The following is a 56,820-nucleotide window of genomic DNA, read 5'->3' on the forward strand; positions in this document are numbered from 1 at the left end:
CGCCCGGATCCCGCAGGCGCGCACGCTTGCGCCATTGCTGTCGTGGGAGCCGGTCGCCGTCTAGCGACGTGCCGGCACACGCGTCTTCGTCGTCAAGGCTGCGAAAACACCATCACACGCCCTTGCACACGCTGGAGCTTGAGCCAGCCCATGTCGGCGGTGAAGCGCAGTTGCTGCAACGGGAAGTCGAACTGCGCCTCTCCGGCGGCGCTCACGACCGCCTGGGCGATCCAGCGGATCAGCGCCTTCCCTTCGTCGGTCGTCACACTGCCGTTCTGCACGCCGTAAAAATAGCGATTCCCGGCGTTGACCTCGTTCTGCAGCTGCATCCAGTGCCCCGGCAACCCCTGCAGGGTTCTGAACAGGTCAGCGACCCGTTGCGTCGTGAGGCCGCGCGCCCACAGCGCGCCGTTCGCAGCCGGCCGCGCCAGATTGTGGCGATCCGCTACCTGGGCCTGTTCCTTGATCTGTCCCCTCAGGGAATCATCCTTCGACATGCCGCACTCCTCATGGTGATAGGCGCGGGAGAACAGCCTCGCGCGCGCATGCACGATACGCCCATTACGAGAAGTCATCGCCTGTCAGGTATGTCAGGCCTCAATATCGGCCATCCGTCCCCATCACGCTTTCCCCTTCCCCTTCAGCACGAACGCCGCTCGCTGGCGGACACCCCGCCATCGCGAACCGTATTGTGATTCCATGACCGGGCGGAAGAGGCTTCGGATGTATCCGTCGCGCAAGCATCGCGACACGAAAACCCGCGCGTGGGTGGATTTCATGAAAGCGGCACTGCGTGCCGCGCGCGCAGGATCGTGTGGCAGCAACCGCACGGACGACGATGCAGCCGCGCCGGTCACCCCCGGCGCGGCCGCCAAGGCCCCCGCTTACGCGACCGCCTTCACCGCAGGCTGCACGCCAAAAAACATCGCCTGCACCGCTTCGTCCGCGCGCGCATACGCGCGGTTGATGCCGCTGATCACCGCGCGGATCGACGCTGTCGTCAGGTTCGCGTCGATGCCGACGCCGAACGCGCTGCCGCGCACGCCGGTGCCGGCCAGTTCCGCGATCGCGATCGCCTTCGCATCGGCGCCTTGCGACAACGCACGCTCCTCGTAGTGCTGGATCCGCAGCGGCGTACGCAACGCATGCATCAGCGCATCGAGCGGGCCGTTGCCTTCACCCCGCAGCACGCGGCGCTCGCCGTGCACGTCGGCGGTCAGCACGATCGACTCGCGGCCGTCGCGCTCGGTCAGCTCATGGCCGACGTAACGCAGCGGCGCATCGCTTTCGACATATTCCTGCTGGAACAGCGACCAGATCTGCGCGCTCGTCACCTCGTGCCCGCTCTCGTCGGTCAGGCGCTGCACGGCCGCGCTGAAATCGACCTGCATGCGGCGCGGCAGCGCGACGCCGTAGCCCTGTTCGAGCAGATACGCGATGCCGCCCTTGCCCGATTGGCTGTTCACGCGAATGATCGAGTCGTACGTGCGGCCGAGGTCGTTCGGATCGATCGGCAGATACGGGACTTCCCATACAGCGTCGGCACGCTGTACCGCGAAGCCCTTCTTGATCGCGTCCTGGTGCGAGCCGGAGAACGCGGTGAACACGAGGTCGCCGACATACGGATGGCGCGGGTGGACCGGCAACTGCGTGCATTCCTCGGACGTGCGCGCGACTTCGTTGATCTGCGAGAAGTCGAGGCCCGGGTCGACGCCCTGCGTGTACAGGTTCAGCGCGAGCGTGACGAGATCGACGTTACCGGTGCGCTCGCCGTTGCCGAACAGGCAGCCCTCGATCCGGTCCGCGCCGGCCATCACCGCGAGTTCGGCCGCCGCCACCGCGGTGCCGCGGTCGTTGTGCGGATGCACGGACACGATCAGCGCGTCGCGGCGCGCGAGGTTGCGGTGCATCCATTCGATCTGGTCCGCGTAGAAGTTCGGCGTGCCGACTTCGACGGTGGCCGGCAGGTTCACGATCGCCTTGTGCGCCGGCGTCGGCTGCCACACGTCGAACACGGCGTCGCACACTTCCTTCGCGAAATCGAGCTCGGTCGCCGTGAAGGTTTCCGGGCTGTATTGCAGCGTGAAGTGCGTGTCGGTCGCGGCGTCGGCGAAGCGCTTGATCGTGCGCGCGGCGTTCACCGCGAGCGTCTTCACGCCGTCGCGGTCGAGGCCGAACACGATCTTGCGGAATTCCGGCGCGGTCGCGTTGTACAGGTGCACGATCGCGCGCTTCGCGCCGCGCAGCGAGTCGAAGGTGCGCTCGATCAGGTCGTCGCGCGCCTGCGTGAGCACCTCGATCGTCACGTCGTCGGGAATGTGGCCGCCTTCGATCAGCTCGCGCACGAAGTTGAAGTCGGTCTCGGACGCCGACGGGAACGCAACCTCGATCTCCTTGAAACCGATCGCGACCAGCATCTTGAACATCCGCATCTTGCGCGCGGCGTCCATCGGCTCGAACAGCGACTGGTTGCCGTCGCGCAGGTCGGTGCTCATCCAGATCGGCGCTTGCGTGATCGTGCGCGTCGGCCACATGCGGTTCGGCAGGTTGACGGGCGTGAACGGTCGGTACTTCGTCGCGGGGTTCTTCAGCATCATGATGTTCGGTCCTCGGTCGGTGGGTCGGGAACCCGCGGCGCGCTGGCCATCCGTCGGGGTGGCAGGCTGCGCGCGCAGCGGTAGAAACGGGTGAAAGCGGGTGAAAGCGGCAAGCAAACGGCACAACGGCAAAGCGGTACGGCGAGCGACAGCCTTGGCGGTTGTGCGACCGGGACGGAGCGGAGCGATTCGGAAGAAGGACGAACTCAGGCGCCGGTCGACAACCGGGGCCAGGTCGATGATGCGGGGGAAATCTGGCGCTTCAGGAAAGAAGCAGATGGAAAGCGCGCAGCCGCAGACCCAGCCCGGAGAAACGGGCTAGTAGTCGTAGCGAGAAGAGGGGCTGGGCGGCTTGCATGGCCGAAATCAGATCACAGGGGGATGGGGGCTGTCAACGGGCTAGGCGCACATGGCGCGGAATTTGTTCGCTCAGAATCAGTCCTGTCCGATAGGCGGCGCGCCGCCCCGTCGATATGCTTCATGGGTGCGGCGCCGGTGAGGCCCCTGTTCACGTTCGGAGTGAGTTGGTCTACGTACTTCGCCGGTTGCCGCACCCCCTCCTGTAGCAATCAATCGGGTTTCGGTGTGGGCGTTCGGTGGTGGCCGGTGGGCGCGGCCACGACCGAGATGCTGATGTTGAAACCAACGCTGCCATATGCGAACGCCGAGCGTCCGCGCCGAAGCCCGATTGCCCCCACCTCCCTCCCCGCCCGCTCCGCCTGCGCAACCGCGCATCGTTCAGGAAATTGATACGCCCGTCGATATAGTTTCTCGAATATATCGAAACACCTTCGATTAAACGCAGTTCATTAAATCGATTAGCCGCCATTTTCGATTTTCTGAACAATGGCCATTCCCCGTCGATTATTTTTTTATTTATTTTTCGGCATGCTCGGTACGTCGCATTTCAAACGGAAAACGTTTGCGCGACATAGCTGTAAGCCTTATCCATCATTCCTCAGGAGGAAATCATGGCCGATTCTCAAACGTCATCCAATCGCGCCGGCGAGTTTTCGATTCCGCCGAATACCGATTTCCGCGCGATTTTCTTCGCGAATGCCGCCGAGCAGCAGCACATCAAGCTGTTTATCGGCGACAGCAAGGAACCCGCCGCGTATCACAAGCTGACGACGCGCGACGGCACGCGCGAAGCGACGCTGAATTCCGGCAACGGCAAGATCCGCTTCGAAGTGTCGGTGAACGGCAAGCCGTCGGCCACCGACGCGCGCCTCGCGCCGATCAACGGCAAGAAATCGGACGGCTCGCCGTACACGGTCAACTTCGGGATCGTCGTGTCGGAAGACGGCCACGACAGCGACTACAACGACGGCATCGTCGTGCTCCAGTGGCCGATCGGCTGACCTGACGCGCACCTGACGCCTCCCCCCGCCGGCCGCCTCCGGGCCGGCCGGCGGTTGCGCGCCGCCTTCAGCGGCACCGCCCCCTTTTTGCATCGAAACCCGCCCTACCAACGGAGACATCCATGCCCCTCCTTTCGGCTTCGATCGTCAGCGCCCCCGTGGCGACCTCGGAAACCTACGTCGACATCCCGGGCCTGTACATCGACATCGCCAAGGCAGAGATTCGAGACGGGAAACTGCAGGTCATCCTCAACGTGCCGACGCCGTACGCGACCGGCAACAATTTCCCCGGCATCTATTTCGCGATCGCGACCGACAAAGGCGTCGTCGCGGACGGCTGCTTCACCTATTCGTCGAAAGTGCCCGAAGCCACCGGGCGCATGCCGTTCACGCTCGTCGCGACGATCGACGTCGGCACCGGCGTCACGTTCGTGAAGGGCCAGTGGAAAAGCGTGCGCGGCAGCGCGATGCACATCGATTCGTACGCGAGCCTGTCCGCGATCGGCGACACGGCCGCGCAATCGTCGTCGTCCGGCAGTGGAAGCGGCGGCGGTGAAGCTGGCGCGGGTGGCAACCCGGGCAGCGCGGGCGGCTCGGGTAGCACGGGTAGCGGCACGATCGGCGGCGGCGGCGAGCGCGACGGCACGTTCAACCTGCCGCCGAACATCAAGTTCGGCGTCACCGCGCTCACCAATGCGGCGAACGACCAGACGATCGACATCTACATCGACGACAACCCGAAACCGGCCGCCACGTTCAAGGGTGCCGGCGTGCAGGACCAGAACCTCGGCACCAAGGTGCTCGACTCCGGCAAGGGGCGCGTGCGCGTGATCGTGATGGCGAACGGCAAGCCGTCGCGGCTCGGCTCGCGGCAGGTCGACATTTTCAAGAAGTCGTACTTCGGGATCGTCGGCTCGGAAGACGGCGCCGACGACGACTACAACGACGGCATCGTGTTCCTGAACTGGCCGCTGGGCTGAGCACGACGATTCACGGCGCGGCAGGGCGTGCGCGCCGTGGTCGAATCCCCAATGGCGACGGGGCCAACTCCACATTGCGAACCGATTCATTCGAGCAGTCAGTCGTAGTTCCACTGCTGTACTCCGTACGCGGCAACGGCGAAATCCATTCACCGGCCGCGCAACGCGAGACCTTTCATCGAGACGAGGACGACATGTCACAACCGTTTACCCATGACGATCTGTACGCCCTGCTGCAACTCGCCGGCAACGATGCCACCGCCGTCCAGGCGAACGGCGACCAGGCGGTGCTCGACCGCATGCGCCAGTTCATGACCGCGCAGCTCGTGGAAAAGCTGCCGCAATACGACGTGTTCGTCGATATCGCGACGATCCCGTACAGCTTCGACGTCGGCAGCTGGCAGAACAAGGTGAAGGCCGATGCGGCCGGTCAGGTGGTCGCCTGCACGGTGACGTGGGCCGGCGCGCCCGGTGTGCTGCCCGGCGCCGCGGCGAAGTTCGGCGTCGGCGCGGTGGTCAACTACTTCTCGAAAGCAACGCCGACGCCGCAGCCGCAACCCACGCAGCCGGGTACCACGGCGACCGGCGGCGGCGAACGCGACGGCGTTTTCAACCTGCCGCCGAACATCGCGTTCGGCGTGACCGCGCTGGTCAATTCGTCGGCGCAGCAGACGATCGAGGTCTTCGTCGACGACAACCCGAAACCGGCCGCGACGTTCCAGGGCGCCGGCACGCAGGACGCGAACCTGAACACGCAGATCGTGAACTCCGGCAAGGGGAAGGTGCGCGTGGTCGTGACGGCGAACGGCAAGCCGTCGAAGATCGGCTTACGCCAGGTCGACATCTTCAAGAAGACCTACTTCGGTCTGGTCGGATCGGAAGACGGGACGGACGGTGACTACAACGACGGGATCGCGATCCTGAACTGGCCGCTGGGCTGAGCCGCATAAGCTCGCCTCCCATCGCCACGCCGCGCGGCGTGGCGATCCGCGTGGACGCCCCTGCCCGCCCGCGCCCCGCCCCTGCAAGAACGATCAAACGCCCCCGCCGCCGATACCATATAGTCCGCCCGACACGCTCATTGGAAAACCATGAATCCGGTAGGACAAGCACTCTGGTTTATCGAAACCAAACTGGACCACGAACTGACGCTCGACAGGATTTCCGCCAATTGCGACATGACGCGCTTCGGCTTCTCGCGCCTGTTCTCGATGAACACCGGCTGGCCGGTGATGCGCTATGTGCGGTCGAGGCGACTGACGCGTGCGGCACGCGCACTGGCCCAAGGCGCGCCGGACATCCTGCAGGTGGCGCTCGATGCCGGTTATGGCTCCCATGAGGCGTTCACGCGCGCGTTCCGCGATTGCTTCGGCATCACGCCCGAAGACGTGCGGGCACGGCGCACGCTTGACGGGTTGTCTCTAGTGGAGCCGCTTCGCATGAAAGAACTGAAGATCATCGACGTCGTACCGTCACGCTTCGAAACCACCGGCAAGCGGCTGATCGCCGGCATGAGCGACCGGTACACCTTCGAAACCAACGAAGGCATTCCGGCGCTGTGGCAAGCGTTCATCCCATACATCGGTACCCTACCCGGCCAGGTCGACGATGTGACCTACGGCGTATGCTGCAACCCCGATGCGGATGGCAGCTTCGAATACATCGCGGGCGTGGAAGTGACGAGCCGCGACCGGTTGCCCGCACCCTTTCGCTGGATCGCACTCGAACCGCAGCGGTATGCGGTCTTCGAACACGTCGGGCATATCTCCACGCTGCACCAGACGTTCTACAGCATCTGGAACGGCTGGCTGCCGACGTCGGGATTCAAGGCGGTCGACGCGCCCGAGTTCGAGCGCTACAGCGCGGACTACGATCCGGTGACGGGCGCCGGCGTGCTGGAAATCTGGCTGCCTGTCGAGCCGGCTGCGTAGGCGATTTGCCTTGATCGGCCGCGGCGTGGCTCGTCGCGGCCGGCGGCACCGCGCCAACCATCAACCGGCCCGCGATCCGGCAGGCTCCGCCATCGCCACCGGCTGCGACCACCCAGCCGACGCCAGCCGCGTGCGTGCATCGACTACCACGCGATTGAACGCGATGCGCCGTTCGCCCTTCAGCTTCGCTGCCTTGCCCGCCTGCACCAGCGCGACAGGGTCGACGAGACGGGCATGCCGCCGGACCTCGAAGTGCAGATGCGGCCCCGTGGCCGTACCCGTGCTGCCGACCGCGCCGACACGCTGGCCGCGCGCAACCCGCATGCCGGTTCGCAGTGCCGGCTCGAATGCCGACAGGTGTGCGTAGTACGACGCGTAACCGCCGTCATGACGAATCACCACGTACTTGCCGTAGCCGCGCGGCTCGGTGCCGATGAACGAGACGACGCCGCGCTCCGACGCGTGAACCGCACGCCCGGCCGGCGCCGCGAGATCGACGCCGGAATGCACGTGACGTGCGCCGGTGACCGGATGCACGCGCGTACCGAAATGCGAGCTGATCCGGTTTGCGCTGACCGGCATCGCAAACCGCGCGCCGGCGACGGGCATGCCGTCGAGGTCGTAATAGGCGCCCGGCGAGCCGGCATCGGGCGCAAACCACACGGCCGCGACGTGCTGGCCGTGCAAGCGAAGCTCGAGCGCCGTCACGCGCACGCCGCCCGGCAGTTTGCCCTCGCTGTCCGGTTCGTAGGCGACGCGGAACGTGTCGCCAAGCGCACCGTGCTGTTTCAGGTCGATGCGACCGGCGAGCAGGCGGGTGATCTGCGCGGCAACGCCGGCCGGCAGATCCGCGCGCGCCAGCGACGCCTGCAGGCTGCCGACGATCGCGCCGACCCGCGCGCCGCGCTCGGCTTGCGCGAACATGAACGGCTCGGCGCCGGCAAGATCGACGGGGCGCCGTTCGAACGCGGCGGGCTCGCCCGTCGCGGGCAACGCCGACGCAAGACCGTAATCGAACCTCGACGCGTACGCGCGTTCGACCGCCCCGCGCGCCGCGTCGCACAGCACGCGGTAAGCCACGCAGGCACCGAAGCGCGCCACGGGGTCGTCGCGTTCGCCGGCCGTCGGCGCGACCAACGCATGCGACGTGTAGGCAACGTCGAGCGGCGCGGCCGTCGATGCGTGCAAGCCGCCCCACGTCGTGCGCGCGGCATTGAAAAAGGGCACGTCGACAAGGTCGGCCGTCATGGGCGAAAACGGCGCGGCGTCGTGCGACGCATCTGCCACCGCACCCGGTGCGCCGGCCACACAGGCCGCCGCGATGACACCGCGCAGCAACGCGCGGCGCATCGGGAAACCATGAACGCCGCGCTGTGCGGGTTGACCTTGTTCGCGTGCGAGACGGAAACGCAGGTCTAACCGCATGACGTCGTCACTCGCTGTCTGTCAGTAAAAAATCGGGAAAGAACCGGGTATCGCGGAGGAACGATCGTCGCGACCCGGCAACGTGAAAACGAGTGTAGCGGCGCGCTCGACGCTGCTGAATAGGACTAGTCTCATTTGATGGAAAAGCCGCTTAGTACAAAAACGAAACCGCGATTTCGCGGCCCGGCGGCACGGTCATGCGGCATTCGACCCCACCCGTTCGGGCGAACCATTGTGTGCCGCGTACAGTCGAACGCTGCCCGGCGCGTGAGCGCAAGCCTGCCCGACCACGGCGGGCACGCCACGCGTCACGCATGTTTCTTCAACCCGGAAACCCGTTAATGTTTCTCGATCAACTACATCCGGAACGCTGGACGTTCCTGTGGAACGCGCTGTCCACCCTCTCCCTCAAGTTGTGCGCCGGCCTGGCGCTGCTCGTCGCCGGCTGGTGGCTGTCGAAACGCATCGGCAACTGGCTGAATCGCCTGCTCTCGAACAAGGAGCGCGTCGACGACACGCTGCGGCCGATCCTCTGCGACGTCGCCGTGTGGGGCATCCGCATCGTCGCGATCGTCGGCGCGCTGTCGCAACTCGGCATCGAAACCGCGAGCATCGTCGCAGTGCTCGGCGCGGCCGGCCTCGCGATCGGGCTCGCGCTGCAGGGCACGATGCAGAACATCGCGGCCGGCATCATGCTTCTGCTGCTGCGGCCGTTCAAGGTGGGCGACTATATCGACGGCGGCACGGGCGTCGCGGGCACCGTCGACGAGGTCGGGCTCTTCATGACGCGGCTGACGAAGCCGGACGGCATCTGCGAATACGTGCCAAATAGCGCGCTGTGGGGCAGCTCGATCCGCAACTACACGCGCAACCCGACGCGCCGCCTCGATCTCGAAGTGGAAGTGTCGGTGCATGACGATATCGATCGCGCGCTCGACGCGCTGCGCAAGCTGGCGCTCGCCGACCCGGACGTGCTACAGGATCCGGAGCCGAACGTGATGGTGATGCGCTTCGACGACAGCACCGCGATCGCGAACGTTCGCGTGTGGACGCACACCGACAAGTTCTGGGACATGCGCTGGCGTCTGGCGCGGCAGGCTCGCAAGGCACTCGCGGACGCGAACTGCGCGCTGCCGATCCGCACGCGCGAGCTGCACATCGTGCATGACGCGGAGCGTCGCACCGACCGCGCGCAAACGCACGCGCTGTAAACGGCGAAGGCCGCGAAGCACCGCCTGCTTCGCGGCCTTCGCGACGTCAACGCAACGTCACCGCCCCATCACATCTTCACGATATCGAGCAGCGCCTTCTTGCCGCTCCTGTACGTGAACACCGAGATCGCGCCGTGCTTCAGGTCGCCCTGCGGCGTGAAGCTCGTCTCGCCGATCACACCCTTGTAGTCGGTCGCCGGCATCGCGGCCAGCACCTTCGCCGGATCGGTCGAGTTCGCGCGCTTCATCGCGTCGACGATGATGTAGACGGCATCGTACGAGAACGGCGCATACACCTGCATCGGCTGGTGGTAACGCGCTTCGTAGCGCTTCGCGAACGCCGCGCCGCCCGGCATCTTCTCGAGCGCGATACCGGCCTCGGAGCACACGACGTTGTCGGACGCGGGGCCCGCGAGCTTCGGCAGGTCGGTCGAGCACACGCCGTCGCCGGCGAGGAGCTTCGCGCGCATGCCGAGCTGGCGCGCCTGCTTCGCGAGCGGCCCGCCCGTCGCATCCATGCCGCCGTACATGATCGCGTCGGGGTTCGCGCCCTTGATCTTCGTGAGGATCGCGCGGAAGTCGATCGCCTTGTCGTTGGTCGCGTCGCGCGACACGACCTTCATCCCGGCGGCCTTCGCGGCCTTCTCGAACTCGGTCGCGAGGCCCTGGCCGTACGCGGTTGAATCGTCGACCACGGCCACCGTCTTGATGCCCAGGTTCTTCGCCGCATACATCGCGAGCGCCGGCCCCTGCTGCGCGTCGGTCGCCACCACGCGATAGGTCGTCTTGAAGCCCTGCTGCGTGTAGGTCGGATTGGTCGCGGCCTGCGAGATCTGCACGACGCCGCCGTCGCGATAGACGCGCGATGCCGGAATCGACGTGCCCGAGTTGTGATGGCCGACGACGCCGATGACCTTGTCGTCGACGAGCCGCTGCGCGACCTGCGTCGCGGTGCGCGGATCGCCCGCGTCGTCCTGCGCGTCGAGTTGCAGCGTGACCTGCTTGCCGCCGATCGTCAGGCCCTTCGCATTGATTTCCTCGACCGCGAGGCGCGCGCCGTTCTCGCTGTCCTTGCCGAGGTGCGCGATCGCGCCGGTCAGCGGTGCGACGTGGCCGATGCGCACGATTTCGTCCGCATGTGCGGACAGCGCGCACGTGAGCGCCGCCGCTGCCGCGAATGTCGTCATGGAATGTCGAAGCATATCTGTCTCCTGGTCAGTCTTGTGGGCCCCGTTCGATGCGGGACGTGTTGTGGTTCGGATGACGAATCGGTTTCGGTCAGTGATGCAGCGCGTCCCGCACTGCGGGCCCCATCCCTGTCGGCGGCACGGCTGCGGCGCCGCGTTACGCGCGCCCTTCGAATCCCAGCAGCACGTTGACCGCATTGATGCCGATCTCGTCGACCATGTAGCCGCCTTCCATCACGAACAGCGTCGGCACGTTCAGGCGCGCGAGCGCCGCGCCGATGCGCAGGTAGTCGGGCGAACGCAGCCGGAAATGGCTGATCGGGTCGTGCTCGAAGGTATCGACGCCGAGCGACACGACGAGCGCGTCGGGCGCATGCGCGGCGATCGCGGCGGCCGCGTGGTCGAGCGCCGCCGAGTAGGTGTCCCACAACGTGCCCTTCGGCAGCGGCAGGTTCAGGTTGAACCCTTCGCCCGCGCCGATGCCGCGCTCGTCCGCGTAGCCGGAGAAGTACGGATACGACACCGGCGGCTCGCCGTGGATCGACGCGAACAGCACATCCGCGCGGTCGTAGAAGATGTCCTGCGTGCCGTTGCCGTGATGGAAATCGACATCGAGCACCGCGACGCGCGCGGCGCCCCGTGCGACGCAGTGCTGCGCCGCGATCGCCGCGTTGTTCAGGTAGCAATAACCGCCCATGTACTCGCGGCCCGCATGATGGCCGGGCGGGCGGCACAGCGCGAACGCCGCGCGCGCCGCGCCGCTCGACAGCAGGTCGGCGCCGGTGAGCGCCGAGTTCGCGCTCGCGCTCGCGGCATCCCACGTGCCGGCGTTGATCGGCGCACCCGCGTCCATCGCGTAGAAGCCGAGCTTGCCGTCGATGAACGCGGGCGGTGTCGAGGCCGCCGGCATCGCGCGCACCGGCCACACGAGCGGCAGCGCCTGGCAGGTGCGGCCCGTCGCGGCCCACTCGTCCCATGCGCCAGCGAGGAAATCGACGTAGCGCGCGCTGTGCGCGGCCGCGTAGTGGGCGCGGTCGAACGGCTTCGGCGCGATCACGTCGCCGAGGCCGGCGGCGCGCACCTGCGCAAGCACCGTTTCGGCGCGAAGGGGGTTTTCGAACGAATCGGTGATCGCGCCGTCCTTCAGTTCGACGCCGCGATGCAGGTGGTGATCGCTGCTGTAGACCGTGAGCATGGTTGACCATTGCAGTGAGGGTGGCAACAGTTTATTGACGGCCACCGGCAATAGCTTTGCTTTCGACCCGCGCCTTTCGTACAATTTTGAGAAAACCGCCTACGGATTTCCGGAAATGAGCAAAAATCGCGCTTCGGCCGAACTGGATGGCGTCGACCGCGCCATGCTGCGCCTGCTGCAGGACGACGGCGCGCTGTCGAACGCGACGCTCGGCGAGAAGCTGTCGCTGAGCGTCACGCCGTGCTGGCGGCGCCGCAAGCGGCTCGAGGACGAAGGCGTGATCACCGGCTACCAGGCGAACCTCGACCGGCGCGCGCTCGGCATGAACGTGTTCGCGTTCGTGCAGGTGACGTTCAACATGCATTCCGGCCAGGATTCGGATCACTTCGAGGACGTGATGCGGCGTCACGACGAAGTGACGTCCTGCCACAAGATCACCGGCGCGGCCGACTACATCCTGCAGGTCGTCGCGGCCGATCTCGACGCGTACGCGGAATTCGTCGAGCATGTGCTGCGCAAGCAGGCGGGGGTGTCGTCGATCCAGTCGAGCCTCGCGTTGCGTGAAGTGAAGTTCTCGTCGCGCGTGCCGGTGCCGGGCGACTGACCGTTCATGCCGTTCCGCGCCCGTACCCGGGCATCCGTTGTCGATCGTCATCCCATGGAGCGCTACCTGATGAAACGTCTTCTTCCGTCTGCTTCGCTGGCCGCCGCCATGGCCTGCGCGCTCGCGTTGAGCGCCTGTGCGGCGCAATCCACCGTGCCGGCCGCCGCGTCGGCCCCGCCCGAGGCTGCCGCGCCGCCCGCGCCGCCGATGCCCGGCAGCGATCGCGATCCGCACGGCTGCATCCCGTCGGCCGGCTATTCGTGGTGCGAACAAACGCAGCAATGCGAGCGCCCGTGGGAACTCGCGAAGCAGAAGGGCTTCGCGAATTCGGCGCTGGCGTACGAGCAGTTCTGCCGGAACAACTTCGCGAAGTGACGCAACAGGGCATGACGTGATCGGGACGCGGTGCAACGCCGCGCCCGACACCCCCGATCCCGCGCAGTCATCCCCAGCTTTCCCGCTTCCCGCGACCGTCATTCCGGAAACCCGGACACACAAAAAACCCCACAAAAACAACGGGATTTTTCGTTTGTGACACAGCAAACGAGTTCGGTTACATTACGCGCCCCTTGCCACCCCGCCTCCGCAAAACGCGTCGCGTGCGGCCTCTTGCCACGCAGCCTGAAGCATCTTCCGCTCAGGCTTGCCGCAAGGGCCCGGGCGCGTTGTGCGCCACTGTGACGCAGGCGCTTGCCTGCCCGCAGGCAGCCGATCCGAAGGTGTCCTTCCCGACGGCTTCGCGTGCGCAAATGCAACGGCGTGCGGCGTCGATCCGGAATTCCGGATTCGCGTGTCCGGATCTCCGGATCCGTGTTTCACCGCGATCGACACCCGCGCCGGGCGGCTTGGCAAACCGATGCATTCAAGTTGAACAAGGGATCTGCTGTGATCAAAACGTTACGGGTAATACTGTCGGCGCTCGCGCTGTGCGTCGCGACATCGTCCGCGCATGCCGCCGATACGAAGAAGGTCGACGTCCTGCTGGTGGGCGGCGGCATCATGAGCTCGACGCTCGGCGTCTGGCTGCACGAGCTTCAACCTGACTGGTCGATGACGATGGTTGAGCGCCTCGACGGCGTCGCACTGGAAAGCTCGAACGGCTGGAACAACGCCGGCACCGGCCACTCGGCGCTCGCCGAGCTGAACTACACGCCGGAGAAGGCGGACGGCAAGATCGACATCTCGAAGGCGATCGAGATCAACGAGTCGTTCCAGATCTCGCGCCAGTTCTGGGCGTGGCAGGTCAAGCAGGGCGTGCTGAAGAACCCGCACTCGTTCATCAACTCGACGCCGCACATGAGCTTCGTGTGGGGCGACGACAACGTCCGCTTCCTGAAGAAGCGCTACGAAGCGCTGCAGGCGAGCCCGCTGTTCCGCGGGATGCAGTATTCGGAAGACTACGACCAGATCAAGCAGTGGGTGCCGCTGATGATGGAAGGCCGCGACCGCAACCAGAAGGTCGCGGCGACGTGGACGCCGATCGGCACCGACGTGAACTTCGGCGAGATCACGCGCCAGTTCGTCGGCTACCTGAAGACGCAGCCGAACTTCACGCTGTCGCTGTCGAGCGAAGTGCGCGAGATCTCGCGTAATGCCGACGGCACGTGGCACGTGAGCTGGGTCAAGCTGCACTCGGATGAACCGGCGCAGTCGGTCGACGCGAAGTTCGTGTTCATCGGCGCGGGCGGCGGTGCGCTGCACCTGCTGCAGGCATCGGGCATCCCCGAGGCGAAGGACTACGGCGCGTTCCCGGTCGGCGGCTCGTTCCTCGTGACGGACAACCCCGACGTCGTGAAGCAGCACTTGGCGAAGGCCTACGGCAAGGCGTCGGTCGGCTCGCCGCCGATGTCGGTGCCGCACCTCGACACGCGCATCATCGACGGCAAGAAGATCATCCTGTTCGGGCCGTTCGCGACGTTCTCGACCAAGTTCCTGAAGAACGGTTCGTACTTCGACCTGCTCAAGAGCACCAACACGCACAACGTCGCACCGATGATGCGCGTGGGCGTGGACGAATTCCCGCTGGTCCAGTACCTCGCCGGCCAGCTGATGCTGTCCGACGACGACCGCTTCAACGCGCTGAAGGAATACTTCCCGAACGCGAAGAAGGAAGACTGGCGCCTGTGGCAAGCCGGCCAGCGCGTGCAGATCATCAAGCGCGACCCGGTCAAGGGTGGCGTACTGAAGCTCGGCACCGAGATCGTCGCGTCGCAGGACGGCAGCATCGCGGGCCTGCTCGGCGCATCGCCGGGCGCGTCGACGGCCGCGCCGATCATGCTGAACCTGATGAAGAAGGTGTTCAAGGACAAGGTCGCGACGCCCGAGTGGCAGCAGAAGATCCGCCAGATCGTGCCGAGCTACGGCACGAAGCTGAACGACAGCCCGGCGAAGGTCGTCGAGGAATGGACGACCACCAGCGACGTGCTGCAGCTGTCGCCGCCGCCGAAGATCGACCTCAGCACGCCGTCGCAGGCCACCGGCACCGCGCCGGCCCGCCCGGCGAAGGCGGCGACCGACATGGCGCTGTAACGCGCCGAGCGCCGCGCGACGCCATTGCGCCGCCTGACACGGCCGCCCTCCGGGGCGGCCGTTTTTCTTGGCGGGTAGCGGGCGAAACCGCCCGGCCGGCCGCCCGCTTCCGCTAGAATTGCGGCACGCGCGACCCTGTCGCCGCCCGATCCATCATCCGCATCGACGCAATCCAAGCGACGCCCGGTGCGGCCCGCGCCCAAGCCGCGCGAGCGCCGCCCGCCGTTGCCGCGCCCGCCCGGGCGCGCCATCAACCGAATTCAGCTGGAGAAAGACCGTGTTTACCTGCCGAAACCAGAGCTGCGGCACGCCGTGGGAGCAGTCCGACGTCGTCATCAAGGACGAAGGCCAGGGGCTGCTGTTCCGCTGCCCGCTGTGCGGCGCGCGCAACTATCTCGAACGCTTCGAGGACGACGAAGGCAAGGTCGTCTACGAGCAGATGGAAGGCCGCCCCTACCTCGGAGACCTGGAATGACCCAGCCGACCGCCACGCCGTTCAGCGCGCTGTCGTTGACGCCCGCCACGCTCGCCAACCTCGCGCAGCTCGGCTATGTCGACATGACGCCGATCCAGGCCGCGAGCCTGCCGGTCGCGCTGGCCGGCCAGGACCTGATCGCGCAGGCGAAGACGGGCAGCGGCAAGACCGCCGCGTTCTCGCTCGCACTGCTGGCGCGCCTCGATGCGCGCCGCTTCGACGTGCAGGCGATGATCCTGTGCCCGACGCGGGAGCTCGCCGACCAGGTCGCGCAGGAAGTGCGCCGCCTCGCGCGCGCCGAAGAGAACGTGAAGGTGCTGACGCTGTGCGGCGGCACGCCGATGCGCCCGCAGGCGCAGAGCCTCGAGCACGGCGCGCACATCGTCGTCGGCACGCCGGGCCGCATCATGGATCACCTCGATCGCGGCAACCTGAAGCTCGACGCGCTGAACACGCTGGTGCTCGACGAAGCCGACCGGATGCTCGACATGGGCTTCTTCGACGACATCGCGAAGGTCGCCCGGATGTGCCCGACCACGCGCCAGACGCTGCTGTTCTCCGCGACCTATCCGGACGGCATCGCGAAGCTGAGCCAGCAGTTCCTGCGCAACCCGAAGGAAATCAAGCTCGAAGAGCGCCACGACAACAGCAAGATCCGCCAGCGCTTCTACGAAGTGACGGAAGACGAGCGGCTGCATGCGGTGGGCCAGTTGCTGAACCACTACCGGCCGGTGAGCACGATCGCGTTCTGCAACACGAAGCAGCAGTGCCGCGACCTGCTCGACGTGCTGCACGCGCAGGGCTTCCACGCGCTCGCGCTGCACGGCGAGCTGGACCAGCGCGAACGCGACCAGGTGCTGATCCAGTTCGCGAACCGCAGCTGCTCGGTGCTGGTGGCCACCGACGTCGCCGCGCGCGGGCTCGACATCGCGCAGCTCGAGGCGGTGATCAACGTCGACGTGACGCCCGACCCCGAAGTGCACGTGCACCGCATCGGCCGCACGGGCCGCGCGGACCAGGACGGCTGGGCGCTGAGCCTGGCGAGCATGGACGAGATGGGCCGCGTCGGTGCGATCGAGCAGGCGCAGAAGCGCGACGTCGAATGGCATCCGCTCGCGGAACTGACGCCGGCCGACGACGGCGTGCTGACGCCGCCGATGGAAACGCTGCAGATCCTCGGCGGGCGCAAGGACAAGATCCGCCCGGGCGACGTGCTCGGCGCGCTGACCGGCGACGCCGGGTTCGACGGCAAGCAGATCGGCAAGATCAACGTGACCGAGTTCTCGACCTATGTCGCGCTCGAGCGCGGTGTGGCGCGCGACGCGCTGCGCAAGCTCAATGCCGGGAAGATCAAGGGCAAGCGGGTCAAGGTCCGGTTGATGGACGAAGAATAAGCGGTAACGTGTAGGCGTCGCGGCGGCATCGCCGCGCCGTGGCGCCTAAGCCGAACCTGAATCTGTCCCTGACCTTGCATCGCCCCGGGCAACCTGCGGTCGTCGCCTCTCTTTCGGCAATCGGCCGCCGCCCCGTCAAGCCGCCCTCATCGCCTGCTTGCTATGCGAGCGCCGGATATCCCTGCGCAGCAGCCTCCTGCTCGAACCGCGCAATCGCCTCGTAGTCATCCGGCGACAGCCGTTCGAATCCTTTCAGCCGCAACACGCGCGCCCGCTCCACATCGGTCGCCACCGCGCGGTCGAGCGCATCTCGCAAAGCAGCGACCTGTGTATCTTCGAGTGCGCGCGATGCGATGAACGGCAATCCCGGCGCAGCGGCCGTCATCGCGATGATCCGGATATCCTGCAGCAGCTCGGGCAACGCGTCGCGCACATACGCGAACGTCACGCAATCGATCGCCGCGCAATCGGCTTCCGCTGAAGCCAGCGCACGCAGCACGTTCAGATGCGAGCCGAGCGCGGCAACCGATCCGAAGAATCGTCCGTCGCGTGCATGCGGCGCGACCGCATGCCGGAGCGCGTTCATCCCGCTGTGCGAATCCCGACCGTTGAATGCGGCCCGCAGCCCGCGGCATGCGGCGAGCGTCGTCGCGCCGTGCGCGTGTGCACGGGCCGACACGACCAGCACACTGCTGTAGTGCGCGCCGTGGCAACCGTCCGCATCGAACACAGGGGTTGCGATCAGTCGCACGACATCGCGCAGGCCCAGCATCCGGTACGGGTAGCCGCAGGTCTGCGACAGCAGCAGGTCGTCGCGCCGCCACAGCGCGTGCAGGTCGGCGACGGGTTCGTCGGGAAGCGTGACATCGGCAGGCCCGCCCGCGTTCGCGAACGCATCGAGCGTGTCGCGCAGCAGGGCGCGCCACAGCGCGTCGTGGCGCGGCGTCACGTTGTACATCGGCAGTACTGCGATCCATGGGTTCATGCGGGCATTCTACGCATCGCCGCTCACGCAGCGGAACCCGGTTCGATCTCGGTAAAACGGGGGCTGATCGTCGCGCAGTGCGCCTGAAGCTTATCGGCCGCACGGCGATAAGCAAATCCGAATCGATTGGTTGGCCGCGCGGTGCGATCCCGGTACCGTCCTGATGCCTGCCCGAGCATCGCCATTGCACGTGATAACGGACAGGCCGACCGTGATCCGCGAGACACCTGCGCACCCGGGCCGAGCGCACCGGTTCAACCGCTCGTTCCCCGCACTGCCCGTTCAATCCGCCTCAACGCCATGGCCGAATACTTCGACGTCGACCACGCGCGTGCGATCGCCGCGCTCGACACCCGCTTCACCGCCCGCACCGAGTGGCCGACCTGGCTGCTGGTCGTCGCGATCTACGGCGGCTGGCTCGCCGTGCTGCTGCTCGTGCGCGACGGCACGCTGTCGCTCGCGGCCGCGACGCTGCCGCTGATCCTGCTCGGCGCGTGGCACCTGTCGCTGCAGCACGAGCTGCTGCACGGCCACCCGACACGCTCCGCCCTCGTGAACAAGCTGCTCGGTTATCCGCCGCTGACGGTCTGGTATCCGTACACGCTGTATCGCGACACGCATCTCGACCATCACCGCGACGAAGACCTGACCGTACCGGGCGTCGATCCCGAAACGAACTACGTCACACGCGAACGCTGGGCGCAGCTGCCGCGCTGGCGCCGCGTGCTGACGGTCGCCCGCAAGACTTTCATCGGACGCTTCATCGCCGGGCCGCCGTTGAGCATCTTTGCGATGTGCATCGATGCATTCGCCGCGTTTCGTCGCGGCGACTTTCGCTATCTGCCGATGTGGGCGATGCATATCGCCTGCGTGGTTGCGCTGCTCGCGTGGCTGCGATGGGCGATCGGCGTGCCGTGGTGGTATTACCTGCTCGTGGTCACGTGGCCCGCGTTGTCGATCGCGATGATCCGCTCGCTGTACGAGCACCGCGCCGCGCCACATCCGAAGGCGCGCATCGCGATCAATGAAGCCGGCTTCGCGATGCGGCTGCTGTACCTGAACAACAACTATCACCTCGTCCATCACGACCTGCCGAAGCTGCCGTGGTACGACCTGCCGCGTGCGTACCGGATGCGCCGCGACGCGTATGCGCGGAAGTGCGGCGGCTTCGTGATTCGCGGCGGGTATCGCGAACTGCTCGCGCGCCATGCGTGGACGCCGACCGATACGCCCGTGCATCCGTTCGATCAGGGCACGGCGTCGTTGTCGACGGGCAGCGGTGTGAAGGTGGCGGTGGTCGACAAGGTGCTGCAGATCAGCACGTGACGTGCGGTGGAGCCGACGATTCGTCCGCCCCGCCGCACATTCCTTACGAAACGCCAACATTCCTGCTCCCGCCCGCGCATTGCCAATTGCGTCGGCAATGCCCAGAATGGCGGTTCGTCCGGGGCTTCCAACAATTATTCGCCCCGGCTCTGCTCCCGGCCGCGCGCCGCATGCCCCCACGACGATGCAACCGAACACCCCGCCCGGCGCAATCCGCGCGATCGGCAACGACTGGTCCGTTTCCGCGATTACCGTGGGTTTTCTCGCGGTACTGATTTCCTACGCGGGCCCGCTCGCGATCTTCTTCCAGGCCGCGCAGGCCGCCCATGCGTCGAATGCGATGGTGTCGTCGTGGGTCTGGGCGATCTCGATCGGCGCGGGCATTTCGGGCCTGTTCGCGAGCTGGAAGCTGAAGGTGCCGGTCATCACCGCGTGGTCGGCGCCCGGCACCGCGCTGCTCGTCGGCCTGTTTCCGCAACTGACGCTCAACCAGGCCGTCGGCGCGTACATCACGGCCGCGCTGATCATCCTGCTGATCGGCGTGACCGGCTATTTCGACCGGCTCGTGCGCCACATTCCGCGCGGCATCGCGTGCGGGATGATGGCCGGCATCCTGCTGCCGTTCGGCACCCATGCGTTCGCCTCCGCGTCGGAGCAGCCCGCGCTCGCGTTCGGGATGATCGCCGCCTACGTGATCTTCAAGCGCCTGCTGCCGCGCTACAGCATCGTGCTCGTGCTGCTGACGGGCGCCGCGCTCGCGACGCTGCTCGGGATGACGCATCTCGGCAACGTGTCGGCAAGCCTCGCGCACCCGATCTTCATCGCGCCCGAATGGACGCTCGGCACGACGCTCAGCCTCGCGCTGCCGCTCGTGGTCGTCAGCCTCACCGGCCAGTTCCTGCCGGGCATGACGATCCTGCGCGTGTCCGGCTATCACACGCCCGCGCGGCCGATCATCACCGCGACTAGCGTGATGTCGCTCGTGGTTGCATGCTTCGGCGGGATCACGATCGTCGTCGCGGCGATCACGGCGGCGCTCTGCACCGGCAAGGACGCGCACGAAGACCCGGACCGGCGCTACATCGCCGGGCTCGCGAACGGGGCGATCTACCTGATCGGCGGGCTCTTCGCGGGCACGATCGTCACGGTGTTCTTCGCGCTGCCGAAGGCGTTCGTCGCGATCCTCGCGGGGCTCGCGCTGATCGGTGCGATCGGCGCGAATGTGCACGGGATCTTCGAGGACGAGAACCACCGCGAGGCGTCGCTGATCACGTTCCTCGCGACCGCGTCGGGCATGACGTGGCTCGGGCTCGGCGCCGCGTTCTGGGGGATCGTGATCGGGTCGCTTTCGTATGCGGTACTGAACAAGGTGCGGCGATCGGCGTGATGCGCAACACGGGTCGCCGCCACTGTTACCGCGCATGCTGGCGCACCAGTTGCGCGAGTGCATCGGCCAGCGTCGTCGTCCCGTAAAGCCGCTCCGACACGCCCTCCTCGACGTCGATCTGCCCCGCGTTGTGCACATCGTAGAGATCGACGATCAACTGCGCATGTCGTTCGCTGAGGCCCGCGCGCAGCAGCGTCGCATTCCACGTCTCGCGCGGCAGTTCATGCGCGACGATGGCCCGGCCGGCCGCCGCGCCAAGCGTATCGGCGATCGCCGTCACGCTCACCCGCCGCGGCCCTTCGACACTGACGATACGCGGACCGTTGCCGCCTTCCGGCGCATCGAGCAGCAACCGCGCCGCGACGACGCCCACGTCGGGCGCCCAGACCGTCGGGAACACCTTGCCGACCGGATGGTGAAAGCTCGGCAGCACGCCGGTGCCGAGCGCGACCGGCAGGATGCGCGTCCAGTTCTGCAAATGCTCGGCCGAACGCAGCAGCGTCACGTGCGTCGGGATCGCCTTCAGCCGCTCTTCTAAGTGATGAAACAGCCGCGTGATGCCCGTATTGCCGTCGCGCTCCGCACCGTAGTCCGACAGCGCGAGCAGCACCGGCGGCGGGTTGGCGGCGAGCGCGGCAGCCGCGACGTCCATCGTCCGTGTCATCGTCGCGGCCGGATCGGGATCGGCGACGGGCACCGGGCACAGGATCTGCACGGCCCACGCACCGTCGATTGCCGCTGCGACCGCGTTCGCGTCCGTCAGCTCGGCGATCACGACGTCGCAGCCAAGCTGCGCGAAACGTTCACGATGGCGTGCGTCGCGCAATACCGCGCGCACGGGATGGCCGGCGTTGCGTAGGGCCGTCACGGTCGACTGGCCGACGTTGCCGGATGCACCGAAGATCACGAACACGATTCGCTCCTGAGGGGATGAAGGTGCGGTGATTGTCGGTTTGCGCGAAGGGAACGGCGCGCAAGGAGGGATGAAACCAGCAGGAAAGGATGACGGATTGGCTGGCGGCTGTCATGCGGGCCGTCCGCTGCCTCGCCTTCCGCGTCGAATCGTACGGTCTGCCTCTAGCCGAGGGCGCAGGCGAAAACAGTCCAGGAGCCGATTGGACAATTGCCCCGGGATCCGGCGCGACGACTCATCTCCGGTGCGGCGCCATCGCTCCGCTACGCGTCACGCCCGCTACCTTCGCCGTCATACGCGAGCCGCAGCCCGCCCCTTGCCCCCGACCGCGCAATCTCGGTCGGCGTCGCACCCAGCACGCGATTCATCCAGTTCGCCATGTGGCTCTGATGCGCAAACCCGGCCTCGAGCGCGATCTGGCTGATGCTGAGCCGGCCTTCGAGCAGCAACGCCTTCGCGCGCTCGACCCGGCGCCGCACGACGTACTGGTGCACGGGCATCCCGAGCGTCTCGCGGAACAGCACCTTGAAATGCGGCACGCTGATCGACACGAGCGCCGCGAGTTCGGCCAGCGTCATGCGCCGTTCGAGGTTCGCTTCGACGTAGTCGATCACGCGCGCGGCCGCCTTCGGCGCGAGCGTGCGGCGGCGCTCGCGGAACGCCGGCTGGCCGTCGACCAGCCGCGCGACGAGCGCCGTGCACAGGCTTTCCGCATAGAGCGGATCCGACGCGTCTTCCGCTTCGAGTTCGGCGGCCATCGCCCACGCGATGTGCTGCAGGCGCGGGTCACGCACCTGCAGCCGGCGGCGGATCTGCCCCTGCGACGGCTTCAGTTCGAGCTGCTCGACGGTCCGCCGCACGAAGGTGTCGCTGAGCGCGATATGGAGGATCTGGCAGTCGGCGCTGTCGGTCCACTGGCCGGGCAGGCCGGCCGGAATCACGTCCACGTCGCCATGCGCCTGGATGCGCGACACGCGGTCGCCGTCGCACACGCAATCCGCGCGAACGGGCGACCCGATATGCACGCCGATCCGGTGATGCTCGGCCGCCGGAATCCGGTAGGTGCCCGCGCGGATGGCCAGCAGCGACGCGCCGAAGCCCTGCCAGCCGAGCCCGCGGCTCGAGCGCAGGCTGACCGGGACGCCGTTGTCCGTCGGCGCCGCGAGAATCGCATCGCTCATGGCCTTCCTCCAGTGGATCGGGATGTCGAACGCGCATTGTGACGCGTTTTCGGGCCGCCTGCCGGGCCTGCCGGCGGCCCGCCCGGGTCGAGCAGAAAAAGATCATCCGTTCCTGCTCAGGGCCATCCTTGCGTGCGCGCCGGCGGGTGCCGCACCGCTTACGATGGCCCCATCCGACACCTACGGAGACCGTCATGCCCCATCAGTGCCTCGTGCAACGCGCCGCGTTCACCGCGCGCTCGCCTTCCGCCGCCAATCGCCCCTCATCCGGCTCCCGCAACGACCGCACCGCCTTCGCCACCATCGCCGCCTGGTGCCTGCGCATCGTCGGCTGGACCCGGCTCGAACGGCTGCTCGCATCCATCCCCGACAGCAACGACGACTTCGGGCTCGTCTGACCGGCCGGTCAACGCATCAGCCTACTTGCGCCGCCGCTCGTGCGGCGCCACCGTCGCGCCGTCGATCACCGGCGCGCCCTGCTTGATCAGGAAGTCGCGGAACAGCCCCGTGACCTGCGAAATGCGCCGGTCGGCGAGCGTCACCACATACCATTCGCGCTCGATCGGGTTGCCGGGGAACGGCAGTTGCCCGAGCAGCCCGGTGCGCAGTTCGAGTGCACACGCGTGCAACGACAGGAACGCCACGCCGAGCCCCGCTTCGGCCATCTGCTTGATCGCCTCGTTGCTCGACAGTTCGGAGCCCACATGGAACCGGTAACCCGCGTTCTTGAACAGGCTCTCGACCGTCGAGCGGGTACCCGCGCCGCGTTCGCGCACGAGCAGGTGCGCGGATTCGAGATCCTTCAGCGCGACGCGCTTGCGCTGCATCAGCGGATGGCCGGGCGCCGCGACGAACACCATCGGATGCTTCGCGAACTCGACCGCATGCGTGCGCAGTTCCTTCGGTGCGCTGCCCATCACCGCGAGATCGATTTCATGCGTGGCGAGCATGCGGATGATGTCGTCGCGATTGCCCACCTTGAAATAAGTCTTCACATGCGGACGCGTCGCGGTGAATTTCACGAGCAGCGGCGGAATCAGGTACTCGGCCGTCGTGATCGCGCCGATCCGGAGCGTGCCGCCGAGATCGCCCGTCAGCGCGGCCACTTCGTCGCCGGCCTCGCTCCACAGATGCAGGATCTCGCGCGCATAGCGCGACACGATCTCGCCGGCCGCGGTCAGCTGCACGCCGCGCCCCACCCGCTGCAGCAACGCGGCGCCCACCGCCTCCTCGAGCAGGCGAACCTGCAGCGACACGGCCGGCTGCGTCAGGTTCAGTTCCTCGGCCGCCCGCGACACGCTGCCGAGCCGCGCAATCATGTCCAGCGCCTTCAGCTGCCGGAACGTCGCGGTCTTTCCTATAAGTGAATACATATGAGTCGCTTATAAACATTAAATTGTTCGAGTAGGTTCGAAACTATATCGTCGGTTCTTGAGCAATGTCATCCGAATCGTCATTAAAGCGGGAGCCCTACATGGACAACACCACGCCCAACCTTGCAACGGACCGCGCCCCGCGCCTGCCGCGCATCGTGATCGTCGGCGGCGGCGCCGGCGGCCTGCACCTCGCCACGCGTCTCGGCGATACGGTCGGACGCCGCGGACAAGCCGAAGTCGTGCTCGTCGACCGCTATCCGACGCACTTCTGGAAGCCGCTGCTGCACGAAGCCGCATCGGGCCATCGCGACCCGGCCTCGCACACGATCGAATACGCGGCGCAAGCGAAGCGCCACGGGTTCCGCTTCGTGCAGGGCGCGCTGCAGCAGGTCGACCGCGCGGCCCGCACGGCGACGATCGCGGCCGTGCAGGACGCGGACGGCACGGAAATCCTGCCGCAGCGCGAGCTCGACTATGACGATCTCGTGCTCGCCGTCGGCAGCGTGACGAACTTCTTCAACGTGCCGGGTGCTGAGCGCCACGCGCTGCCACTCGAAAACCTCGACCAGGCCGAGGACTTCCGCCGGAAGCTCCTCGCGGCGTGCACAAAGGCGAATCACCTGGCCGAGCAGCAGCCCGCGCGGCGCGCGGCGCCGATCTGCATCAACGTGATCGGTGCGGGCGCGACGGGCGTCGAGCTGGCAGCGGCATTGCGCGATGCGATCCAGCAACTGACGACGTACCGCTTCAAGGCGCTGGTGTCTGCGCGCGACGTGCACATCCGGCTGATCGAAGGCGGCCCGCGCATCCTGCCGGCGCTCGACGAGCGGCTGTCCGGCAAGATGCACGCGCAGCTTCGCGCGCTGAACGTCGACGTGCTGACCGATACCCGCGTGGCGGAAGTCGGCGCGGATGCCGTGACGACCTCGACCGGCGAACGGCTCGCGAGCGACATCACGATCTGGGCGGCCGGCGTGGCGGGCCCCGCGTTCCTGCGGCAGATCGGCGACATCGCGCTCAACCGTTCGAACCAGGTGATCGTGACCGACACGCTGCAGACGCCGGACGACCCGCACGTGTATGCGTTCGGCGACTGCGCCGCGTGCCCGACGGGCGGCGCGAACGGCTTCCTGCCGCCGCGCGCGCAGGTCGCTTATCAACAGGCCGTGTACCTGGTCAACGCGTTCGCGCGGCGCGTCGCCGGCAAGCCGGTGGCGGGCTTCACGTTCCGCGATGCGGGCACCGTCGTGTCGCTCGGGCATGCGGGCGCCGTGTACCAGGCCGACATCAGCGTGCGCTCGCGTTCGCTGATCGTCGACGGGCTGGCTGCGATCGGACTGTACAAGTTCCTGTATCGCAAGCATCTGTTCAGCGTGGTCGGCGTGAAGCGTGCGCTGTTCCAGTCGCTGAGCCACTGGCTGCAAAGCCGCAACCAGCCGTCGATCAAGCTGCACTGATCACGTCGATTCACACGCAGCATCGCAAGACGGCATGTCGGGCGTGCATCGCTCGATATGCCGTTTTTTCATTTGCACTTGCACGGTGCATTCATTGCGTGCGCGAATCTGGTGCATCACATCGAAGGCCGTCGATACGATGCGATTCGCGCGAAACAGGCCGTGCGACATGCATCCCACGCCCACATTGGCGCGACGTCCCATTCATTAGTCGAATCGTATGGGTCGGATATAAATATTAATTGGTCGCGATTTCCGGATCGACGCTAAGGTGTGTGGCATTCCCGTCGGCGAACGGATCATCACGTCTCTGAAGAGGAATCACCGTGGTTATCGAAGCCATCGTCACCCGTCTCGACGCAGCATTCGCGCAAATCGAAGCAACACCGGATTCGCATGAATCGCGCCATCAACGCGACGCGATCATCCAGTGGCTCGACCGAGCATCGGAAGAAGGATATCGACTCGGTCTCGTCACGACGCTGCCGGCCGCACGGCTCAGCGACATGTTCGAAGGCCAGTTCGGCCGCGCGAACCTCGATCGCTTCTCGGTCGTCGTCACGGACGCCAATCAGCAGGACTCCGGATCAAGTCAGCACCCGTTCGACGTCGCGCTGCAGGCGCTCGGCGTGCCGCCCGAACGCGCGGTGGCAATTGCGAGCAGCGAACCGGAGCGCCGCGAAGCCGAGCATTTCGGCCTGTCGCGCTGCGTGAACATCACCGACACCGTGCGCTCGATCGCATCGGCCGGCCTGCACTGAACACCGGCATACGGGCCGGCAGTGGCCGGCCTTCCTCGATCCGGCGGCAATCCGACGATTGCCCGACCGAATCCTGACATTCTGCTGTCAAAGTCGCTTGCAACACTTCCGGGCTTGACCGATCACTCCCGGAGACGGGACGACGCGAACCTGCATCGTCCCGCCCGTTGCCCGCCACGATGACACGCCCGATCCGCACCGCCACCGCCCTCGCGATTACCTGCCTGCTACTCGCTGCCTGCGGCGGGGACGACTCGACACCACCCGCGGCCGCTGCCGACAACAGCGGTTCGACGCCTGCACCGCAACCACAGCCTCAGCCCAAGCCGACACCCGCGACTTACTACCAGACGAAGACGCCGTACCGTCCGCAGCAGGACGCCGCGACGTACGAAGCGCCGCCCGCCGGCTACGCGCCCGTCTATACGGAACTCGTCGCGCGCCACGGCTCGCGTGGATTGTCGGGCTTCAAGTACGACGGCGCGATCTACGCGATGCTGGTCAAGGCCGAGGCCGACGGCGCACTGACCGCGCTCGGTGCGCAGCTGAAGGCCGACACGGTCGCGATGATGAAGGCCAACGCGCTGCTCGGCTATGGCGTGGCGGGCATCTCGACGCCCGGGTACGGCAATCTCACGCAAACCGGCATCCGCGAACACCAGCAACTCGCCGCGCGGCTCGCGCAGCGGTTGCCCACCTTGTTCGCGGCCGGCAACCGGCAGGTCGTCGTCGTCAACTCGGGCCAGGATCGCGCGGTCGACAGCTCGACGTATTTCTCCGCGTCGCTCGTGGCCGCGCAGCCGGCGCTGGCCACGGCGATCACGCTGCCTGCCGCGCCGTCCGGCTATCCCGCGAACGCGCCGGTCGCGCCGCCGGCCGGCACCAACCGCTTCCTGCTGTATTTCCATGCGCTGAAGCCGGCCACCGATCTCGTGACCGATACGAGCAATCCGTACTACGCGACCTACCAGGCGAGCCAGGCATACCAGGCCTATGCGAGCGACACGACGGTGGCCGCGAAGCTCAACGCGATCAAGGCCGCGCCGCAGGCGGCCGACGTCGCGCAGACAGTGCTGTCCGCGCTCGTGTCGCAGGCCTTCATCGCGAAGCTCGGCACCGACGGCTACACGTTCGCGAACACGGGCACCTATGCATTCACGTCGGCGGACGGCAAGTTCACCAACACGCTGAAGGGCGACGGCAAGACGAAGATCGCGACGGCCGTCGATGCGGTGAACGTGTTGTACAACCTGCTGCAGGTCGCGCCCGCGATGACCGCGGAAACCGGCGGCGTCACAATGGAGAAGTACATCGGCGCGGAGCAGGCGCAGTATCTCGCGTATCTGCAGGATGCCGAGGACTACTACCAGAAGGGGCCCGGCATCCAGGACGCGAACCCCGTCACGTACCGGATGGCGAAGGTGCTGCAGGACGATTTCTTCGGCGAAGTCGATGCGATCGCGCGCGGCGACCTGACCCGCGCCGCGAAGCTGCGCTTCACGCACGCGGAGATCGTGATTCCGTTCGCGTCGATCATGAACCTGAAGAACGTGTTCGTGCCGACGCCGCAGGCGCAGACTTACACGTACGCGAGCAATCCGTGGCGCGGTGATCAGGTGTCGCCGATGGCCGCGAACATGCAGTGGGATGTCTATCGCAACGGCTCGCGACTCATCGTGAAGATGCTGTACAACGAGCGCGAAACGGATTTCCAGGCCGCGTGCGACGGCGCGAAGATCGCGCCGGGCAGCCACTTCTATGACTACGCGGGGTTGAAGCAGTGTTACGGGTATCAGTGAAGTGACGCGGGCAGCGTGTGTCACGCAGCCCGCTCGCCCCGCTACCCACCGGCGCTCTCCGGCTCGACCAGCATCACCTCGATCCGCTCCTTGCCTTTCCCGGTATTCCTGCGCTTGAGCGTCAGCATGCCGATCTCGCCGGTCGACGCCGGATGCGTGCCGCCGCACGCCATCGTCGCGAAGCCGTCGACACGCCAGAACCGCCGTTGCGCATCCACATCGCTGAAATCGGTCACGATGCGCAGGTCGCGCTTCGACAGATCGGCTGCAGCCGATTCGATCTCGGGAAACAGCGGCGCCACGCTCGTGTCGCTCGCGAAATCGATGCGCGCCTTGTCCGGCCCGATATGCGCACCGATGCGCTCGATGCCGGGCCTGAGCCGATAGACCAGCTGCAGCACCATTTCGGCCGCGAAGTGCAGACGCATCAGCCGGTACCGCCGCGCCCAGTCGATGCGCCAGGTCACACGATCGCCGACACTCAGCGCATGATCGTGCGGCAGCGTATAGACGATGTCGAGGCCCTGCTTGTCGGCCTGGATGACCGGATAGCCGCCCAGCGACCCCGCATCGCTTTCCTGCCCACCGGAAAACGCAAAGAAGATGGTGGCATCCACCCGCACGCGATCGCCGTCGACGTGGCTGACGACGGTATCCAGCGTCGTCCGGTAGGGATCGTCCCAGAATACTTTCTTCGTCATTGCCCGCCGCGCCTTTCGCCGAGGAAAGCACGCAGGTTAGCCGGATCGCGTACCGGTGGCTTGTACGATCTTGCGCCCTGGCGCCGACGCATCCTCGTCGGGCATCGCACGCGAGGTTGTCGCCTCCTCCTCCTCGCCCTTGCGCTCGATACTCCACGTATGGATCGGCCGATGCCCCGGCCGCTCCCATTCGGGCGGCATCCACAGGTGTTTCAGCCGCTGCAGGACGGGCCCGGGTGCGAGCACGTCGCGCCACATGTCGACGAATTCGTGCAGGTTGAGCACCAGGAAGTTGGTCGAACGAATCTGCTGCGTGATCCCGTAGTCGACCGGCTCCGTTTCCTCGACATACGTGCCGAACAGGCGATCGAAGATGATCAGCACGCCGCCGTAGTTCCTGTCGATATAACGCGGATTGCGGCCATGATGAGCACGATGGTTCGACGGCGTGTCGAACACGTACTCGAACCCGCGCGGCAGCCGCCCGATCGCTTCGGTATGCACGAAGTACTGGTACGCGAGATCGACCGCGAGCAGGAACAGCACGACGGCCGGCGGGATGCCGAGCCACACCGGCGGCAGGTAGAACACGAACACGCCGACGAACGCGTTCAGCAGCGATTGCCGCATCGCGGTCGTGAAGTTCATCACTTCGCCGCTGTGATGCGGCACGTGCGCGGCCCAGAACCAGCGCACGCGATGCGACGTGCGATGAAACCAGTAGTAGCAGAACTCCACGACGACGAAGATCGGCACGATCGTGAAGCCGTTCACCGGCACGTCGAACAGCCGGTGCCGATAGGCCCACGCGAAGATCGCGCCCGTGAACAGGAGTCCCATCACGGTCTCGGCCACCTGATAGCCGGCGCCGAGCGACAGGTTCGCGACGATCTCCTTCCAGCGAAACGGCTCGCGGCGGCCGCGCCCCGTCATCACCGCGTATTCGATCGCGAACGCGATCAGGAAGACCGGCGTCATGCCGATCAGCAGCACCTGCTTCCAGTCCACGTCGTTACCCAGGAACGCATGGAGCCACGTCATCAACTCGGTCGGCATGTTCGCGGCCTCGATCAAGAACTGACCGGCAGTATGGTCTCGCGCGGGTCGCCCCGCGTTGACACTTGCCGACGATTACTTGACACTTTTCGCCATGCCCGCCGCCTCCCCGCTATCGACGCAGCGCGTCTACTACTCGAGCACCTACGTGCGGCTGCTGTTCGACTATCTGTCCGAGCAGGGGAAGGATGCCGCGCGCGTGCTCGGCGAGGCGCGGCCGCCGGAGGACGATCGCGGGCTCACGCTGTATGCGAGCGCTCACTGGCGGCGCCTGCTCGAATGCGCGGTGCGCGCGCTCGACGATCCGCTGCTCGGCCTGCACGTCGGCCAGCGAATCACGCCCGCCCATCTCGGTGCGCTCGGCTATGCGCTGCATGCGTGCCGCGATGCCGGCGCCGCACTCGCGCGCTGGCAGCAGTACGAACACCTGATCGCGAATGTCGCGCGCATGGAGGTGCGGGTCGAGGCGACGTCGGTCGCGATCGAATGGCACGATGCGCCCGAACCGCTCGGCCCGCTCGTCGACGAAGTGGCGCTGACGGCCATCGTCCAGTTCGCACGCAACATCACCGGCACGCACCACGGGCCCGACGAGGTCTGCTTCGTGCATCCGTCGCCCGGCGACGAACGACCGTACATCGACTATTTCGGCTGCCCGGTGCGGTTCGGCCAGCCGGTGAACCGCCTCGCGTTCCCGCTGCACCTGCTCATGCAGCCGCTGCGCCAGCCGGATGACGCGCTGCTGCAGATGATGGAACGCCAGGCGAGCGCGCTGCTTGCCGAGCTGCGGCAGACGGACGATCTCGAACAGTCGGTGCGGGAAGCCGTCGCGCGCCTGCTGACGCTGGGCGAAGCGAGCCTCGAACAGATCGCCGCGGACCTGCATGTGTCGTCGCGCACGCTGCATCGACGCCTCGCCGAACTCGGGCTCAACTTCCGGATCCTGCGCGAGGACACGCGGCGGCGGCTCGCGATCGACCATCTGAACGACCCGCGGCTGACGCTCGCGGAAGTCGCCTGGTTGCTCGGCTATTCGGAACACAGCGCCTTTACGCGCGCCTTCCGGCGCTGGACCGGCGAATCGCCGCAGCAGTGGCGCAGCCGTCAACCGGCACGGGCCGCGAACGTCGCGCGAGGCTGAGCACGGCGCGCTAGCGTGCCGCCGACGAACTCGCGTCCGCCCGCGCGGTCGAACGAGCATCGCCGGAGAATCCCATGAAACCCGTTGCTGCTGTCGCTGTCCTGACCCTGCTGGCCGCCGCCAGCTTGCCGGCCGCCGCCGGTGCGCCGTCCGGCAGCGCCGAGCCGGCGCCCGTTCAAGTGCATGCGAAAAACTGCGTGCCGTCCTGCGACGCCACGCCCGACGCGCGCTCGTCGTCAAAGGCCCCGCCGATCCGCGTATGCGTCAGCGATGCCAATACGCAACTGAACCTGCCGTGGTTCCTGACCGATGTGCTCACCGCGGTGGACACGCACCAGTCGGGCGGTGACCTGCTGCGCAAGATGCGCAACGATTTCTGAAGCGCGCCGGCGCCGTATCGTTCACTCCTCTCCGGACGCCTGCAGCACCTGCACAAACGTACCGACCATGCCGACCCATATCGCGGGATCGGCAATGCTGCGCAGCAGCGCGAGAAGTTCCTTTCGTTCACCTTTCGAAAGCGGGCCATGTTCATCGCTGATGGTGTTGTAGCGCGGCGTGCCGAGCGCAGCGAGCGAGCGGTTGAGCGAGTAGTTGCTGGCGTTCCCGTTCACGGCAATCCGGATCCACAGCGAACCGCCGTCGGCAGCGGCTGCGCCATCGGTCACGATGACCGTGCGCGCGGTATTTTCTTCCATCCCGAAGCTCCGGCGAGACGTGCGACCGTATCGCGCGGCGACCGGTCGCAGGCCGTCGGCAGGTCGACGCAGACAGCATCCCGAAAGAATGTTTCCTGTCGAGACACAATGACAAAACTACACCAATAGTTGAATAACAATATTTCGCAATCTCTCATCACATCTTATACTTGCCGCGCACCATCCTCGTGCCAAGAGACGGTGTTTTTTGTCCCGGCCGCAAGACCATGCGGCCGGGGGTTTTTTTCGGTGTGCTACGTCTATATACATGTGCTGCATGCCCATGTTTATCCAGGCAAGTCACCGGAATGATTGGCCGATTGCGCCGGGTCTGCCGCAGATGCCCGTCGCGACCGTAGCATCGATCGCATTGCGATACCGGCACGCACCGTGCATGGCCCGAACCCGGCATGACGCATGCGCCGGGTGTATCGACCGGTTCGACTCGCCTCTCCATACACACAACACCCAAGGCGACCGCGGGAATGTCAGCGTTCACGCCAGGCTCGAAGGCCGTTTTCCAGCGTAGCGGCGCATGGCCGCGGGTCGCCTTTTTCGCCGCCGTAATCGTTTGCGTGCTCGTGCCGGCATTCGCGATCGCACTTGCCGACCGCTACGCGCGCGATACCGTCACCGAGCATGAACGCGTCATCGCGAACGACATCGTGGCCTCGGTGGACCGCATCCTGGACGGCGCGCGCCTGCGGCATGTGGACGAACTGACCGCGCTCGTCGGGCGGCCATGCCCGGCGGTATTCCGGACGCTCGCCGAGATAGGCACGCGCCTGCGCTATCTGCGCGCCGTCGCGCTGGTACATGAGGGCCGCGTCATGTGTTCGTCGGCGCTGGGGGCGATCGACCTGCCGCTCGGCGCGTATACCCACGAGCCGGAACCGGGCTCGACGCTCGTCACGCTGCTGCGCCAGACGCCGTTCCAGCAAGGCATCCCGGTGCTGCCCGTGTTTTACGCGACCGCACCCGGCGCGGGTGTGCTCTACCTGATCGAAGGCGACTACGTGGCCGACGCGCTCGCGCACGGCGCCCGCTACGGGACGGAAACCGCGACGCTGTCGATCGCGGGTTCGGGCCATCTCGACCAACACGGGAAATTCACGCCGGAGTCGGCCACCGAACCAGCAGGCGGAAGCACGATCGTGTCCCCCCGCTGGCCGTTCACGGTGCGGGTTGCCGCATCCGCGCACTATGCGTCGCAGGTCCGGCAGCACTATCGGCTGATCGGCATCACGATCGTGCTGCTGGCGGACGGCCTCGTGATGGCGGCCTACCTGCTCGCGATGGCGCCGCGCCGGCTGCTGCTGAAGGCCGTGCGAAACGCACTCAGGCGCGACGAGCTCCACGTCGTGTACCAGCCGATCGTCGATGTCGAGACGCGCAGGACCGTCGGCGTCGAGGCGCTGTTGCGCTGGCAGCACCCCAAGTGGGGGGCCATCAGCCCGGCCGTGTTCATCCCGCAGGTCGAATCGAGCGCGGTGCTGCCGAAAGTGACCGAATTCGTGCTGCGGACAGCCGTGGCGGAACTGTCCGCGCTGACGCCTTGCGCGCCGCTGCGCATCGCCATCAACATCGCGCCGAAGGATCTCGAGCGCACACGGTTCGTGTCCGTCGTCGAGGAGGCGATCCGCGCGCTGCCGCCGGGCTTTACGCTGGTGCTCGAAGTCACCGAGCGCATCCTGCTCGAGAAGAATGCGCGCACCACCGCGATGTTCCATGCGCTGCGAGCGAAAGGCGCGAAGTTCGCGATCGACGATTTCGGCACGCATCACAGCAATCTCGACTTGCTGTCACGCTTTCCGTTCGACTACGTGAAGATCGATCGCCAGTTCGTCTCGCAACTGAACGGCGGCAGTGCCGGGTTGATCGAGGGGATCGCGTCCGTGGCGCATCACTACGACCTGAAGATCATCGCTGAAGGCGTGGAAACGGAAGCGCAGCATCGCGCGCTGCATGCGGTCGGGATTCAGTATGCGCAGGGGTATCTGTATCAGCGGCCGCAGCGGCTGGAGCATTTGAAGGAGGATTTTGCGTGGGTGGCGGTGTAGCGGCGTGGCCGCATGCACGATTCCGCATGACCGACGCCAGCTCGACGCCGACCGGCACCCGCGTGCCGCCCGTGCGAGCGCGACCACGCTCAGACATGCTCCCGAAGGTAGCGGATGCACTTCATCCGCAAACTCGACCGGTCTGCAAGCGCATCCCGTGGCGCGCCCGTCTCCGTCGATTCAGCGTCGTCGACCGGGCGGGCCGCCTTCGCGATCTGAAGAGAAGCATGGCCTATCCAGACACGATCGCGCCAATCGCATTTCGCACGATGGATAACCAGCCAGCCTTGCAGCGATTCGACGAGTTGAAACGACGACAACCACTCGTGCGTCTTCCGTTGCGTCACGAGTTGCAATACAACGAGGAAATAGAGCAGATCCACGTACTTCGTCGTGACACGCATGGTTCGCCCTTGGGTTGTCGATGCTCGCGAGCGTGTCGTCGTCAGCTCATCCCTGGACGCTGAGCGCCTTCTCTAGCGCGGCAATCAACTTGAACGCATCGTCGCGTCCGATCAGAAAACCGCGGCTGGTGTACTCGCATCCGAACGCATAGAAGCTCGGCAGCAGCGTCACCATGTCCTTCTGCCGATCGAGATCGACTTGGCATTTGGTCAGCGGGAAAAACGGGGGCGCCTCGGCCGGCAGGGTGTACATGATGCCCTCCTAGTACATTTTGCGCGGCGGCAACATGCGCTTCGCGCGCAAGCGCTGTCTGGCCACGGCGCTCGCTTTTTTCCGCTTGCGTTCCGTCGTGGGCTTTTCATAGCCCGTGCGACTGCGCAACTCCCGAATCAGCCCGGTTTTCTCGATATCGCGCCGAAATCGTCGCAGCGCGACATCGATCGGTTCGTTGACCTTCAGCGTAACGGTTGTCATGGTGATCCTGTTTTCGAATGGTTGAACGGCACACTAACCGAGTCGTGTCATGACGGCACTCGCGATCTCGTCGGACTCGAACTCCGAATATCCGGCTCCGATCGACAACGCGCGTACCGCCACGAACATTTGCAGTTCCTGCTGATGGCACCGCGCTGAATCGCCGATTCCGGTGGGCAGGATGGCGTCGGTCCTGATGACCTCATGCCGCCTGATCAGGCCGAGCAGCTCATCGATGATCATTTCGTCCTCCGAATTGACAACACATCGCGTTGCCTTGGCGGTTTGCCTCAAGGCTTGCCGGAAAAGAAGCCTTGTTTGTCGCGATTGTCGTCGATGATGTTTTCCGCGTAGCGCAGCGAAGCACGACGTGCATCGCCGGCACTGCCGAACGGGGCGTTGTCGCGCAACCTGAAAGTCTGGCTGTGCGTCAGCGTATCGCCGCGCAGGCAAATCTTGACTGCCGCATCGAAGCCGGCATCGTAGTTGTGCGGGCTGCCATCCAGCGCCGGCGCGTGAGGGTAAATCAGTGGATAGATCTCGAATCCACGGTAGACATGCATGCTCATGACAAGCTCCTGGCGTCCGGCCGCGACGAATCGCACGGGCGAACAGGGCCGGCCAGTATCCCCGTTGCGGGGCGGGCCAGTGAGGTGAAAGGGACAACGTTGCAGCGCGGAGGCGGGGCGATGCAGCAAACGGGTAGATGGAGGAGCGAGCGACCGGCTTACCAGGGTCGACCGGATGAACCCATCATACGCGCATCATTTGCCGACCGTCCAACTTATTCCGGATGACGCACAAAACCCATGGACGCGCCGCAGGTGCACGATGTCGGGTTGCAAGGTGTCGCGCGGAGCGCGTCGCCTTGTCCCGACGAAGACGGTCACGATCGGGCCGGCGTCGCCAGAATCGCTCTCCTGGCGAAGCAGCCGGTGGCCGCCTCTCGACTGACGGAATGATCCGGATCGCTATTACGGAGCCGGCGTGCGCTTCTTCGGACGCGATTGCGTATCCAGGGCCGACTTCGGCGGCACCCAGTTCAGTGCCGTGCCGAGCTTGGGCAGCACCACGGCCGGCTTGACGCGCGGCGGCGCCTTGTTGCTGCGTGACTGACTTCGGGTCATGCGATTCTCCTGCTGCGCGGTGTGCACGATCCGATGAGCGCTGCTCGTCCGATCGTGTACACGCTGCGAAAGCGGCTGGCGCACAGATGTGCACGCGGGCTCGACATCCCGATGCGCAACGGCTGGCCCTGCCGGGCCAGCATCGGCACACGTGGCGCCCGCGACGGCGGCACGTAGCGCAAGATGCGGCGATTGCGCGCCGCGCCGTGAACGAGGCGGACGGCTCTGGGCGATTACAGCGGGGTGATGTTCGATGCCTGCAGGCCTTTGGGGCCGTTCTTCGTTTCGTAGCTGACTTTCTGGCCTTCGGCGAGGGTCTTGAAGCCGTCGCCGCGAATCTCGGAGAAGTGCGCGAACAGATCGTCGCCGCCCTTGTCGGGCGTGATGAAGCCGAAGCCCTTGCCATCGTTGAACCACTTGACGGTACCGGTATCCATGTTAGATCTCCTGAAAATGAACGTGCGTAGCGCACCCTGACGGGTTCGAGAAAAGAATCAAGGAGGGGGAGGACAACGAATACCGCAGGCTACGGTCGGTGATGAGCAGCAATCGCGCTTCTTGAATACTTCACCAACCGACAGTACGTGTCATCACAGAGTGTGTCAAGCGCTTTCGGCGGACGGGCGGAATGCGCCGCCGCCGTCCGGGCGTCACTGATCGATGCTTCGACGGGAGGCGCATTCGTCGACCACGGCCATCCCGGCGGCGACATCAGAGGGTGGCCAGCAAACCCAGTTGATGCTCTGTCTCGGTTCCATTGATCAGCGCAAAGAACCCGGTCTCACGACGCTCGGCCACCGAAAGGCCCTCGGCGGCGGAGAAGACGTTCCACGCGACGTCATCGACATGCGCGAACCCGCCGCGCGCGCGTGCGAACGCGCGCAACATCGGGCTCGCTTCGCGGCGGAGCACCAGGCGGTCCGCATTCAATACATAGGGAGGCCAGCCGGCACGAAGGATGAGGTAGCAGGGAATGGAGCTGCGATCGATTTTCATGGGGGCGCCGTTTCGTCCGGATCCGGTTCGTGCAACCCAGGGCACTGCCTGCTTCAAAGTCGACGACACATCCACCTGCCGACCCGGGGCATCGATGCCCCCGCACGCCCCAACGCCCGGACGATGTCACGCCTGAATGCGAGGACTGTTCCATGGAACCGGCGACAAGGCTAGCCTCACTATACGCGCTGCCGCCGTCGCGCACACCTGCGCGGCGACCCGGCAGGAAGGAACCGGTGCGATTCAGTTTGTCATGGTTCCGATTCGATCCGGCCCCTCAGACGACTCGCGCGCGACAACCTGAAGCTACGGCGACGGTATGCCCTGCGGGGTGTCAACCGTGTCGCGGCTCACGGACGCGTAGAACACGCGGAACCACACCCAACAAGCCACAAAGGCACAGCCAAGAACAACGATCGCCATCATTCCGGACAGCACGCCCGTCCCCAGCATGCCGCCAAGCAACTGCACCGCCAAATAGAACACCACCGAGGTGGATGCCATCGCCGCGAGCGACGCGCCCAGCAAACGCCAGCCGTGCAGTCGCACGAGATCGCGAGGCAGGCCGAGTCGCGCTCCCGCAAAGACCAATGCCGCGGGAACGGCAACCGCGCCAACGTAGCCGAACATCATGCGCTCGAGGTCATCGTCAAAATAGTCGAGCAACATCGGCACCGTCGTCGTCATCAAGAGCAGACATACGCAGGCGAACAGCCACGCCGCGAGGCCGGCAATGGGCCGCGCTGCGCGACCTCGTGGCGCCTCGGTAACGCATCGTTGCGAAACATGCGCGTGACGAGCCGCCACGCAAACCAGGCTACGAGCGCATAAAGGGCGGCGCTCACCGGCGCGATGAGGTTCAAGATGACCGTCAGATGGGTGCCATTTCTGACCAGACTCAGCAGCACCACCTGGACGATGAATATCTGTGCGATCTGCCAGACCAGCAGGCATAACGCATAGCTCGCGAGCAGCCTCGCGGGGCGACGGAACGCAAGCTGATCGCGATGCTCCCCGTGCCATCGGACAATCAGATAAACCAGGCCCGTTCGAAATACCAGGTTCTGGATGAAACTGGCCAGTTGCAACGCCAGCATCCGCGTGTCCAACGAGAACCTCGTCCACTGCGCGTAGAGGCCGGATAGAAACAGCAGCGTGATGATGAACGCCGCGATGAGTGCGGCGGCGCCGGGTAATGAGGCGGGCCGAGTGGGTGAATTCATGTGGACTCCGGGGTCGATGAGGTAATCAGCCGTGCGATGTCGGGCTGCCGGGAAGCGGTAGTCCCGTCGCGGGGTCGCGATGCTTGGCTTTTGCCAATTCGTTGATGAGTTCGCCCGAGGGTTTCGGGGGCGGTGTGGCGGCGTCTTGATTCTTTTGCCACTGGAATGTGCCGTCCCACGCCGGGAGCTTTGCAGGCGGCAACGGAACGATCTTGTCTAAGTCGGGGACCTTGGGGTTACGGCCGTCATTGGCTCGAAGAAATTTTCCGATGACGTTGTATCGGTGAACACGCTCAGGATCAACGTGAACGTCAAGATTGCTTACCGGGTCGTTCCCACCATTTACATCAAACGCGCTCTCGAGCAAGAGCGCCGATTGACTGCTGCCTGCCGCGACGCTCATTTGAAATGCTTTGGCAGCATCACTGAATTTCTTGTCGGTCTGAAGACTCACGCCAAGGTAGTTCGCCGCCTCGGCATGACCCTGCTCCGCTGCACATTGAAACATCTGAAGAGCGATGTCGGGCGCAGCGTCGGCCGGATCAAGCAAGTTCGCAACGTAATATTGAGCATCGGCGCTGCCCAGATCATCCGCTTTACGAATATACCGGCGCGCGGCAGTTTCATCGCGCTGGAGGCCATAGCCGTTCAGCAGGTAGTGGCCAATATCGTAATATCCGCTAGCGACACCCGCCGTGATCAACTGCTCGGCAAGCTCGACACTCTCCTTCTCGGCGTCAGGTGACGACGCTGCCCCGGACGAAATAAGAATTTGTAGATTGTGATTGGCCTTGTAATGCCCGAGCGCTGCTGCAATCCGGTAGTAGCGAGCGACGTCGTTGAGACCTTTCTGCGCTTCTTCTTTCTCAAGATACCGGGCGTATTGAAATAATTTATCCGCCTCCGGATCGAGAGGGGGCAGATGATCGACCTCGTGGACGCAGGCGAAGGCCAGATTCAGACGTACCGCGCTCACATCAGGTAACGGACTCGGGGCATTTTCGCTCTTCGAGCAAGCTGCCAGCAGACACGAAATCAGCAGGACGATACGCGTTCTACGCATGGTTGATCGAGCCTGTTTCGCGTGGCCGCAATCGAGCTAGCGATAGCGGCCACGCAGCATTGTGGAATAAGTCGATCAAACCTGATCAAGGTATGCCACAAGTTCCCACGAAACCTGCTCGACGTGCTGGCGCGTACCCATCATGCTGTCGAGTATCGCCAGCTTTCTCGGTTCATGCACGACGACGGACGGCAATGCGTCTCCCTTCAGAAACCGGCGCTGCGTATCTCCGACCTGACCGCTACCGAGTTTCGCGCACCACACGCCGTCTTCCGGACAAGGTTGGCCGGTGCGCGCCACTGCACCCAACGGCAGGCGGGATGCGACATTTTCCGGTTGCTCGACCTGTGACGTCTTGTCTGCCGATCCCGGAAGCGGCAACCCGGTCGCGGGATCGAGGTGCTTGGCCTTCGCCATCTCGTTGATGAACTCATCCGAAGGCTTCTGAGGCCGCGTAGCTGCGTCTTGCTCCTTTTGCCATTGGAATGTGCCGTCCCAAGGTGGCAGCTTCGCGGGTGGCAATGGAACGATCTTGTCGATATCGAGAACCTTGGGGTTCCTGGTTTCATGATCGGTCAGGAATTTCCAGATAGCTTCGTAGCGCTTTGATCGCTCGGTATCCACCGAGAGGCCCAAGTAATAGAGTTCGTCTTTGGGCGACGAAGAAACAAATCCATTTTTTAAATACGAGGCAGAGGTTACATCCCCGGCCCGCACTCCTGACTGAAATATTTTCACCGCCATTTGATAATTTGCTTGCTCCTGAAGATTAATTCCGAGCACCCCGGCAGCCTCGCCATAGCCTTGATCAGTAGCGCACTGTCGCATCTGCCTAGCAATATCGGGAGCCCGATCGTGTGGCGCAAGTTGCTCAGCGACGTAGGTTTGGGCCTCAGGATTTCCCAAGTCGGCCGCCTTCCTGAAATACCGCAAGGCCATCTCGGTGTCTTGCTTTAACCCATAGCCTATTTCAAGGTAGTGCCCGATGTCGTAATAGCCACCAGGAACGCCATCATTGACTAATTTTTTTGCAAGCTCAACAGTTTCCTTTGCTCCATCCGGGGAATTGGCCATCCCTTGAGAAATCAATTTCTGCGCATTGGAATTAGCCTTATAGTGGCCATACGCTGCAGCAATTCGATAGTATCGAACGATCTCATTGAAATCCTTTGGACCATCAAGTTTCTGTAAATACCGTCCATACTGAAACAACTGATCTGCCTTCGGATCAAGCGGTGCAAGGTGTTCGGCCTCATGGACGCACGTGAATGAAAGATTGGCCCGTACGGCCGACATATCGGGTAGATTCGATTCCACTGAGTCTTCCTTTGGGGTGCAGGCACACGCCAGCAACACAACCGCATAAATTGAGAGCGACTTTCTCATTTTTCAATCTTTGTAGGAGCGTTCGTTTGACATGCGCATGAAACGAACGATTGAAGCGTATGGAGATTTAACGCCACCATTCTGGCGATCCGCATTCTTCTTAAGAATATCAGTCCATGTGGTAAAAGCCTCAGCCGGAGCATCCTGCATTCCCTCCTTGTTTGTGTGCAGGCTCCACAACTGCTTGCGTAGTCTCTTGGTCACGTCACCATTCTCGTGACAGATATTGAGTTCGCTATCCGCTTCCATGCTACGTGTGTTGATGTTCGCCGAACCAAGAGTCGTAAACACGTCGTCGATCGTCATCAATTTTGCATGAACATAGACGGGCACCCAGTTGCCCGGCGGGGAATCCGGAGCCACGAGCGTACAGACATGAACCTTGAGGCCCTCGTATTCCTGGTTGAGAACAGGTTGCGGCGCACTCTTCATTTGCGATGCAATCGATTCCCGTTGCTGTTTCAATTGTTCGACTCTCGCCTTTGCATCGGCAACCCGCTTTGCCGAGTCCGGCGAGTCGACGATGCCTTGCACTTCGAACGCCCCAAGCAACGCCTGGTTTGCCTGCGACTGCTGATCCACAACCGACGCCATCTGATTCTTCAAATCGGACTGGCGAGCGTCCTCTTGCTCCAACGCCGCGACACCCGGAATGCTCTGCGCCTTCCCCAACGCGTTCAGCATGCGGTAAGTATTGACGGTCCCGGTTCCGACTGCCTCTTCACCCGAATTCGTGATGGCAAACAGATACAGTGGGCCATCCTTGGTGACGTTGCGCCCCCAATGGACGTGCTTGGCAGCGACCGCCTTGATTGCATCCGCAAGCGGCGGCCATCGAAAATATTGATTCTGGATAAAGATGTGCTGCGTTGCGTTGTTCACCGCTTGCAGATAAAGCTTCTCGATGTCGCGTCGCCCCTTCTGGGACTGCGTGCGCGCGATCTGGGCCATCATCGGCGTATCACCGCCCGGAGCGTATCGAACCTTGAGGCGATCCTTAAGACCCTCCCGTGCCTTGCCAAGGCCCTGGCCGGTGGCATCGTCCCATGCCTGGCAGAAGTTCGCATTCAGATACTGCAATACCGGACCAGTCACATAGCTGGAGATGTCTTGCCACGGACTTGGACCATTTCGCCCGGTCGAAGGCGTCTTTGGCTTGTAACTGTGATCATCCGTATCCCAGTACTGATCGAGCATGTTATGCCCCATCACAAAGCCGACGGCGTTCTCCGGGTCCTCATAGTCAACAAGCACCATCTTTTGGTGGTGTGTCGGAATTCCGGCACCCATGCCAACGCTGTTCATCGCCTTGGTTTCGAGGTCACGGTCCTTGTCTTTCCCATGCCAGAAAGTACGCCATGCAATCTCCGCCCGATTGGCGGGACTGAAACCCCGAGTGGCGAAGTCGACATTCTTTAGCGCGTGGTCTTTGTAGTACAGTGCACGCGCTTTTTCGTAGGCCAGTTTCGCCATGGGCTTCAGGGGCGTCACGGGCGACACCAGTGAAACGCTTGTTACGTTATTCAAGTCAGCCCGCCAATACCATTCCGCGTCGAATTTTCTTTCTTCATCAGTTTGATAGTCACGGGACAACATCGTGCTCCGACGATAGGTGTCGTCAGATATATGTTGCTTCAGCCCGGTCACCACGTCGTAGCCCGGCATGTTGTTCTCACCCAATTCGGTGAGGTACAACGGGTCCCGCCAACACAGCAATCGGATCTTGACGCCTTTCTGCCCCTTCTGCTCAAGCAACTCTCCGATCCGAAGTGAGCTACCGTCGCGCTTGAAATACATGGACGGCTGAAACCCCCAGCAAATGATGTCGATGGTGTGCTGTGCTTTCATGAGCACATCATAGAGCGTCTCAAATGCTTCTTTACCGTTTACCAAGGGCCTGAATGTCGCTTGCTTCGCCGCGTATTCGGTAAATTGCAGAAACCATGGCAGCGTCGCCGTCGCGTTCGACGTGTGATTCAGAGCCAGCGGCGTAGTGAAGGTATTGTTCTGCATTGCCATGAGCTATGCGTCCGAAGAAGGGTTGAGCAGATCGTTGTACTGTTGTCGGTGGACGGCCCGATCAGGAGCGACTTCGTCGTCAGGCGAACTCTCGAGGAACTGAAACCCCTGATTGGCGAGTTTCCCATTCACCGCATCCCGATACTCCCCCGGCACCGGAATCTCGTGCTTCACGCCATTCGCCATCTCCAGCGTGTACTTCTGCGTGGTGACCTGGTGATCGATCGGCAACTGCCCCGTCTTGTCGAACACGCCCTGCTTGACCAGCGCCCCGTCTGCGTAAAGCTTGTACGGCATGCCCACCGGAACGACACTGGTCGCGGACGGCGACGCCATCGTATTCAGCATCAGCCGTCGCGTCGGCAGATCCTTGAACGCCGGATTGGTCACATCCATGCTCGTCGGGCCGCTGAACGCATGCTGCGCCCCCTTGACGTCGATCTTGCCCGGCGCATGAATCTCGATGTCGCCGCCTTTGAGCCTGATGTACGCACCGCCCGACGTCAGCAGGATTTCCTGCTGTGCCGATGCCTGGACCTTCTCGGTCACAGACGCCAGCAACAGCGACTTCTGCGCCGTCACTTCGACATTGTCAGCGTGGGTCTGAACCTCGATCTTCCCCTTCGCCGCGAACAGCTTCATCCCGGCGTTCTGCACGAACAGGCTCAGTTTCTCCGTAATGCTGGCGACGAGCGACTTGCCGGTCGCAATGTGCGTGCTTTGCCCGCTGACGATATTGACGTGCTGATCGGCTGCAACGTGCGTCGACTTCTGCGTCGACAGACCGATACCCGCAGGCGCGGCAACCAGGATCACCGGCTGCTTGAACGCGCCGGCGTCGCCCGTCCCTCCACCGGCCGTCACACCACCACCGCCCGTCGCACCCGACTCGTTGTGCTGCGCCGCATCCGCAAAGGCCTTGAAGGTGTCGTGGCCCTCCTTCAGGCTTTCCGCCTTCGACGTTTCGCTTGCCTGCGACAGGCCATCGAGGATATTCGCCGAGCCGTTCAATTGACGCGTCGCCAACGTCGTATCGAGCGGCTGACTGGCGACCGGGTGCGTCGTGACGAACAGCCCTCGCCCCGCCCGCAGCGCGCCGTAGGCGTCCGAACTCAGATCGAAGCCTTTGCCCAGGTAACTGCCACGCGTGTTGTCGGTCTGGTCGATCAGGTAGCCCAGGTGCAACGCTGCGTTCGTACTGCTGCTGTACAGGTGCACGCGGTTCTGGCCCGTCGAATCGTCCATCACCATCTGGTTGTAACCGCTCCCCGAGAACTCCTGAGACCGGTAACCCGACAGCAGGGCATTCGAATGCCATCGTGGCTTCGCGCTCCCGTTGTACACCCGGTGTAGCGCAATCGGACGATCGATGTCGTTCCCGATATGGCCAATCAGCAGTTCCTCGCCCGCGCGCGGCATGTGAACGCCGCCGTACCCGTCGCCGGTATCGGATTGCGCGACACGCACCCAGCATGAAGCACGCTCGTCGCCTTGGTTGTGCCGGTCCCAGATGAACAGCACCTTGATCCGGTTCAGGTCGTCGGTATACGCCTGCTCCCCCTTCGGACCGGCAACGATGGCCGATTCGAGTTTCGCTTCGGGCTTTTTGTGTTCGAGGGGGCTGTGATACGGAACCGACGTGCGCTGCGCTTCGATGGCAACGCGATAGAAACCCGTCGAGCCATCGGCATGCGACACGGCGAACACCTTGTCCGAGTCGTCCGCTTCGGCCTGCTTCACTGCCTGATAGAGGCTATGCGGGTAATTTGCTTCGTGTCCCGAAAGAGGCACGTTGTTCGCGATGATCCACTCGACCTCGATCACCGCGAACTCCCGATGATCCGCCGCGTCCTGATCATGCTCGGGATGTCCGGTCAGCGTGAATCGCCGCCCCGCATCGATGCGGCGCACCCCGCCGACACCGTCGTAGCGCTTGGCCTGTGACTCCCATTCCTCCATGCGGATCTTGCTGAGATGGTCGCCACGCTCCTGCTCGGGGTACGTATAGCCGCCCGTGTATTCATACACTTCGGCCTGCGACGGGAGATCGCCCTGATTGGCCATTGTGGGAACCGACGTCGCCTTCGGATTGGCTGGCGTGGCCGGATTCTTGTAGTCGAACGTTCGCGTCGACAACAGGACGGACTGCAGCGTCCGCGTTCCGGCCCACTGCGTCAATGCGTCCACTTCGCCATGAACGCCCGCGCGGGAAAATTCGACCGTTGCCGGCGCAAGCGGCTCGAGCGTCTGAAGACGATCGGTAATCACCAGCGTATGGGATTTGCCGTCCTGCGCCTGTTTCCAGATGCCGTACAGGCCCTCGGATTCGAGAAGCCGGTGAACGAAATTCCAGTCGGTTTCGTCCTGACGGCAGTAAGAGCGCGAAGGCAGCGGTTGCGACAGTTCAAAGCGATACATCCCGCGTGCCTGCGGATGATCGTTGAATACGTCGGTAATGATCGCGTCGACGCTTTTGTCTTGCCAGTGACGCTGGTCGCGGCGGAACTTCAGAAAATGCAGCCACGACGAGAAACTGAGCTGGTAACACGCGAGGCCACCGTCCACGCCGAGTTTCCTCGCGGTATGAACGTAGCCGTGGTGCGGAAGATAGGTCTTGTCGGTCTGCTGGATCCACAGCGTGATCGGCTGCGAAATCAGTGTCTTGAGCTGGACATCGTTCGACGTCGACACGCAGTCGATCATGAACAGGTAATCTCGACCGATACGGGACTGCCCATATACCCGATGGGGGATCAGAACATTGCTGCCAAGCGGAGTATCAAGTTTGAGAAGCCGCTCCTGCTGGGCCAGCCCTCCCGTAATCGCCCCGGTCATGCTGTGCGCATCCATAGCGCCTCTCTCAGAATTATGTTGTTCTTGCTTGGCGATTCTACGAATGACGATTCTGTGACGTCAATCGGGTGGAATTCAAATAATTGAAAACTGTAATTATTCATTCATCCATATGAATGGTTTTAGTAATTTCACCCTGCTGCACCGCGCAACCCGAAGCCGCATCCTGCCACCTGACGTTCCCACCCGCACGACGCCCGCCAACTGCGATCCCCGCCCCATACGCCCTGTTATGATCGTTCGCCTCGCGTCCGTTGCCGGCTCCTCGCAGAAAAGGTGACCGAACAACCACCCCATCGGTGCGAGCACAGGCAGCGCCCAAGAAGAGCAACCGAGAGACGACGGGACGCCACACGTACCCGCCACCTATTTCCGATCCGGCCGTGCGGGCTTTCGGTCCGCCATCAGGAGACATCGCCATGAATTTCATCCTGCGCGTCGGGCGTACCTGGGATACCCAGATCGCCGCCATTCGCAACGCAGTCACGGAAGACACCAACCTGATCCGCTACGACAACACGTTCTACCGGATCTGCTCGAACGCGTTGCCGCCCTCCTTCACGGTCAGCGTGCTCCCCAGCACCGTCAGCCCGCCGCTCGTGTTGAACATGCGCACGCGAGACCTGTACGTCGAGCTGATTGGCGGCCATCCGTTCGAGAATTACTCGCACAACCTCGACAGGATGCCGTTCGAAGCAACCGCCACCAGCGGCGATGATGCGGAGCGCGGCTTCTCGCTCGACAGTGCGATTCGCGGCCTGCTGCGCATACAGGGCGGCGACAAGCGCATGCTCAGGCCCGACGACCGCTTCCTCGCGCAATCGCTTGTCGTGTTCTGCGTGGCCGAATCGCTGCGGTTCGACAGGATCGCGACCGAACTCGGGCAATTCTTCCGGTCGTCTTACGACCCGAACCATCCGGAAATCGGCAATTTGCTGAAAGGGGTCGCGCGGATCCGGTATCTGCAATCGTGGCTGCAGATGGCGAAGAACTGGGAAAAGACGACCAAGGACGTCTTCGACAGCATCCCCGACAAGATGCGCGAGATCGTCGTCCAGCCGCGCAGCCGGTTGTCCCCGGCCGACCGGCAAGCGTCCGCGCGCGTCGACCTCGTCGGGTTCGGCGACGTGACGCGGTCCATCGCGCCGGGCATGCGGGTACTGATGCGGCCGTCGTGATGCGGTGACGTCGTGACGCTCTCGCGGCCGGCGCCTGCGGATCCCCCGCCCAAGCGCTAAAATCCGCCGCCTGGGCATCCACCGCGAGCAAGCGTTTTGACGGCGTTCGAGCAGGGTTTCATCCTCACCCGCCACTGGCGGGACACCGCATCCGGCATCGAGATCGAGTTCTGGCTGGCAACCGAACACGGTCCGCGCCGCGTACGGTTGCGCCCGCAGGAAGCCGTCGCGTTCATTCCGGCCGAACAGCAGGCGCTCGCCGAACGCACGCTGGCCGGCGAGCGCGAGGCCGAGCTGCGCCCGCTCGCGCTGCGCGACTTCCGGCAGCGCCCGGTCGTCGGCCTCTATTGCAAGCGCTATCGCCATCTGTCCGGGCTGCAGAAGCGTCTCGCGGCAGCCGGCGTCGACGTCTACGAAGCCGACGTGCAGCCGCCCGACCGCTACGCGATGGAGCGCTTCATCACGGCCTGCGTGCGGTTTCGCGGGCAACCCGGCCCCGACGGCACGCTGGCCGGCACCGAGCTGAAAACGGCGACCGGCTATCGCCCGGCGCTGCGCTGCGTGTCGCTCGACATCGAAACCAGCGTGCACGGCGAGCTGTATTCGATCGCGCTCGAAGGCTGCGGGCAACGGCAGGTCTACATGCTCGGGCCGCCGAACGGAGGCGACAGCGACGCAGCAAACGCCATCGACTTCAACCTCGACTACTGCGACAGCCGGCCCGCGATGCTCGCGCGGCTCAACGAATGGTTCGACGAACACGATCCCGATGCGGTGATCGGCTGGAACCTCGTGCAGTTCGACCTGCGCATCCTGCATGCCCATTCGGAGCAATACGGCATCCCGCTGAAGCTCGGCCGCGGCGGCAGCGTACTCGACTGGCGCGCGCACGGCCAGCAGCCCGATCACTTCTTCGCGGGCGCGGCCGGCCGGCTGATCCTCGACGGCATCGACATGCTGAAATCCGCGACGTGGACGTTCCCGTCGTTCAGCCTCGAATACGTGTCGCAGGCGCTGCTCGGCGAAGGCAAGTCGATCGACAACCCGTACCAGCGGATGGACGAGATCCAGCGCCGCTTCGATCACGACAAGCCGGCGCTCGCGCGCTACAACCTGAAGGACTGCGAACTCGTCACGCGCATCTTCGACAAGGCCGACCTGCTGTCCTTCGCGCTCGAACGCGCGAGCGTGACGGGCCTCGCGGCCGATCGCACCGGCGGGTCGGTGGCGGCCTTCACGCATCTGTACCTGCCGCGCATGCACCGGCTCGGCTATGTCGCGCCGAACCTCGGCGACGTGACGGGGCAGAACAGCCCCGGCGGCTTCGTGATGGATTCGCGCCCCGGGCTGTACGACTCGGTGCTCGTGTTCGACTACAAAAGCCTCTATCCGTCGATCATCCGCACGTTCCTGATCGATCCGGTCGGGCTGATCGAAGGGCTCGCGCATCCCGGCGACGACGCATCGGTGCCCGGCTTTCTCGGCGCACGTTTCTCGCGTACCGCGCACTGCCTGCCCGATATCGTGCGCCGCGTATGGGAAGGCCGCGACGACGCGAAGCGGCAGCGCAACGCGCCGCTGTCGCAGGCGCTGAAGATCATCATGAATTCGTTCTACGGCGTGCTCGGCTCGACGGGCTGCCGCTTCTTCGACCCGCGCCTCGCGTCGTCGATCACGATGCGCGGCCACGAGATCATGCACCGCACGCGCGAGCTGATCGAAGCGCAGGGTTACGAAGTGATCTATGGAGACACCGATTCGACGTTCGTGTGGCTGGGCCGCGCGCACGACGACGACGAAGCCGGCACCAAGGGCCGTGCACTCGTCGAGCACGTGAACCGCTGGTGGCAGGCGCACCTGCGCGACCACTTCGGGCTCGAGAGCGCGCTGGAGCTGCAATACGAGCGGCACTACCGCCGCTTCCTGATGCCGACCGTGCGCGGCGCGGAAGAAGGCAGCAAGAAGCGCTACGCGGGCCTCGCGGCAGCGGCCGACGGCGGCGAGGACCTCGTCTTCAAAGGGCTCGAAACGGTGCGCACCGACTGGACGCCGCTCGCGCAGCAGTTCCAGCGCGAGTTGTACCGGCGCGTGTTCAGCCGCGAGCCGTACCAGGATTTCATCCGCGACACCGTGCGGCGCACGCTGGCCGGCGAATTCGACGACCAGCTCGTCTACCGCAAGCGCGTGCGCCGGCCGCTGCGCGAGTACGAGCGCAACGTGCCGCCGCACGTGCGCGCGGCGCGGATCGCCGATGCATTCAACCAGGAACAGGGCCGGCCGCTGCAGTATCAGCGCGGCGGCTGGATCAGCTACGTGATGACGACGGCCGGCCCCGAGCCGCTCGAAACGATGCGTTCGCCGATCGACTATGCGTTCTACCTGAGCCGCCAGCTTCAACCCGTCGCCGACGCGATCCTGCCGTTCCTGCGCGACGACTTCGAACGCGTGATCTCCGGGCAGGGGCAGTTGTTCCAGGAGTAGCCGCGCCACGTCGGGCAAGGGAGACACGGCGGGCCGGTTAAAATACCGCGCTGCTGCGCGTCCTGCCGCAGCCGAAGGAGATTCATCATGACCGCACGTCGCGGAACAGCGGTCGCCATCGCGCCCGGCCACGAGGCAGCCAGCCTGTCGAACGCCCAGAAAGCATTCAATACGCTCGTCCAGCAGATCGAGAAGCGGCGCGAGCGGCTCGGCGCGTGGGAAGCCGCGATGCCGGCCTTCCAGAAGAAATTCGTCGACGAGCTGTTGCCGCTCGAACAGACGTCCACCGCGCTGCGGATCCGGTTGCTCAATCAGCTCGACGACGCGTATCTGCAGAAAGGATTGAGCAAGGCGGAACAGCACACCCTGTCCGGGATGATCGCCAGCATGGCGCGCGACTTGCTCGACTTCAGCGACGACGCGCAGCTGAAGGCCATCCATGCCCGGCACGGCGCCGCCGATCACGGCAGCAACGCAGCAGCCGAGCCGGAACCGGAGCCGAAGCCGGAATCGACGCCCGGCGTGACGAACGAAGACGATCTCGACGCACTGTCGCCCGAGGAGCTCATGGCGCGCATGCAGGCCGAACTGGATGCGCAGTTCGAACGGGACATGGCCCAGCACGCGGCCCGCGAGGCACAGCGCGCCAAGCGCAAGAAAGCGCCCCGCCAATCGGCCGCGCTGGCGAAGCGCGAAGCCGAGCAGGCCGAAGCGAGCCGGTCGATCCGCGAGGTCTACCGGAAGCTGGCGAGCGCGCTGCACCCCGATCGCGAGACCGATCCCCAGGAACAGGAACGCAAGACCGTGCTGATGCAGCGGGTCAACCACGCTTACGCGAACGGCAAGCTCCTGCAACTGCTGGAGCTGCAACTGGAGATCGAGCAGATCGACCGGCACGCGATCAACGGCCTCGGCGAAGACCGGCTCGCGCGCTACAACGGCATCCTGGAAGATCAGCTGCGCGAGCTGGACCAGGAGATCCAGGACGTCGAGACCGGATTCCGGCGGACCTACGGGATCGCGCCGTCGGTCAAGGTCGCGCCCGATACCATCATGCGCATGCTCGCGCGCGACATCGCCGGCACGCAGCGCAGCATCCACGACCTGAACCTGACGCTGCGCGAGTTCGACGATCCGGCGAACGTCAAGGAATGGCTGAAGGACATGAAGCGCCAGCGGGCATTCCCGCGTTTCGACGACTAGCATTGCCGGGCAGGCATGCGTCTGCCCACCGGGCATCGCGTGCGTAGCCGGTCTGACGGAACGGCGGCGTGCCCCGCATCGATCGGCATTCCACGCGAATCAACCCACCCAAAGCCGGGCACCAAGGACGCCGTATTTCCCCCACTGTCACGGATTCAGGAACACTGTTGGACAGGAATCGGCATTTATCCGGCCGATCCGGGTTCCTAAACTTGTCTCGTCGGTTCAGCCAGCCGCCATCGCGCCGAACCGCAACGAAACCGTCTGAGGAAACCGTGAAATCCATCATCGTCACCATCGCCACCGTCGCCGCTACCGCCACCACCCTTCTCGCCGCACCGGCCGTGTCGTACGCACAGTCGTCGCACTCGACGCTCACGCGTGCGCAGGTGCGCCAGGAATTGTTCGACCTCGAATCGGTCGGCTACGAGCCGATCGCCGCTGATGGCGACAACTATCCGGGTGACATCGTCGCCGCGCAGGAGCGCCTGGCGGCCAAGCGGCTCGCCGAGCGCAAGAGCGCCGAAGCGGCCTACGGGTCGAACGGCGCGGCCGGCACGGATTCGGGCGCGCCGGCGGTTGCGGTGGTGAAGCCCTAACGCCCAGACGCCGCTCCGCACGGCCACGCATCGACGCAGGCGAGCGGCCACGACACCCGGCCGCCGCACTGCGCCGCGCTCGCCCGCTCGGGCGAACCGCCGCTTCGCTTCACGCCCGGTGCCCCGAGATCGGCCCCGCTTCGCCGGTCAGGTTGAAGATGCTGTCGATCCACGCCAGAAACGTCGAAAACGTGAAATCCGACCCCTGCTGCGTGCGGAACGCCTTCATCACCGGCGTATCGGCCGGGTCCTGCTGGTTCAGCAGGTTGTCGACGAACGTGCCGATATCCGCGTCGATGCCGCGCTCGTGGATCCCCGACCCGGTGAAGCTGACCGCCGTCACCTGGTGGTTGGCGATGAAGTCGTTGCGCGCCCACGGCATGAAGTAGCCGAAGTTCGGCAACGGGTTCAGCGTCTGCTTCAGCCCGTCCAGCTCCTGGTCGAACAGCGCGAGCGACAGTGAATCCTTCGTCGCGTCGTCGGGCGCCGCGATCACGGCCGGCACGAACGCGCGATAGTGATACGCGGCGATGATCTTGTCGCGCTGGTAGCTCGAGAAGCCGAAGCGGTCGTGCGGGAATGTCGCCGACAGCGCCGCATACGCGCTCCCCATGTTGCCCGGATCGAAATGGTTGGTCAGCCGGCTGTTCACGGTGATCATCCCGTCGGGGCCCGTCATCCCCCACTCGGTGCGCACGCGATCGTACAGGCCGACCGACGGATGCGTGGCCGCGTCCGCGTCGAACGGCGTGTTGAAGACCGTACCGGCGTCGTCGAGCAGCGAACTATGCGCCTGCGGCTGCAGCGTGTTGCGCAGCGTCGCGTAGTTCGCGAGCGTGCCGTAGCCGCCCGCGCTCATTCCGTACACGAGCAGCCGGTTCGGCTTGCCGAAGCCGTGCGACGTCAGCCACTGCGCGACGGCCTGGATGTTCTTCAGCCCGCTGTAGTGCTGCAGTCGCCAGTCGCCGCTCGGCGACGTGTAGTTGCGCACCGCGCTGCCCATGTGGATATCTCCGGTGCAATAGGGCACGAAAACCTGTGTCCACTGCTGCGTCTCGACCTTCGGTTCGCCGACGAGAATATGCGCGAGATCCATCCGCGTGAGCAGCGGCGACAGGAACGACGACAACAGGCTCTGGTTCGCGGTGCCGTTCATGTAGTTGTGGGGAATGCCGTCCGGGTTGAAGCCGCCGAGGCCGGCCTCGGCGCCGGTCGACGTCTGCGTGCAGGTACCGTAGTCCCAGCACGCGCCGCCCGGCTCCATCATGTACAGCAGGTTGTCCGACTGCGCGCGATTGACGTAGAAGCGCATCGGCGTGCCGTTGCCGCACGATGCACCGGTGCTCTCCGGCAACGTCACTTCGTACCACGAATAATACGGAATCGCCGGATCCGGCATCGTCGTATCGGCGGCGTGACCGTTCAGTGCCGCGCAACCGAGCAGCGTGGCAACGGCCGCGCGCAGCAGGCTTCGTGCTGTGGACATCTCCCCTCCTTGTCGATGGACATGACGCGGCCGTCGGGCTCAATCCCGGCGTCGCGGATTCGGCGCTCAGTGCGCGCCGGACGATGAAGCGCCGTCGAACAGCTGGACCCGCAACGCCTGCAGGCGCTGCGCGATTGCGGCTTGTTGCTGATCGGGATCGGGAATGCTCGCCTGAACCTGCCGGACGACGTCGCGGCTCTGCTGTTCGTACGAGCGATAGCGCGGATCCTGCACCGGCGACGGGCCGACCGTCTGCTGCGCATAGGTGTCCCATTGCGCACGCATCGACCGGATCGCCGCGCCGCGCGTCGCGGGATCGGCTTCGGTATCGGTCAGCAGCGCCGCGCTCAGCGCCTCGGCCTGCACCGGCACGATCTCGTTGCGCGCGACATGGTCGGGGAGTGCGTCGAGAATCCGGTGCGCGAGCGCGGCGCGCTCGGCTTGCGGCATGCTGTTGCGGCGATCCCCATACGCGGCAACCTCGTCGCGAAAACGCGCGAACGCGACGATGCGCTTCACTTCGGCATCCGCATCGGGGCGCCCCGCGAGGCTGCGGCGCAGCGCGTCGACATCGAGCCGCCGCTCCTCGGGGCCGGGCGTCGCGGCGCCGGTGCCGGTGCCGGTGCCGAACGTATCGGCTGTGCCTGGCTGCGCGCTCGCCGCCGCGGCCGGTGTGCCGGACGACGCGGCTTGCGCCGGCGTCGCCGCTTCATATCGCCAGACTGCAACGACGACCACGCCGATCGCCGCGATCGCGCCCGTGTGCCGCCAGCGTGCCCTGTTCTTCTTCACGTCGCCTCCTCGTCACGTCATGCCGTTCTTCGCCGGTGCATCCGCGAGTAGGTTCTAGGTCGAATCCGGCAGGCAGTCAAAAGCGGCACTAGAACGCAGGCACTAAACCTGCTCGCGGCGGCCACGTCCCGCCAGACGTTTGAAACGCATTTCCTGATCGCTCGGCCAGGCGCGCCATGTCGTGCGTCACGCCCGTCCGGCGGCGGTTCGGGCCGATACGTACCGTGTGCGCCGGGACACCAAGCAAGCGGCGATCCAGCCGCTCGCAGCACGCGGGCCATGCATCGGCCTGGCCGATACGGATGGCCGGATAAGACCCGTCGAACGACCCGCTGAGCGCTTGGTCGTCATTTTGGCCAGCCCTATGCTGGTTTCCGACACGCGCCGAACGGTCGGCGCGACGCCCACCCCACCCAGCCGAGCCCGTTCCATGAGCCGTGCAGACCTTCCGCATCGCGCACCCGCCGCCGTCCACGACTATCCGACCTATCGCGACGCGCTCGCGGGCCGCCGGCTACCTGCCGCCTTCGTCGACCTCGACTGCCTCGACGCGAACCTTGCCGACCTGAAGCGCCGCGCACGCGGCCTGCCGATCCGACTCGCGACGAAGTCGGTGCGCTCGCGCGAACTGATTGGCGCGGTGCTCGCCGCCGGCCCGTTCATGCAGGGGCTGCTGTGCTACTCGGCCGCGGAGGCCGCGTGGCTCGCGGACGGCGGGTTCGACGACATCGTCGTCGCGTATCCGACCGTCGAGTCCGACGACCTGCGCGCGGTGGCCGCGCAGCTCAGGCGCGGCCGCTCGATCACGCTGATGGTCGACGCCGCCGCACAGGTCGACGCGATCGACCGCGTCGCCCACGACGAGCGCGTGACGTTCCCGCTCGCGATCGATCTCGACATGTCGTCCGCGTATCCGGGCCTGTACTTCGGCATGTACCGCTCGCCGGTGCGCGACGCGGCCCGCGCACTCGCGCTCGCGAACCACATCGGCGAGCGACAGCACGTGCGGCTCGACGGGTTGATGGGCTATGAAGGACAGATCGCCGGCGTGGCCGACACGGAGCCGGGCAACGGCGCACGCAACGTGCTGGTGCGGCACCTGAAGCGCCGCTCGGCGCGCGAGATCAACGCGCGCCGCCAGGCGGCCGTGCAGGCGCTCGCGGCGGCAGGCCACACGTTGCGCTTCGTGAACGGCGGCGGCACCGGCAGTATCGAGAGCACGCTCGGCGACGCGTCGGTCACCGAGCTGGCGGCCGGCTCCGGCCTCTACGCGCCGGCGCTGTTCGATCACTACGCGGCGTTTCATGCGCAGCCGGCCGCCGGCTTCGCGCTGCCGGTCGTGCGGATTCCGCGGCCGGGCATCGTGACCTGTTCGGGCGGCGGCTATGTCGCATCGGGGCCGGCCGGCAAGAGCCGCCTGCCGCGGCCGTGGCTGCCGGCCGGCTGCACGCTGATCGACAACGAAGGCGCGGGCGAAGTGCAGACGCCCGTGCGCGCGCCGCGCGGCGTCGCACCGGCGATCGGCGATCCGATCCTGTTCCGCCACGCGAAGGCCGGCGAACTGTGCGAGCGCTTCAACACGCTGCTGCTGATCCGCGGCGGCCGCGTGGTCGGCGAGGCGCCCACCTATCGCGGCGAAGGCAAGAGCTTTTTCTAGCGGGCCGCGCGGCCCGTCGTTCAAACCGCTCAAACCGGTCAACCCGTTCAATCCATTCAAACGACAACCACGGAGACAATGCCATGTGGCGCAACTGGTCGGGATATGTCTGCAGTCCTGATGCAACCGTGTCGACGCCTGCGTCGCCCGCCGGGCTCGCGGCCGTGCTGCGCGACGCGGCGGCCGCCGGCGCCACCGTGCGCGCGGCCGGCGCCGGTCACTCGTTCTCGCCGCTCGTGCAGACCGACGACGTGATCCTGTCGCTCGACGCGATGCAGGGCGTGATCGACGTCGACCGCGACCGGCGCGTCGCGCGCGTGCAGGCCGGCACGCGGCTGTGGGCACTGGGCCCGGCGCTCGCCGCGCACGGCCTCGCGATGGAGAACCTCGGCGACATCAACGTGCAGTCGATCGCCGGCGCGACCAGCACCGGCACGCACGGCACCGGCATCACGCTCGGCAACCTGTCGACGCAGATCGACAGCCTGACCTTCATGTGCGCGGACGGCAGCGAGATCCGCGCGAGCGCCGACACGCATCCCGACCTGTTCGCCGGCGGCCGGATCGGGCTCGGCGCGCTCGGCGTGCTGACGGAGATCGGCCTGCGCCTCGTGCCCGCGTTCAAGCTGCGCCTCGAGCGCGGCGGGATGAATCTCGACGACTGCCTCGCGCAAGCGGACGCGCTGATCGCAACGCATCGCTCGTTCGAGTTCTACTGGTTCCCGCATACGGACACCGTGCTGACCAAGGCATGGGACATGACCGACGAGCCGGCCGACGCGGTGCACTGGGCGAGCCGTGCATCCGAGTCGTTCCTCGAGAACACGGTGTTCGGCGCGCTGTGCGGGCTCGGCCGGCACGTGCCATCGCTGTGCCCGGCGCTGAGCCGGCTCTGCGCATCGACGGTGTCGGCTGGCCGGCACGTGGATGCGAGCTACGCGATGCTGTCGACGGTGCGCCGCGTGCGCTTCAACGAAATGGAGTGGTCGGTGCCGGCCGAACGCGGCGCCGATGCGCTGCGCGAGATCCGCGCGTTCATCGCGCGCCGCAGCTTCCCGCTGATGTTCCCGCTCGAATACCGCTGGGTGCGCGGCGACGACATCTGGCTGAGCCCCGACTACGGCCGCGACAGCGTACGCATCTCGGTCCATCAGTATCGCGGGATGCCGTTCGACGCGTACTTCTCGGGCGTGCAGGCGATCTGCCGCAATCACGGCGGGCGGCCGCACTGGGGCAAGGTGCATGCGATGAAGGCCGCCGAGCTGGCGGCGTGCTACCCGCACTGGGACGATTTCCTCGCATTGCGCGAACGGATGGACCCGCACGGCCGCTTCCTGACGCCGTACCTGCGCACGCTGTTCGGCCTGCCGCAACGCGCAAGTGCAAGTACAAACGCAGCCTCAGCCGTCCGCGCCATGCCGGCCCGCCGAGGGACACACCCGATGCACGAAACGGCCGGCATCGCACATGATCGGCCGCGATCCAACCAGGAGGCCTCGTGAGCACCGCCACCCTGCATGCCGCCGCACAGTCGCGCCCCGATCCGTCGACCGGCGCCGTCGTTCGTCTCGCGTTCGCGTTCGCCGCGGCCACCAACGGCCTGATCCTGTCGCCGTTCCTCGTCGCGGCCGTGATGACGCGCTTCCGGCTCGACGAAGGCACCGCGACCGCGCTCGTGAGCGCCGAGATCCTCGGCATCGCGATCAGCTGCGCGCTGCTGTCGCACCGGATCGCGCGCGCCGCGCGGCCGTTCACGCTGGCCGGCCTCATCGGCACGCTCGCCGGGCAGGCGCTCAGCGCGGTCGCGCCCGGGATCGTGTCCGCGGCGCTCGCGCGCGGGATGACAGGGCTGTTCGAAGGGATGCTGTTCGTCGTCGTCGCGTCCGGCGTGTCGCAGCGCGCGTCGACCGACCGCCTGTGGGGGCAGATCAACCTGCTCGCGGGCGTCATCAACGGCGGCATCCTCGTGCTGATCTCCGCGTTGCCGGCCGGCTGGCTCGAGCGCGGGGTGTTCGCGCTGCTGGCGGCCGTCGTCGCCGTGCTGGCGCCCGCGATGCGCGGCATCGACGCATTCGCGAGCGCCCCCGCGCAGAGCCTCGCGCGGGCCGGCACGCTGCCGTGGCGGCCGGTGATCGCGATCTGGGTCGT

Annotated in this window: 55 protein-coding genes (2 of these 55 cut by a window edge); 27 read left to right on the plus strand and 28 right to left on the minus strand. The window is 65.3% G+C overall.

Translation table 11 applies throughout. From position 1 onward, the window contains the following. A protein-coding gene (locus tag CFB43_RS31420; RefSeq protein WP_089497950.1) for a hypothetical protein crosses the window boundary here: on the plus strand, positions 1–64 show its end. It extends 791 nt beyond the left edge of the window; only the last 64 of its 855 coding nucleotides appear in the window; its start codon lies off the left edge, out of view; it ends in the stop codon at positions 62–64. 28 nt (positions 65–92) lie between these two features. On the opposite strand, the gene CFB43_RS31425 is transcribed toward CFB43_RS31420, so the two are convergent. Together CFB43_RS31425 and leuA are read right to left on the minus strand one after the other, a co-directional pair. After that, entirely contained in the window at positions 93–497 is a 405-nt protein-coding gene (locus tag CFB43_RS31425) for a peptide ABC transporter ATPase (RefSeq protein WP_089497951.1), read from the minus strand. A 387-nt stretch (positions 498–884) separates the two neighbouring features. Then, on the minus strand, positions 885–2,594 hold the full coding sequence (gene leuA, locus CFB43_RS31430; RefSeq protein ID WP_179254951.1) for a 2-isopropylmalate synthase: 1,710 nt from the start codon (positions 2,592–2,594) through the stop codon (positions 885–887). 974 nt (positions 2,595–3,568) lie between these two features. Here leuA and CFB43_RS31435 point away from each other — a divergent pair. The 4 genes from CFB43_RS31435 (at position 3,569) to CFB43_RS31450 (ending at position 6,869) form a co-directional block, all read left to right on the plus strand. Then, complete coding sequence (locus CFB43_RS31435) at positions 3,569–3,958, plus strand: fucose-binding lectin II (protein ID WP_043178912.1); 390 nt, start codon at positions 3,569–3,571, stop codon at positions 3,956–3,958. 122 nt (positions 3,959–4,080) lie between these two features. Then, positions 4,081–4,938, plus strand: coding sequence for a fucose-binding lectin II (locus CFB43_RS31440; protein WP_089497953.1), 858 nt, complete (start codon positions 4,081–4,083; stop codon positions 4,936–4,938). 194 nt (positions 4,939–5,132) lie between these two features. Then, on the plus strand, positions 5,133–5,879 hold the full coding sequence (locus CFB43_RS31445) for a fucose-binding lectin II (protein WP_089497954.1): 747 nt from the start codon (positions 5,133–5,135) through the stop codon (positions 5,877–5,879). A gap of 150 nt (positions 5,880–6,029) precedes the next feature. After that, positions 6,030–6,869 (plus strand): AraC family transcriptional regulator, encoded by an 840-nt coding sequence (locus CFB43_RS31450; RefSeq protein ID WP_089497955.1) that lies wholly within the window; start codon positions 6,030–6,032, stop codon positions 6,867–6,869. Positions 6,870–6,929: 60 nt separating this feature from the next. On the opposite strand, the gene CFB43_RS31455 is transcribed toward CFB43_RS31450, so the two are convergent. Continuing rightward, positions 6,930–8,294, minus strand: a complete 1,365-nt coding sequence (locus CFB43_RS31455; protein WP_089497956.1) for a M23 family metallopeptidase — start codon at positions 8,292–8,294, stop codon at positions 6,930–6,932. Positions 8,295–8,635: 341 nt separating this feature from the next. Here CFB43_RS31455 and CFB43_RS31460 point away from each other — a divergent pair, with 341 nt between their 5' ends. Beyond that, on the plus strand, positions 8,636–9,505 hold the full coding sequence (locus tag CFB43_RS31460; RefSeq protein WP_089497957.1) for a mechanosensitive ion channel family protein: 870 nt from the start codon (positions 8,636–8,638) through the stop codon (positions 9,503–9,505). Between the two features lie 68 nt (positions 9,506–9,573). On the opposite strand, the gene CFB43_RS31465 is transcribed toward CFB43_RS31460, so the two are convergent. Together CFB43_RS31465 and CFB43_RS31470 are read right to left on the minus strand one after the other, a co-directional pair. Continuing rightward, positions 9,574–10,707, minus strand: coding sequence for a branched-chain amino acid ABC transporter substrate-binding protein (locus CFB43_RS31465; RefSeq protein ID WP_089497958.1), 1,134 nt, complete (start codon positions 10,705–10,707; stop codon positions 9,574–9,576). A gap of 142 nt (positions 10,708–10,849) precedes the next feature. Continuing rightward, positions 10,850–11,887 (minus strand): histone deacetylase family protein, encoded by a 1,038-nt coding sequence (locus CFB43_RS31470; protein ID WP_089497959.1) that lies wholly within the window; start codon positions 11,885–11,887, stop codon positions 10,850–10,852. A gap of 115 nt (positions 11,888–12,002) precedes the next feature. Between CFB43_RS31470 and CFB43_RS31475 the strand changes: the two genes are divergently transcribed. The 5 genes from CFB43_RS31475 (at position 12,003) to dbpA (ending at position 16,889) form a co-directional block, all read left to right on the plus strand. Then, positions 12,003–12,491 carry an Lrp/AsnC family transcriptional regulator gene (locus CFB43_RS31475; protein ID WP_089428572.1) on the plus strand — a complete coding sequence of 163 codons (489 nt, stop codon included), beginning with the start codon at positions 12,003–12,005 and terminating at the stop codon, positions 12,489–12,491. A gap of 69 nt (positions 12,492–12,560) precedes the next feature. Further along, entirely contained in the window at positions 12,561–12,866 is a 306-nt protein-coding gene (locus CFB43_RS31480; RefSeq protein WP_089498208.1) for a hypothetical protein, read from the plus strand. Positions 12,867–13,376: 510 nt separating this feature from the next. Then, positions 13,377–15,020: a malate dehydrogenase (quinone) gene (gene mqo, locus CFB43_RS31485; RefSeq protein WP_089497960.1), complete on the plus strand. Its 1,644-nt coding sequence runs from the start codon at positions 13,377–13,379 to the stop codon at positions 15,018–15,020. A 277-nt stretch (positions 15,021–15,297) separates the two neighbouring features. Further along, positions 15,298–15,495, plus strand: coding sequence for a hypothetical protein (locus CFB43_RS31490; RefSeq protein ID WP_011356541.1), 198 nt, complete (start codon positions 15,298–15,300; stop codon positions 15,493–15,495). After that, positions 15,492–16,889, plus strand: a complete 1,398-nt coding sequence (gene dbpA, locus CFB43_RS31495) for an ATP-dependent RNA helicase DbpA (RefSeq protein WP_039344267.1) — start codon at positions 15,492–15,494, stop codon at positions 16,887–16,889. Before CFB43_RS31490 ends, dbpA begins: the two co-directional genes overlap by 4 nt. Before the next feature lie 160 nt (positions 16,890–17,049). Here the strand turns inward: dbpA and CFB43_RS31500 are convergent, their stop codons facing one another. Further along, complete coding sequence (locus CFB43_RS31500; protein ID WP_089497961.1) at positions 17,050–17,874, minus strand: phosphate/phosphite/phosphonate ABC transporter substrate-binding protein; 825 nt, start codon at positions 17,872–17,874, stop codon at positions 17,050–17,052. A 300-nt stretch (positions 17,875–18,174) separates the two neighbouring features. Between CFB43_RS31500 and CFB43_RS31510 the strand changes: the two genes are divergently transcribed. Together CFB43_RS31510 and CFB43_RS31515 are read left to right on the plus strand one after the other, a co-directional pair. Beyond that, a complete protein-coding gene (locus CFB43_RS31510) occupies positions 18,175–19,200 on the plus strand; it encodes a fatty acid desaturase (protein WP_089497962.1) in 1,026 nt (341 codons plus the stop codon). A gap of 184 nt (positions 19,201–19,384) precedes the next feature. Next, a complete protein-coding gene (locus CFB43_RS31515) occupies positions 19,385–20,587 on the plus strand; it encodes a benzoate/H(+) symporter BenE family transporter (protein WP_089497963.1) in 1,203 nt (400 codons plus the stop codon). A 25-nt stretch (positions 20,588–20,612) separates the two neighbouring features. On the opposite strand, the gene CFB43_RS31520 is transcribed toward CFB43_RS31515, so the two are convergent. Both CFB43_RS31520 and CFB43_RS31525 read right to left on the minus strand, forming a co-directional pair. After that, the gene (locus tag CFB43_RS31520; RefSeq protein ID WP_089497964.1) at positions 20,613–21,500 is read right to left on the minus strand and encodes an NmrA family NAD(P)-binding protein; all 888 of its coding nucleotides are present in this window, start codon (positions 21,498–21,500) and stop codon (positions 20,613–20,615) included. 263 nt (positions 21,501–21,763) lie between these two features. Beyond that, complete coding sequence (locus CFB43_RS31525) at positions 21,764–22,681, minus strand: AraC family transcriptional regulator (RefSeq protein WP_089497965.1); 918 nt, start codon at positions 22,679–22,681, stop codon at positions 21,764–21,766. A 194-nt stretch (positions 22,682–22,875) separates the two neighbouring features. Between CFB43_RS31525 and CFB43_RS31530 the strand changes: the two genes are divergently transcribed. After that, entirely contained in the window at positions 22,876–23,079 is a 204-nt protein-coding gene (locus CFB43_RS31530) for a hypothetical protein (protein ID WP_179254933.1), read from the plus strand. A gap of 21 nt (positions 23,080–23,100) precedes the next feature. On the opposite strand, the gene CFB43_RS31535 is transcribed toward CFB43_RS31530, so the two are convergent. Then, the gene (locus CFB43_RS31535; RefSeq protein ID WP_046548935.1) at positions 23,101–24,054 is read right to left on the minus strand and encodes a LysR family transcriptional regulator; all 954 of its coding nucleotides are present in this window, start codon (positions 24,052–24,054) and stop codon (positions 23,101–23,103) included. A gap of 101 nt (positions 24,055–24,155) precedes the next feature. Between CFB43_RS31535 and CFB43_RS31540 the strand changes: the two genes are divergently transcribed. The 3 genes from CFB43_RS31540 (at position 24,156) to CFB43_RS31550 (ending at position 28,074) form a co-directional block, all read left to right on the plus strand. Beyond that, positions 24,156–25,514: an NAD(P)/FAD-dependent oxidoreductase gene (locus CFB43_RS31540; RefSeq protein ID WP_089497967.1), complete on the plus strand. Its 1,359-nt coding sequence runs from the start codon at positions 24,156–24,158 to the stop codon at positions 25,512–25,514. Between the two features lie 326 nt (positions 25,515–25,840). After that, positions 25,841–26,275, plus strand: coding sequence for a phosphatase (locus CFB43_RS31545; RefSeq protein WP_089497968.1), 435 nt, complete (start codon positions 25,841–25,843; stop codon positions 26,273–26,275). 179 nt (positions 26,276–26,454) lie between these two features. Further along, positions 26,455–28,074, plus strand: coding sequence for a histidine-type phosphatase (locus CFB43_RS31550; RefSeq protein ID WP_089498209.1), 1,620 nt, complete (start codon positions 26,455–26,457; stop codon positions 28,072–28,074). Positions 28,075–28,115: 41 nt separating this feature from the next. Here CFB43_RS31550 and CFB43_RS31555 read toward each other — a convergent pair whose 3' ends face one another. Both CFB43_RS31555 and CFB43_RS31560 read right to left on the minus strand, forming a co-directional pair. Continuing rightward, positions 28,116–28,775: an alanyl-tRNA editing protein gene (locus CFB43_RS31555; RefSeq protein WP_089497969.1), complete on the minus strand. Its 660-nt coding sequence runs from the start codon at positions 28,773–28,775 to the stop codon at positions 28,116–28,118. A gap of 36 nt (positions 28,776–28,811) precedes the next feature. Then, positions 28,812–29,831 carry a sterol desaturase family protein gene (locus CFB43_RS31560; RefSeq protein WP_089497970.1) on the minus strand — a complete coding sequence of 340 codons (1,020 nt, stop codon included), beginning with the start codon at positions 29,829–29,831 and terminating at the stop codon, positions 28,812–28,814. A gap of 94 nt (positions 29,832–29,925) precedes the next feature. Between CFB43_RS31560 and CFB43_RS31565 the strand changes: the two genes are divergently transcribed. Both CFB43_RS31565 and CFB43_RS31570 read left to right on the plus strand, forming a co-directional pair. Beyond that, positions 29,926–30,972: an AraC family transcriptional regulator gene (locus CFB43_RS31565; protein WP_089497971.1), complete on the plus strand. Its 1,047-nt coding sequence runs from the start codon at positions 29,926–29,928 to the stop codon at positions 30,970–30,972. Positions 30,973–31,046: 74 nt separating this feature from the next. Continuing rightward, on the plus strand, positions 31,047–31,352 hold the full coding sequence (locus CFB43_RS31570) for a hypothetical protein (RefSeq protein WP_089497972.1): 306 nt from the start codon (positions 31,047–31,049) through the stop codon (positions 31,350–31,352). Positions 31,353–31,373: 21 nt separating this feature from the next. Here the strand turns inward: CFB43_RS31570 and CFB43_RS31575 are convergent, their stop codons facing one another. Then, complete coding sequence (locus CFB43_RS31575) at positions 31,374–31,670, minus strand: hypothetical protein (RefSeq protein WP_089497973.1); 297 nt, start codon at positions 31,668–31,670, stop codon at positions 31,374–31,376. A 485-nt stretch (positions 31,671–32,155) separates the two neighbouring features. Between CFB43_RS31575 and CFB43_RS31580 the strand changes: the two genes are divergently transcribed. Next, positions 32,156–33,730: an EAL domain-containing protein gene (locus CFB43_RS31580; RefSeq protein WP_089497974.1), complete on the plus strand. Its 1,575-nt coding sequence runs from the start codon at positions 32,156–32,158 to the stop codon at positions 33,728–33,730. Between the two features lie 89 nt (positions 33,731–33,819). Here the strand turns inward: CFB43_RS31580 and CFB43_RS31585 are convergent, their stop codons facing one another. From CFB43_RS31585 to CFB43_RS31650, 14 genes are all read right to left on the minus strand, one after another. Continuing rightward, the gene (locus CFB43_RS31585) at positions 33,820–34,113 is read right to left on the minus strand and encodes a hypothetical protein (RefSeq protein ID WP_144023138.1); all 294 of its coding nucleotides are present in this window, start codon (positions 34,111–34,113) and stop codon (positions 33,820–33,822) included. A 67-nt stretch (positions 34,114–34,180) separates the two neighbouring features. Then, complete coding sequence (locus tag CFB43_RS31590) at positions 34,181–34,387, minus strand: hypothetical protein (RefSeq protein ID WP_089497976.1); 207 nt, start codon at positions 34,385–34,387, stop codon at positions 34,181–34,183. A 9-nt stretch (positions 34,388–34,396) separates the two neighbouring features. After that, a complete protein-coding gene (gene rpsU / locus CFB43_RS31595; protein ID WP_006754722.1) occupies positions 34,397–34,609 on the minus strand; it encodes a 30S ribosomal protein S21 in 213 nt (70 codons plus the stop codon). Between the two features lie 33 nt (positions 34,610–34,642). Then, the gene (locus tag CFB43_RS31600) at positions 34,643–34,852 is read right to left on the minus strand and encodes a hypothetical protein (protein ID WP_089443608.1); all 210 of its coding nucleotides are present in this window, start codon (positions 34,850–34,852) and stop codon (positions 34,643–34,645) included. Between the two features lie 47 nt (positions 34,853–34,899). Then, on the minus strand, positions 34,900–35,178 hold the full coding sequence (locus CFB43_RS31605) for a hypothetical protein (RefSeq protein WP_089497977.1): 279 nt from the start codon (positions 35,176–35,178) through the stop codon (positions 34,900–34,902). Between the two features lie 405 nt (positions 35,179–35,583). Beyond that, positions 35,584–35,736 carry a hypothetical protein gene (locus CFB43_RS38605; protein ID WP_179254934.1) on the minus strand — a complete coding sequence of 51 codons (153 nt, stop codon included), beginning with the start codon at positions 35,734–35,736 and terminating at the stop codon, positions 35,584–35,586. A 233-nt stretch (positions 35,737–35,969) separates the two neighbouring features. Beyond that, positions 35,970–36,173: a cold-shock protein gene (locus tag CFB43_RS31615; RefSeq protein WP_089457341.1), complete on the minus strand. Its 204-nt coding sequence runs from the start codon at positions 36,171–36,173 to the stop codon at positions 35,970–35,972. A gap of 274 nt (positions 36,174–36,447) precedes the next feature. Then, a complete protein-coding gene (locus tag CFB43_RS31620; protein WP_089497979.1) occupies positions 36,448–36,732 on the minus strand; it encodes a hypothetical protein in 285 nt (94 codons plus the stop codon). Positions 36,733–37,038: 306 nt separating this feature from the next. Then, positions 37,039–37,401 (minus strand): hypothetical protein, encoded by a 363-nt coding sequence (locus CFB43_RS31625; protein ID WP_144023139.1) that lies wholly within the window; start codon positions 37,399–37,401, stop codon positions 37,039–37,041. Between the two features lie 17 nt (positions 37,402–37,418). Continuing rightward, positions 37,419–37,955, minus strand: a complete 537-nt coding sequence (locus tag CFB43_RS31630; RefSeq protein ID WP_089497981.1) for a hypothetical protein — start codon at positions 37,953–37,955, stop codon at positions 37,419–37,421. Positions 37,956–37,980: 25 nt separating this feature from the next. After that, the gene (locus CFB43_RS31635; RefSeq protein ID WP_089497982.1) at positions 37,981–39,018 is read right to left on the minus strand and encodes an SEL1-like repeat protein; all 1,038 of its coding nucleotides are present in this window, start codon (positions 39,016–39,018) and stop codon (positions 37,981–37,983) included. 75 nt (positions 39,019–39,093) lie between these two features. Then, positions 39,094–40,404, minus strand: coding sequence for an SEL1-like repeat protein (locus CFB43_RS31640; RefSeq protein WP_179254935.1), 1,311 nt, complete (start codon positions 40,402–40,404; stop codon positions 39,094–39,096). A gap of 3 nt (positions 40,405–40,407) precedes the next feature. Next, positions 40,408–42,423 (minus strand): phospholipase D-like domain-containing protein, encoded by a 2,016-nt coding sequence (locus tag CFB43_RS31645; RefSeq protein WP_089497984.1) that lies wholly within the window; start codon positions 42,421–42,423, stop codon positions 40,408–40,410. A gap of 3 nt (positions 42,424–42,426) precedes the next feature. Continuing rightward, entirely contained in the window at positions 42,427–45,273 is a 2,847-nt protein-coding gene (locus tag CFB43_RS31650; RefSeq protein WP_089497985.1) for a type VI secretion system Vgr family protein, read from the minus strand. Between the two features lie 422 nt (positions 45,274–45,695). Between CFB43_RS31650 and CFB43_RS31655 the strand changes: the two genes are divergently transcribed. The 4 genes from CFB43_RS31655 to CFB43_RS31670 all read left to right on the plus strand — a co-directional run bounded on the left by CFB43_RS31655 (position 45,696) and on the right by CFB43_RS31670 (position 50,737). Beyond that, positions 45,696–46,454 (plus strand): hypothetical protein, encoded by a 759-nt coding sequence (locus CFB43_RS31655; RefSeq protein ID WP_089497986.1) that lies wholly within the window; start codon positions 45,696–45,698, stop codon positions 46,452–46,454. A gap of 96 nt (positions 46,455–46,550) precedes the next feature. After that, positions 46,551–48,935, plus strand: a complete 2,385-nt coding sequence (locus CFB43_RS31660; protein WP_089497987.1) for a DNA polymerase II — start codon at positions 46,551–46,553, stop codon at positions 48,933–48,935. Between the two features lie 87 nt (positions 48,936–49,022). After that, entirely contained in the window at positions 49,023–50,138 is a 1,116-nt protein-coding gene (locus CFB43_RS31665; RefSeq protein WP_089497988.1) for a J domain-containing protein, read from the plus strand. A gap of 275 nt (positions 50,139–50,413) precedes the next feature. Next, the gene (locus tag CFB43_RS31670) at positions 50,414–50,737 is read left to right on the plus strand and encodes a DUF4148 domain-containing protein (protein WP_089463406.1); all 324 of its coding nucleotides are present in this window, start codon (positions 50,414–50,416) and stop codon (positions 50,735–50,737) included. Positions 50,738–50,846: 109 nt separating this feature from the next. Here CFB43_RS31670 and CFB43_RS31675 read toward each other — a convergent pair whose 3' ends face one another. Next, the gene (locus CFB43_RS31675; RefSeq protein ID WP_089497989.1) at positions 50,847–52,223 is read right to left on the minus strand and encodes a pectin acetylesterase-family hydrolase; all 1,377 of its coding nucleotides are present in this window, start codon (positions 52,221–52,223) and stop codon (positions 50,847–50,849) included. Positions 52,224–52,289: 66 nt separating this feature from the next. Then, positions 52,290–53,015: a phospholipase C accessory protein PlcR gene (plcR, locus tag CFB43_RS31680; protein WP_089497990.1), complete on the minus strand. Its 726-nt coding sequence runs from the start codon at positions 53,013–53,015 to the stop codon at positions 52,290–52,292. Between the two features lie 430 nt (positions 53,016–53,445). Here plcR and CFB43_RS31685 point away from each other — a divergent pair, with 430 nt between their 5' ends. The 3 genes from CFB43_RS31685 to CFB43_RS31695 all read left to right on the plus strand — a co-directional run. Next, on the plus strand, positions 53,446–54,672 hold the full coding sequence (locus CFB43_RS31685) for an amino acid deaminase/aldolase (protein WP_089497991.1): 1,227 nt from the start codon (positions 53,446–53,448) through the stop codon (positions 54,670–54,672). A gap of 83 nt (positions 54,673–54,755) precedes the next feature. Further along, complete coding sequence (locus CFB43_RS31690; protein ID WP_089497992.1) at positions 54,756–56,174, plus strand: D-arabinono-1,4-lactone oxidase; 1,419 nt, start codon at positions 54,756–54,758, stop codon at positions 56,172–56,174. Then, on the plus strand, positions 56,171–56,820 hold the 5' portion of the coding sequence (locus CFB43_RS31695; RefSeq protein ID WP_089497993.1) for an MFS transporter. The gene runs 541 nt beyond the window's last position; 650 of the gene's 1,191 nt are visible here — the first part of the coding sequence; the start codon lies at positions 56,171–56,173; its stop codon lies beyond the right edge, outside the window. Before CFB43_RS31690 ends, CFB43_RS31695 begins: the two co-directional genes overlap by 4 nt.

Origin of the sequence: Burkholderia sp. AU15512 (assembly GCF_002223325.1) — a bacterium.
GTDB lineage: Bacteria > Pseudomonadota > Gammaproteobacteria > Burkholderiales > Burkholderiaceae > Burkholderia.

Excerpts from the sequence above, each read along its gene's own strand:
- CFB43_RS31425 (WP_089497951.1), bottom strand. The coding sequence starts at position 497 with ATGTCGAAGGATGATTCCCTGAGGGGACAGATCAAGGAACAGGCCCAG.
- leuA (WP_179254951.1), bottom strand. The coding sequence starts at position 2,594 with ATGCTGAAGAACCCCGCGACGAAGTACCGACCGTTCACGCCCGTCAAC.
- CFB43_RS31435 (WP_043178912.1), top strand. The coding sequence starts at position 3,569 with ATGGCCGATTCTCAAACGTCATCCAATCGCGCCGGCGAGTTTTCGATT.
- CFB43_RS31440 (WP_089497953.1), top strand. The coding sequence starts at position 4,081 with ATGCCCCTCCTTTCGGCTTCGATCGTCAGCGCCCCCGTGGCGACCTCG.
- CFB43_RS31445 (WP_089497954.1), top strand. The coding sequence starts at position 5,133 with ATGTCACAACCGTTTACCCATGACGATCTGTACGCCCTGCTGCAACTC.
- CFB43_RS31450 (WP_089497955.1), top strand. The coding sequence starts at position 6,030 with ATGAATCCGGTAGGACAAGCACTCTGGTTTATCGAAACCAAACTGGAC.
- CFB43_RS31455 (WP_089497956.1), bottom strand. The coding sequence starts at position 8,294 with ATGCGGTTAGACCTGCGTTTCCGTCTCGCACGCGAACAAGGTCAACCC.
- CFB43_RS31460 (WP_089497957.1), top strand. The coding sequence starts at position 8,636 with ATGTTTCTCGATCAACTACATCCGGAACGCTGGACGTTCCTGTGGAAC.
- CFB43_RS31465 (WP_089497958.1), bottom strand. The coding sequence starts at position 10,707 with ATGCTTCGACATTCCATGACGACATTCGCGGCAGCGGCGGCGCTCACG.
- CFB43_RS31470 (WP_089497959.1), bottom strand. The coding sequence starts at position 11,887 with ATGCTCACGGTCTACAGCAGCGATCACCACCTGCATCGCGGCGTCGAA.
- CFB43_RS31475 (WP_089428572.1), top strand. The coding sequence starts at position 12,003 with ATGAGCAAAAATCGCGCTTCGGCCGAACTGGATGGCGTCGACCGCGCC.
- CFB43_RS31480 (WP_089498208.1), top strand. The coding sequence starts at position 12,561 with ATGAAACGTCTTCTTCCGTCTGCTTCGCTGGCCGCCGCCATGGCCTGC.
- dbpA (WP_039344267.1), top strand. The coding sequence starts at position 15,492 with ATGACCCAGCCGACCGCCACGCCGTTCAGCGCGCTGTCGTTGACGCCC.
- CFB43_RS31500 (WP_089497961.1), bottom strand. The coding sequence starts at position 17,874 with ATGAACCCATGGATCGCAGTACTGCCGATGTACAACGTGACGCCGCGC.
- CFB43_RS31510 (WP_089497962.1), top strand. The coding sequence starts at position 18,175 with ATGGCCGAATACTTCGACGTCGACCACGCGCGTGCGATCGCCGCGCTC.
- CFB43_RS31515 (WP_089497963.1), top strand. The coding sequence starts at position 19,385 with ATGCAACCGAACACCCCGCCCGGCGCAATCCGCGCGATCGGCAACGAC.
- CFB43_RS31525 (WP_089497965.1), bottom strand. The coding sequence starts at position 22,681 with ATGAGCGATGCGATTCTCGCGGCGCCGACGGACAACGGCGTCCCGGTC.
- CFB43_RS31530 (WP_179254933.1), top strand. The coding sequence starts at position 22,876 with ATGCCCCATCAGTGCCTCGTGCAACGCGCCGCGTTCACCGCGCGCTCG.
- CFB43_RS31535 (WP_046548935.1), bottom strand. The coding sequence starts at position 24,054 with ATGTATTCACTTATAGGAAAGACCGCGACGTTCCGGCAGCTGAAGGCG.
- CFB43_RS31540 (WP_089497967.1), top strand. The coding sequence starts at position 24,156 with ATGGACAACACCACGCCCAACCTTGCAACGGACCGCGCCCCGCGCCTG.
- CFB43_RS31550 (WP_089498209.1), top strand. The coding sequence starts at position 26,455 with ATGACACGCCCGATCCGCACCGCCACCGCCCTCGCGATTACCTGCCTG.
- CFB43_RS31555 (WP_089497969.1), bottom strand. The coding sequence starts at position 28,775 with ATGACGAAGAAAGTATTCTGGGACGATCCCTACCGGACGACGCTGGAT.
- CFB43_RS31560 (WP_089497970.1), bottom strand. The coding sequence starts at position 29,831 with ATGCCGACCGAGTTGATGACGTGGCTCCATGCGTTCCTGGGTAACGAC.
- CFB43_RS31565 (WP_089497971.1), top strand. The coding sequence starts at position 29,926 with ATGCCCGCCGCCTCCCCGCTATCGACGCAGCGCGTCTACTACTCGAGC.
- CFB43_RS31570 (WP_089497972.1), top strand. The coding sequence starts at position 31,047 with ATGAAACCCGTTGCTGCTGTCGCTGTCCTGACCCTGCTGGCCGCCGCC.
- CFB43_RS31575 (WP_089497973.1), bottom strand. The coding sequence starts at position 31,670 with ATGGAAGAAAATACCGCGCGCACGGTCATCGTGACCGATGGCGCAGCC.
- CFB43_RS31580 (WP_089497974.1), top strand. The coding sequence starts at position 32,156 with ATGTCAGCGTTCACGCCAGGCTCGAAGGCCGTTTTCCAGCGTAGCGGC.
- CFB43_RS31590 (WP_089497976.1), bottom strand. The coding sequence starts at position 34,387 with ATGTACACCCTGCCGGCCGAGGCGCCCCCGTTTTTCCCGCTGACCAAA.
- rpsU (WP_006754722.1), bottom strand. The coding sequence starts at position 34,609 with ATGACAACCGTTACGCTGAAGGTCAACGAACCGATCGATGTCGCGCTG.
- CFB43_RS31600 (WP_089443608.1), bottom strand. The coding sequence starts at position 34,852 with ATGATCATCGATGAGCTGCTCGGCCTGATCAGGCGGCATGAGGTCATC.
- CFB43_RS31605 (WP_089497977.1), bottom strand. The coding sequence starts at position 35,178 with ATGAGCATGCATGTCTACCGTGGATTCGAGATCTATCCACTGATTTAC.
- CFB43_RS38605 (WP_179254934.1), bottom strand. The coding sequence starts at position 35,736 with ATGACCCGAAGTCAGTCACGCAGCAACAAGGCGCCGCCGCGCGTCAAG.
- CFB43_RS31615 (WP_089457341.1), bottom strand. The coding sequence starts at position 36,173 with ATGGATACCGGTACCGTCAAGTGGTTCAACGATGGCAAGGGCTTCGGC.
- CFB43_RS31620 (WP_089497979.1), bottom strand. The coding sequence starts at position 36,732 with ATGAAAATCGATCGCAGCTCCATTCCCTGCTACCTCATCCTTCGTGCC.
- CFB43_RS31625 (WP_144023139.1), bottom strand. The coding sequence starts at position 37,401 with ATGTTGCTCGACTATTTTGACGATGACCTCGAGCGCATGATGTTCGGC.
- CFB43_RS31630 (WP_089497981.1), bottom strand. The coding sequence starts at position 37,955 with ATGAATTCACCCACTCGGCCCGCCTCATTACCCGGCGCCGCCGCACTC.
- CFB43_RS31635 (WP_089497982.1), bottom strand. The coding sequence starts at position 39,018 with ATGCGTAGAACGCGTATCGTCCTGCTGATTTCGTGTCTGCTGGCAGCT.
- CFB43_RS31640 (WP_179254935.1), bottom strand. The coding sequence starts at position 40,404 with ATGAGAAAGTCGCTCTCAATTTATGCGGTTGTGTTGCTGGCGTGTGCC.
- CFB43_RS31645 (WP_089497984.1), bottom strand. The coding sequence starts at position 42,423 with ATGGCAATGCAGAACAATACCTTCACTACGCCGCTGGCTCTGAATCAC.
- CFB43_RS31650 (WP_089497985.1), bottom strand. The coding sequence starts at position 45,273 with ATGGATGCGCACAGCATGACCGGGGCGATTACGGGAGGGCTGGCCCAG.
- CFB43_RS31655 (WP_089497986.1), top strand. The coding sequence starts at position 45,696 with ATGAATTTCATCCTGCGCGTCGGGCGTACCTGGGATACCCAGATCGCC.
- CFB43_RS31665 (WP_089497988.1), top strand. The coding sequence starts at position 49,023 with ATGACCGCACGTCGCGGAACAGCGGTCGCCATCGCGCCCGGCCACGAG.
- CFB43_RS31675 (WP_089497989.1), bottom strand. The coding sequence starts at position 52,223 with ATGTCCACAGCACGAAGCCTGCTGCGCGCGGCCGTTGCCACGCTGCTC.
- CFB43_RS31685 (WP_089497991.1), top strand. The coding sequence starts at position 53,446 with ATGAGCCGTGCAGACCTTCCGCATCGCGCACCCGCCGCCGTCCACGAC.
- CFB43_RS31690 (WP_089497992.1), top strand. The coding sequence starts at position 54,756 with ATGTGGCGCAACTGGTCGGGATATGTCTGCAGTCCTGATGCAACCGTG.